This is a genomic window from Rhodococcus sp. BH4 (genome assembly GCF_002079265.1).
Classification (GTDB): domain Bacteria; phylum Actinomycetota; class Actinomycetes; order Mycobacteriales; family Mycobacteriaceae; genus Rhodococcus_F; species Rhodococcus_F qingshengii.
Map to the genome: position 1 here is coordinate 5,602,852 of NZ_CP014941.1, position 56,556 is coordinate 5,659,407.

Below are 56,556 nucleotides of genomic sequence, written 5' to 3' on the forward strand. Positions count from 1 at the left end.
CTGGCTGCTCGATCGATGTTGGGGACAGCCAGGGTGGTCGTCACCTTTTGGTGTGCTGTGTTCGTGGCACTCGCCGTACTGGCTCAATTCGTGAAGGGTGGCGCAACCGAGCTCCCTGAACGGCTCGCGGCGGGCGCAGCATGCATGATCGCGCTCTACTGCATGATTCGCTGGTCACTCGGTCGGTCTTGGCCGAGTCACCATCAATCCGTTCGTTTCGTTTCGCTCACCAATATCTGCTTGTCCTTGATACTTCTCGCCGGAATCCATTCGAGCTTCCTGGCATTGACCGGCACCGTTCTGTTCGTGGTCGTCGCGAACTATTCGTCGGTATTCCACAGCCCTCGAATAGTCACCGCACAGATCACCGGTGCGCTGTTCGTCGTTGCGCTACTGACAATTCGAGCTGTAACCGATGCGGATACCGACTCTTCGCTGTCGGTGTCCACTGGATTCGTCATCGGGTGTGTTATCGCTTCAGCTTCGATGACCGTGCATTTCCTCGTCCTGTATTTGACCGACGACGCACGACACTCTTGGCGCGATCCACTCACCGCTGCCCTGAATCGACGTGGGCTGCACAATGTCTGGCAACAGTTGTTCGGTGTCGGCGAACTCCAAGGACACGTAGTCCTTGCGGTGGTGATCGATGTCGATTCGTTCAAGAGCGTCAACGACAAACTGGGTCACGCGGAAGGCGATCGGATGCTGGTGACAGTCGGCCGGCGCCTGAACTCGGTGGTCGGAGAGGTCGGGCTGGTTGCGCGGACTGGCGGCGACGAGTTCGTGATTCTCATGCCCGTGGAGCCACGTCGCATCGAACAAACCGTGGTGGACATTCACAATTCGATATCTCGGCCCGCCGGCCGGCAGTCGATTTCCGTGAGCGTCGGAGCCAGCGTGTGGCTGTCCTCGACAATCCCGGACGCTTCGGGAACCATCGATCGGATTCTTGCCGACGCCGACAACGCGATGTATCGGGCGAAACGACGAGGTGGAGACCAGGTAGCTTGGGCAGTAACGCATCTGAGCTGAATCGACACGATTACCTGTCGATCGAATTCAGAGCGCCGCTTCGCTGTCGTTCGCCGGATCCAGCTGATCCTGTGTTGCCGCCCAACTCGCCAAGAGTTTGAGTGCGTCAGCCGTGGGCGTCCCCGGCGCCGCGGTGTAGACCAGCAGTGTCAGCCCGGGATTGGACGGCAGTTCCATCGCCTCGAAGTTCAGCTCCAGGTCGCCGACGACGGGGTGACGAACCTTCTTGAATCCCGTCCGATGAAAGCGCACATTGTGTTTCGCCCACCGGGTGCGGAATACCTCACTGCGAGTGGCAAGTTCACCGATGAGCTCGGTCAGCGCCCTGTCATGGGGATTGCGCCCCGCTTCCGAGCGGAGCATCGCGGCGATGTCGTCTGCCGCGCGCTCCCAATCCACGAAGAAGTCCTGCGATGCCGGGTCCAGGTACACGAACCGGGCGTTGTTCGCCGGCCTACGTGGATCGGCCAACACCGGCGAATACAACGCGCGCGCCATACGATTGGCCGCCAGCATGTCGTGCCTGGCATTACGTACCCACGCCGGCGCGTCGGTGATGGCGTCGAGTATCTGCTGAATCGCCGGGCTCACGCCCTTGGGGGCGGGCCGCTTTCTACTCGGTGCGCCTGCACTGGCGGCCTTCGCGAGGTCGTACAAATGGGCAGTTTCGGCTTCGTCGAGTTGCATTGCTCGGGAAAGGCTTTCGAGCACCGAGTCCGACGCTCCCGCCAGATTTCCGCGTTCCATGCGCACGTAGTAGTCGATGCTCACACCGGCGAGCAGAGCGACTTCCTCACGGCGCAACCCCTTGACGCGACGGTTCCCGCCGTAGGCCGGCAGCCCTGCCTGCTCGGGTGTGATGCGAGCACGACGGGAGCTGAGGAATTCGCGGATCTCGGCTCGGTTGTCCATGCAGTTCACGTTACTCGAGCGGAGAAGACCGAGGGAGGTACTGCCGTTACCTGGAACAACAGACACTCCCGCGCCCGCGAGGCGCGGCGTTGACTGATTGCAGTCGACCGGTCCACGCCGAAACGTCGACTTCGAAGCACGCGACACCAGAAGCAAGAGGGGACACCATGCGAGCAACCATCATGTACGGCGCCGGAGACGTTCGAGTCGAGACCGTGCCCGATCCGGCACTGCAGCAGCCGACGGACGCGATCGTGCGGGTCGTCAGGGCGTGCGTTTGCGGCTCTGACCTGCACCCTTACCACAACATGCCGGCCACGCCCGGTGGTTCCCCGATGGGCCACGAATTTGTCGGAGTGGTGGAAGAGACCGGTCGCGAGGTGTCCACGTTGAAGAAGGGCGACTTCGTCATCGCCCCCTTCGCCTGGTCCGACGGGACGTGCGACTTCTGCCGCGAAGGCTTGCAGACGTCTTGCCGACACGGTGGATTCTGGGCCGGAAACGGGATCGGAGGCGGTCAGGCAGAGGCCATCCGAGTGCCGTTGGCAGACGGCACCCTGGTCAAGGCGCCGGTCGGTGAGGATTCCGAACTCCTACCGTCACTGCTCACACTCTCCGACGTCTTCGGCACCGGCTATCACGCGGCGGTCAAGGGTGGCGTCAACCAACGCACGACGGTCACGGTCATCGGCGATGGAGCCGTGGGGCTGATGGCAGTGCTCTCCGCCAAACGCCTCGGCGCCGAGCGCATCATCCTCATGGGGCGCCACAAGACCCGCACGGATCTCGGTCTCGAGTTCGGAGCCACCGACGTGGTTGCCGAACGTGGAGATGAGGGCATCGAGAAAGTCCGCGAACTGACCGGAGGCGACGGCACTCATGTCGTCCTCGAAGCGGTAGGTCACATGCCTGCCTACGAGCAGTCGCTCGGAGTTGTCCGACCGGGCGGCGTCATCAGCCGAGTCGGGGTACCACAATACGAAGAAGCTCCAATCGGATTCGGGACACTCTTCGGACCCAACATCACACTCACCGGTGGACCGGCCCCGGTGCGCGCGTACATCGAAGAGCTGATGCCGGATGTGCTCGATGGAAAGATCGAGCCGGGCAAGGTCTTCGACCACACCGTCGGACTCGACGACGTAGCGGAAGGCTACCGAGCCATGGACTCCCGTGAATCGTTGAAGGTCCTCGTCCGCCCGTAGTCCACCACTTGCGAAAGTCCACCACTTGCGAAGAAGATGCGCGTGACCCACATTGCCACCCGTCCTGTTGCCGGTCGCATCAATCCCACCGCGATCCTGGCGATCATTCTGATCAGCTATTTCATGATCCTGCTCGACAATTCGATCATCTTCACCGGGCTACCCAGCATCCAAAGCAGCATGGGTTACTCGGCAACCGGGCTGTCCTGGGTCCAGGACGCCTACACCCTGGTGTTCGGCGGGCTTCTCCTGCTGGGTGCTCGTCTCGGGGACATCTTCGGCCGTCGTCGCGTATTCGTGGCCGGTCTCGCGATTTTCGCGATTGCGTCGTTTCTCGTCGGGGTCGCGCCGAACGGTTGGTGGCTCATCGCAGCGCGCGCTCTCCAAGGCGTCGGAGCAGCAGTGGTCGCCCCGGCGTCGCTGTCACTGCTGACCGCCAGTTTCCCGCCCGGCCCGGAGCGAACGCGCGCTGTTGCCTGGTACGGCGCTGCTGCGGGAATGGGCGCCAGCCTCGGACTCGTGATCGGCGGCGCCCTTGCCGACTGGGTGTCTTGGCGCGCAGGCTTTTTCATCAACGTTCCGATCGGTATCGCGATGATCGCTCTCGCTCCCCGGTTCATTCCGGAAACCGAGCCCAACTCCGGACGTTTCGATGTGGCCGGCGCTGTTCTCGCCACACTCGGGATGACCGCGCTCGTCTTCGGCACCGTCAACTCGGCCGAAGCGGGGTGGACCTCACCGATCACCGTTGCGACACTGGCGGCCGGGGCGATACAACTGACCTTGCTCTTCCTCAACGAAGCGAGAGCGGAGCAGCCGATCATGCCACTGAGGTTGTTCCGTAGCCGGGAGCGATCCGGGGCGTACGCCGCCCGAATGCTCTATCTGGGTGCCATGATCGGATTCTTCTACTTCACGACTCAGCTACTCCAAGGCGTCATGGGCTTCAGCGCGTTCCAAGCAGGCATCGCCTTCTTCCCGATGACGATCGTCAATTTTGCTGTGGCGATGCTTATTCCGCGACTGACACCGCGATTCGGAAATTCCGCAATTCTGTCGGTTGGCATTACCGTCACCCTAGCCGGGATGGCGTGGCTCAGTCTGGTCCATCCCGGCAGCACGTACCTCACTGCGATAGCACTTCCGATGATCTTGATCGGCGCCGGACAGGGGTTGGCTTTCGCCCCACTGACTTCTGCTGGCATCTCCGGGGTACAGGCCGAAGATGCCGGTGCCGCATCAGGATTGGTCAACACTGCACATCAACTGGGCAGTGCTCTCGGACTCGGCATCCTCGTCGCAGTCTCCGCGGGCGCCGGATCCTCTGCCGACGACGCTACAACGGCACTCACCGATCACGTATCAACGGCTCTCACCGCAGGCACCGCCCTGCTCGCCGCTTGTCTCGTCATCGTCCTCGCACTGATCGTCCCGGCTACGAGAACGCGAAGTACCGCAAAGCAATTCGACCAGGGGAAAGGAAGCCGAGATGTCGCACTCGTGGACCGAGGCTGAACTGACCAAGATCGGCGACGCCGAGGAGTTGCAGGTCTCCTCGTACCGCCGAGACGGAACCGCAAGGCCGTACGTCACGATTTGGGTTGTCCGTACCGACAACCAACTGTACGTTCGCTCGGCCTACGGAACCGACAACCCGTGGTTCGTCCGAGCAACGGCAAGTGGAACGGGCCGAATCCGAGCAGGAGGAATCGAGCGGGACGTGGCGTTCGAGTCCGCCGCACCGGATGCCCACTCGTCGATCGACTCCGCCTATCACACCAAGTACGACCGCTACGGCCCGCAGATCGTCGGCTCCGTCACCGGCCGCGCCGCCGCACCCAACACCATTCGACTTGTTCCGCTGACGCAGAACTGAACCGCCCCTTTCGATTCCGAGGAGACCTCATGGAAATCTTGAAGCCCCAGCCCACCAGCAAAGCACCCAACGACTGGTTCACCGGCGACGTCTGGTGGGACGTCATCTACGCCGGACAGGAGCCGTCGAGGATGCGCGCCAACATGGTTCGCTTTGCACCGTGCGCGCGAACCGACTGGCACTCCCATGCAGTCGGACAGACCCTCCACATCGTCTCCGGTACCGCGCTGGTTCAAGCTCGCGGCGGCGAGATCGTCGAAGTCCACCCGGGTGAGACCGTCTACACCCCAGCGGGAGAGGAACACTGGCACGGCGCGGCACCCGACCGTTTCATGAGCCACCTCGCACTGTGGGAAGGACCCGGCGACGGAGGCACCGAAACTACATGGGGCGACAAAGTCACCGATGAGGAATACGGCGGTCCCCGCGCCAAACGTCGTTGAGACCGGACACCTCTCAGATACGGCGCATCACGGAAACAACTTTGCCCAGGATGACCGCGCGATCGCCGTCGATGACGCTGTACGCGGGATTGCGAGGCTCGAGGTACACGTGACCGTCGCGACGCCGGAGCACCTTCACCGTGGCCTCGCCGTCGATCATCGCGGCGACGATCTCACCGGAATGAGCTTCGTCCTGGCGGCGCACCACGACGACGTCACCGTCACAGATCGCTGCGTCGACCATCGACTCACCACGCACCCGAAGTCCGAACACCGTGCCGGAGCCGACGAGCTCGCGAGGAAGCGCAAGCACCTCGTCGGCGTGCTCCTCCGCGAGGATCGGCGCGCCGGCCGCGATGTCACCGACGACCGGAACCGTCACCGTATTCGACGACGACTGTTCCTTCGCGCCTACGAGGAACGGCCGCACGTCCAACTGCCGAGCCATGGCCGCTCCCCTACGGAGGAAGCCCTTCTCTTCGAGACTCTTGAGGTGCTTGGACACCGTCGACGTCGAGCGCAGACCAACCGCGTCTCCGATCTGCCGTGTGCTCGGCGTGCACCCGTTGGCAGCCACGAGATCCCGGATGGTCATCAGAATCTGCTGCTGGCGGAGCGGCAGGGAGGAGGCGTCGAGGCCACCGAACATGTCGAGATCGTCGTAATCGGTCACGATGAGAATCGTAGTGAGGGGTCCCGACATCCAGGCCAGGCAGCCGGAGTCTGCCAGAAACGGCACAGGCAGTTTGTTTCCCGAGCGGCGCATGGCACGCTGAGCTGATGGAGCCTCTCGAACCGATGCGCCCGATCAGTGTTGCAGTCGACACGCGGACCAAGACTCCACTCTGGAAGATGGTGGTGCTCTATCCGGCAGTGACATCGGTGTTCATGTTTGCCGCGCTCACCACCCGAACGGGAATTGGTCTTGTCGTACTCGGACTGGCCATTTTCGTAGTCGGCGCGACCACTTACGCGATGTCGGAGCGACGGATGCTTCGGGAGAACTCAGGGGTTCGAGTTCCATACTTCGCCGGACCTCCCGTCGCCCCGCGGCACGTCGATCTACTCGCGGCAGCAGGGATGCCCCTGCTTACGAGTGGAGCTGTGTTGACCGTGCGAGCGTCCGAAGCAGCGCGCCCCTGGGTCTTCATATCGGTGTTCGTGATAGCGATGGTCCTGGCAATAACTGTCCCGATGGTTGTGCATAACGCGCGGGTCAAGCGGACAGAATCAGCCTGAGCAGTCACGCCATACCGACATCTTGCAGCGTCACGTTCACCCTTCCCAGACGTCGGACCGACGTCTGGGTGGTGCGACCGGTCCATCCCCCGGTGGAGCCGACTATGCGCTGGCGACCTTGCTATCAGGCACGACAGCAATATCGACCTTGCTGAACTGCAGCACACCGTCTTCGATCTCGGCGTCGTGCATCAGCTTGCGGTCGCGGTAGTAATTGTTGACCACTTTCCACGCACCGCGGGCACCCTGACGCGGCATCTCTCCGTCGCCGCGCTGGATGTAGCCCGAGGTCAGGGCTCCGCCCATGAGAGATTCTTCGGCGAAGTCCTCAGGTTCGGCGTGAACCTCGAAAGTCGTGTAGTCGCGCTTACGCATGATCTTGAGTACGCGACACAGATAGGACGCGGCCAGGTCGGCCTTGAGCGTCCAGGATGCGTTGGTGTAGCCGAGGATCATCAGGAAGTTCGGGATGTCGGAGTAGAGCACGCTCTTGTAGGCGACCGTCTCGTTGAGCTTGACGGGCTCGCCGTCGATGCTCATGGTCGCCCCGCCCAGGATCTGTACGTTCAAGCCGGTCGCCGTGACGATGACGTCGGCCTCGATTTCGCGGCCCGACTCGGTCACGATGCCCTTCTCGGTGAACGTGGCGATACGGTCGGTGACGATGTCGGCCTTGCCACTCTTGAGCACCTTGAACAGGTCCCCGTTGGGAACCACGCACAGGCGCTGATCCCACGGGTTGTAGTTGGGGGTGAAGTGACGCAGGTCCACGTTCTTGCCGAGTTGCAAGCGGATCTGGGTGAGGAACAGCTTCTTCGCCAGCTTCGGATTGGTGCGTGAGAGCTGAAAGCTGGCGCGTTGCAGTGCGATATTGCGGGCTCGACCGATCTTGTAAGCGATCTGGTCGGGAACGCGCGCAAGCTTGAGACCCTTGGCAACAGGGTCCTCGGACGGCAGCGCCTGGATCCACGTGGGCGAGCGCTGCAGCATGGTGACGTGACCGGCGGTGGGTGCCATCGACGGGATCAGGGTGATCGCGGTGGCACCGGAACCGATGACCACTACCTTCTTTCCGGTGTAATCGAGATCCTCCGGCCAGTGCTGCGGGTGCACGATCTGACCGCGGAAGTCGTCCTCACCGGGGAAGGCGGGGCGGTATCCCTTGTCGTAGTTGTAGTAACCACAGGCGCCGACGAGGACGTTCGCGGTCCACGTCTCGGTCTCCCCCGTCGCCTCGACCAGGACGGTCACGGACCACTGTGCAGTCGCGCGATCGAAGTCCATTGCCACGACCTTGCGGCCGAAGTTGATGTGGTCGGTGACGCCGTATTCCTTGGCGGTTTCCTCGACGTAGTCACGGATACTGGCGCCGTCTGCGAGCACTTTGGTTCCGATCCACGGACGGAAACCGAATCCGAAGGTGAGCATGTCGGAATCCGAACGGATGCCGGGATACTTGAACAGGTCCCAGGTGCCACCGATGTTCTCGCGGCGTTCGAGGATCGCGTAAGTGCTTCCGGTCTGCTCACGAATGAGGTGGCAAGCCGCGCCGATTCCGGACAAGCCAGCGCCGATGATCAGTACGTCGACATGCTGTGTCATGAGGAAACTCGTTTCGTCGGTCGTCGCGAAGCTACTTCTGGCGTCGGCAGTGACCGAGAACGATCGGCCGGTTCAGGCCGGGTTCCCTAAGGTCAGCGCCAATGAACAGGGTATGTGCAACTGACGGTAACAGTCAATATCTCGACCCGGCCGCGTACGGAACATTGAGGTGCGACGCACCGGCCTCGCGGAACTCGATCGAGACGCCTGAATGCCTCGAGACACCGGAGAGTTGTTCACGTCGTCGACGGAACGCCCAATGACTCGTCTACACGGGATACTCATCGCCCAAATATTCAGCGCCCCAGCATAATTCGAAGGTCCACGATCAGGTGTCGAACGCGCGAGTTTCCATGGGAAGACGGGCAACTGCGATATCGCCGTAACCTTCGTGCGCATCAGCGGAAAGGTCACTGCGATAGCTAACCTGCTGACGAAACCACGCTGAAAGCAACGGTTTTGGTTTCGCAGCGAAGAGAGCGGGCGGAGCGGACCTCCACCGGAGATGTAGTCGCTATGACACTCTCCAGCACAGTCACCGTGTACACCACTCATAGCAATCGAGGGTTCGCCAATGCAATCGCTGCCGGAATCAGCGCCAGGGCTTATTCCGAGCCACAAACCGCAGACATGAGCCTGTTAAGGCATCACACCAGCGATCACGGTAGAGCGCTCGTTCTCCTACCACTCGGGGGCGTCGATTGGCAGGTGAAGGAGCTCTCCGCGCTCGAGGGATCGGTCCTGGTCGGCGATCTCAGTAGCGGCAACTCCATGATTCGGGGGCTCGCAGCGGGCGCCCACGCCGTGCTCAACTCTCAACTGCCATTCACATCCCTGCTCGATGAGCTGCAGGCCGCGATCAACCCCAACTCCGCTCGGTCTGCACACGACAAGTCCTCGCTCGTACAACGCATCCGGTTGCGCACCGAAGAATTCGCACGAATCAGCAGTCTCACCGATCGCGAGTTCGAGATCGTGGGCCTTCTCTACGGAGGCTCGAATGTCGACTCGATTGCTCGAACCGCCCACATCGCACCGACCACGGTTCGCGCCCACATCCGAAGCATCCTGCAAAAACTGGGGGTGCATTCCCAGCTGGAGGCATGCGCAATGCTCCGCCGCTCTGGTCACGACGCACGCAGACACCCACTGGAACTTCGGATCGGACGCTTCTAGCAGGAAGTGCCCCAGACACACTCGCCGAGATGGGGTGCCGCCCCTGATCGAACTCGACCTTCGAAAAGATCGTCAATTTTGACGATTCGATGACGCGCCCGGACGTCGAATATTAGGTCCTACACGACACCGAAGACACGAGTGAACATCGAAAGGTGCATTCAATCAATGGAATACACACGCACAGTGCCGCGGCATCTTGTCCACAGACATGCTGTTGCCGAGGTTTTCTTGACGGACTACCGGATCGAATCGGACTCGGCGTACCAGGTTGCTGTGCAACTCCCGGTCTCGCACCGGATATTCGACGTATCGAGCGAGCAACACGATCCGCTCGGGGTGGCAGAAGCATTTCGACAGGCAGTGGTGCTTCTGTGCCACACCCGATACGAGATTCCACTGCACTACAAGTTCCTCATGGAAACGTTCAGCTTCGAGATGCTGGACGCGCTCGACGTGCAATCAGTCGCGGAGCCGTTGAGTTTCTCGATGACAGTGGACAACCTCACTCATCGCGACGGAGCGGTTTCGGGGGTCGAAGTGTCGGGGATCCTCAGCGAGGGCAACCGGCACGTCGCCAGATGCAACGCTGTTGCGCGAGGAGTCAGCCCCGAGGGATACCGTCGAATTCGGCAAGGACGAGAAGACCACCGCCCGAGCCGGCGCATCCTTCCTTCCGGAGCCGCGGTGGTCGGATCGGAGCGAGTCGGACGCCTAACCGATGGAGATGTGCTCATCAGCACGGATCCTGCTCGGCACGCGATGTTCTGCGCTCCCGATCCACGCAACCACTCCCTTTTCGACCACCCCGTCGACCACATCCCAGGAATGATACTTTTCGAGGCCGCCCGACAAGCGCTCCGATTTCACATCGGCAACCCAGCAACAAAGATCGCCTCACTCTCGGCGGTCTTTCCGAGGTTCACTGAATGGGAAACGCCGTGCGAGGTGTCAACGATCCCCCTTGACGCGTCGGGCCATGTGCACCGAGTTCGGTTCACTCAAGAACTGGAACCACCGCGGAACTCGAAATTACAGTTGCGGACCAATCATGAGAGGGAACGAACACGTTCTTCTCGTCGCGTCTACCACGTCAAGCGCTCGGTGCTTCCCACTCTCTCGGTGCAAGCGCCGCCAGTTGCATGACGTGCGCCAACTTGTCCTCGCGGACGATCGTTGGCAGCACCAGGTTCCACATCTGACTCAACCGCTCGTACAGATCGGTTCTGCCCGTCAGCATTTCCGAGAGAATCTGCACTCCGGTGAACGACCCCACCACAAATCGAGCCAACGCGTCTATATCGGTGCCCGGGACGATATCGCCGGCTTCGGCCGCTTGGGTTGCCACCTGCTTGATAGCCTCGATCCAATCGAGGTACGGCTGTTCGATGGGGCCTTGAATACTGCCGATCTCCATCGTCAACCGCATGCCACCTCGCGCGATGGGCTCGGTCACAAGCTGCCGAGCCATCTCCTGCGAAACGAGCACCAGGGTTTCGACCGCGATGTCGGAGTGCGCAGCAACCCGCCGGGTACCCTCCATCGCCATACCGTGCTGCGCTGCGATGACCGCGTGCGCAAGCTCCTCCTTGGACGCGAAATGAAAATACATCGCCCCCTTCGACACACCCCCGTGCTGCAAGATCGTGCCCAAACTGGCGGAGTACCCGAACTTCTCGAAGCTCTTCGCAGCACCCAAAATGACGGCCTGGCGCGTCAGGACAGCACGCTCCTGCATGATCTACCCAGCTCTCGTTGCCGACGGAATGAATCTCAACGATACGTCGAAAGAGCTCGCAGCAACGCTCTCGACACGGACACACCGTGACGACTCTGGTACTCGGGGCCACTGGTTTCATCGGCTCCGCAGTGATGAAACAGCTGGTTTCCCGCGACGGAAACGCTGCAATCGGTTTCGTTCGCACGGCCACCGCAGCCAAACAGTTCGGCCGTGAAGGAATCGCCACCGTGATCGGCGACATCAACGAAAGTGCTTCTCTACGACTTGCAATGAGTCAGGCGTCGACCGTCATCTGTTGCGTGTCGTACGTGGGCGACGACGAACAACAGTGCGTTCACGTCAACCAACACGGCGTACAGAACGTTGCGTCGATGGCCGCCGACGTCGGCGTCGAACGCTTGCTCTACGTCAGTACCGCGGCCGTGTACGGGCCGGGACCGTTTCGAGACTTGCCGGTCAACGGCGCACCTCTCAGCCCCTTCTCACCTGCCAGTCGCACGCGCGCTCTCGCCGAGAAGTTCGTGCGCGACGCCGGAGGCCTGGTCGTCCGGCCGCATCTCGTGTACGGACCCGGCGACAGATGGTTTCTTCCGACACTGACGCGAATTGTCTCTCGCCTCGACTCGATCATCGACGGCGGTAGCGCTGTCCTGTCGGTAGTCGACGTAGACCTACTCGCCCGATCCATCTACGAGTTGTCGATAGAACAGCAATTTCGCTACGGCTCAACACTTCACGTCAACGAGCCTGTCCCGCGGACAGTCATCGACCTTCTCGAGCAACATGCACGGGAGACCAACTGGACTCTGCCCCAGAACTCTATCCCCCGCGCCGACGCGGTGAAAGCTGCTGCCCAGCTGAGTCTCGACATGCACCAGATCGACATGATCAGCCTCGATCACTGGTTCCGGTCGAGACTGTACTGATGGCACACGGATCACTCTCGCCAAAATACCTGTCTCCCAACCTTTTCAGCCCTCCCTATTGTTCAGCCTCAGCAATCAATACGACCTATTTCGCAGTCACTACAGGCGAACAGAGAGCTCTGATCGACGAAAACCACGGCTGCACAAAGACGGCAGTGATCGCGCACACCAAAGAAGCGGCGTTCACGCGACTGGCAGCAGCCTGGGGCTCCCTTCCGTCCGCCTTCGCCGCCGAATGCAGTTTGTGACGATCTAAGTCGTGCGCGACTAAAGGGCCAGGAGCTCTGACATCACGGGAGAAGGCTCTCCATCTCGCTGACCTCGGCTACCGTCATCTGAACCAGAAAACGGGAGAACAGATGCTCACTGCGGATATTTTGCTGTCGGGCCCGCGCGGACGCCGGAAGCTGCTCGCGTATGCGATCGACGCCGAACGCGCCCTGCGTCCCGAGCCAGGCGACGACATGTTCCGCATCAACGCTCAAGGGGCGGCGTATCACCTCGACGTCGGACAAGGAACCTCCCGAGTGTTGTTCGGCCCGGGCGCCGAAGAGGCCCGGCAGACCATAGTCACCGCGGAGGGCGTGGCGCGCAGCCTCACGGAAATATCGCTCCCCGACGTCACCGCCGTCGATCTACGCTCCGCCCTCGCAGAAGCGGTCGATGCGGCGCGTTACTGGCAGGATCCCGACGGAGAAGACGTCCTCGTCGCCACCGAAGCTATGCGAGATGAGCTTCGACGCGTCGCCGAGCACATCGCCGGCTCCGAATGCGCGCGGTGGTGGTCAACCTCGCTCGCCTCATCCGACCAATGGTCGATTCTGAGCAGAGGTGAGGAATCTCCGGACACAGACGAAGTGCCTGCTGCGCAACAACTCCTCAGCGAGTGGCGCACGAGCACCCTGGAATCGGAAGCGAGAGCTGAACGTGACCGCCCGGTGGACCCCGCGGCGAACTGGTCAGGTTATTGGTGGTCGAATCCACCCACTCAGGGTTCGACGAGGGCGCTGTTCGACGGGACTCCGGCGGGCTTGTGGTTCGTCGAAGACAGCATGGGATGGGAACGGGTCGTCGTCCGAGCATTGCGGCCACCGACTGGCGCACGCATCTACGAGATCGACAGCGCGCAAGCCTGGTCGGAGCTGTGCAGACGGTTCCCGCTCGAGGTCACCGCAGAAACGCGGCAGGTTTGGTATCGGACTACCGGCCGATCAGGCAGGTGGGTCATCCCCGACTGGGTGCAGGTCGCGGAAAGATTTGAGGGAGTGCACCTTACCGTGACGGGATACCTCGCGGCAGCAGGAACCGCGATCGAGGTCGATACCGAGACGGCGAGCGTCATCGCGGGCTGGGCACCCGACGAAACATACTGGTTCACCGATGCTGCCACCTACATTTCCGAGCCGTGTGCTTGGGTGCTGCACGACGGCCCGGAAGTGACCGACCAGCCCGCATGGACGCTGGAATCGCAGCAATGACCCGCACGTGAGGGTCTGCTAGGCATGAGCTTCCGTGAGGAATCGATCGCAGTTACCCTCCGAGTCGAGTCAACTACCCCGTGCGCGGTCGGCAGGAGCACTCACGTGCACGCAGACATGCGGAAGGGCGGTACCCCGCCCAGGCCGATCCGAACCCGAGTGCCCTAGATCACAAAGGTAAACCTATCCACAAATCGCCAAATGTCCTACATTTGACTCATGCCGGATTCCCGTATCGCACCCACCGCACGCAACATCGCACTTTCAGTGCAGATCGCGGAACAACTGCGGTCCCAGATCACTTCTGGCAACTGGGAATTAGGGGAGAAGATCCCCGGCGAGCATCAACTTGTCGAAATGACCGGCGCGAGCCGCAATACAGTCCGGGAGGCCATTCGCGGCCTCGTCCATGCCGGCCTCCTCGAAGCACGCCCGGGAGACGGAACCTACGTCTGCGCGAGCTCAGAACTCGAAATTGCACTTCAAAGACGTGCAGCGGCGGAGAACGTGCTCGAAATCTTCGAAGCCCGTGAAGCTTTGGAGCTCTACGCCGCCCGACTCGCTGCCGAACGAGCCCTGCCCGAAGACATCGACCGCATGACTCGGGCTTTGGATCGCCGAGACGCTGAGCCCGACGTCGCCAAATCCGTCGAGTACGACCTCGACTTCCACCTGGAGATGTTCGCAGCGAGCGGGAACCAACTGATAGCGGACATCTACCGCAGTCTCGATCGCTCTGACACCATGAGCATCCCACAAGGTAAGTCCGACAAGGAGACTCGACAGCTATTCATCGGGCCTTGGACCGACGACGACCCACACCGGCAGCTGCTTGCGGCCATCCGTGACCGCGATCCGGACGGCGCAGCCGCCGCAGTGGTCCGACTGATGGACCACAGCCGATCCCTCTTTCTGCAAAACATGCCGAAGTAGCTGACACACAAGAGGTTCAGCGCACAGACAATCTCAGAAGGGCACACCTATGGCTAACGTCATCTCCGACACCGAAAACGTGGCGTCTGCCCCGAGCGCGATACCGATAATGCGCCGAGGACTCGTTATCGCTGGCATTCTTCTCATCGCAGCCAATCTTCGAGCCTCAATCACAGTCGTCGGCCCGCTACTCGGTGAAGTACGCACCGATCTCGATATCTCGTCGACAACAGCATCAGCGCTGATCAGCCTTCCACTGCTGTGCTTCGCAGTGTTCTCCCCCGTTGCCCCGGTCATCGCAGCTCGGTGGGGAATGGAACGGACACTCGCAGCAGCACTCGGCATGCTCGCCTTAGCGATCGTGATCCGCTCTGTTCCGTGGATGCCTGCGCTGTGGATCGGTACCGTATCGCTCGGCATGTCCATCGCAACAATGAACGTTCTACTGCCGGCGCTCCTCAAACGAGACTTCCCGACCGAAGCCGGCCGTTTGACCGGCATCTTCTCGGCGGTCTCTGCAGCCGTCGCCGCAACCGCATCCGGACTTGCCGTGCCGATCGCCGGTCTCACCGATCACGGTTGGCGGATCGCATTCGGAATCTGGGCCGCTATGGCTCTCATAGGATTTGGGGTGTTCCTTCCCCAACTTCGCCGACGCACGCTTCCGAAACACGATCACGCTGCGGCTTTGGATCCCCATCCAGGCGGCCATCGCTCCCCATGGCTCTCAGCACTCGGGTGGCAGATCACAATATTCATGGGCGTCCAATCTCTCTTCTTCTACACCGTTCTGACATGGTGGCCCACCATTGAAGAATCACACGGCACTACCGCGGCTACCGCCGGACTGCATCAAGGCATCATGCAAATATTCTCGATCATCGGCAGCCTCCTCACAGCAGTGCTCCTGCACAAACTGCCCAAGGATCAGAGAGGAGCCGTCCTCGGGCTGGTGTCGGTCGCCGCAGTGGCAGTTCTCGGCCAACTCCTCCTCCCCTCCTGGGCCCTGCTGTGGAATGCATTCCTCGGCATCGGCATCGGCGGATCGATTGTCATTGCCTTGTCCTTCTTCGCAATACGCACTGTCAATCACGGTCAAGCAGCGGCACTCTCGGGTATGGCACAGTCCGTCGGATACCTTCTGGCCGCCACCGGTCCCCTCGTTTTCGGTGCACTGCACGACGCCGTCGATTCCTGGACGACTCCTCTGATCGCGTTGCTGGTGCTGCTGGCCGTGCAACTCGTCTTCGGCTCCCGCGCCGGCCGCAACAAGACACTGGGATAAGCGAACCACGGTCGCCTCGAATCCACCCACCAACCTCGCCAGACCCGTGCCGCGACCCGAACTGTCGTCGACGTGCTGAGGTCCGAGGATGTCGACGAGACAGCGGGGCGCTCAACGGCCTACCGAATTGCACCCGGCCCATCCCCGACTGGTGGATCGGAGCCGAAAGTCGATAATGAGGGCATGAACGAGACACAACCCCACAACCTCGAACGAGAGCGCTGGCGCACGCTGCCAACTCCACCGTCGACCGAGTTGATCGAGATGGTCGGGGACGGACCTTCGAGCGCAGACTTCGACCCTGCTGCACCAGTGACACAGCAGGGGTGAGACAGTCACGACATTCCGGTATCCCGCAGGGTGATGTTCAGCCGCCCGGACGGCAGACCTATGTCGGGACTTGCACTTCCCGCAATAACTTTCGGCACTCCGTGATATGCGAACCGAGACTCTCCACCGAAGACGAAGAGATCACCCGAATGGAGTTCGACATCGGTGTACGGCTTGTTCCGGTTCTCGGAATTCCCGAATCGAAAGACACAACTCTGCCCGACACTCAGTGAGACGACGGGAGCGTCGCAGCGCTCGTCCTTGTCCTGGTGCATGCCCATCCGAGCGCCCTCGTCGTAGAAATTGATCAGCGCGGTGTCCGGCGTGTACCGCTCCCCCGCAGTCGGATCATCATAGGCAGCGGCAACTGCGGCCCGGCCGAGGTCGACGAGCCAGTCAGGCACCGCTGCGACAGGCGCACCGTTCACGTCGTCGGCGGTGCGCGTGTACTTGTACGGCTGCCAATGCCAACCGAGACAGACTGTTTGCACCGACATCTTGTGCCCACCAGGGACAACAGCGGAGCGCATCGGTACGGGTGCGGTCGCCCACCGTCGGCACTCGGCCACCAAGAAGCGTTGCTGTTCGACGCTGAGCCAATCCGGAACGAGGATCGCCCCCGGCGCCACTTCCAATCGTGGCCGAGGAATCAGAGCGTTCATGGTTTCCACGCTAATCGGTTTCGAAGCATTGACACCCTCGGCATGGGCTCGTATCGTAATCAACAGGTTGGTTGATAAAGGAGATGGTTGACAAGTGATCGTGGATCCAGGGGCGGACGAGCGTCTCGACAAAGCGTTCATGGCGCTTGCCGACCCGGTACGACGGCGGATCATCGCCCGCCTGAGCACCGGCCCCCAAACGGTCAACGAGTTGGCCGAGCCGTTCGAGATCACGAAACAGGCCATCTCCAAACATATTCAGGTACTCGAAGCCGCGGGTTTGGTCACTCGCAGCCGCGAAGCCCAGAGGCGGCCGGTACATCTCAACGCCGCAACTCTCGAGGCTTTGACCGCCTGGATCGACCGCTATCGACTGATCCACGAACAACAGTTCCGCAAGCTCGATCACCTACTCAGCACCACACAGAAGGAGACTTAGCCATGGCTACCACCAATCCCGTCACCATCACGGCTCCTGAGGGCGTGCCGTACATCGACATCACCCGCGAATTCGACGCACCCGTCAGTGCCGTCTTCGCAGCTCATTCGAATCCCGATCTGGTCAAGCAGTGGCTCGGCCCCAACGGATACGAGATGGAGATCGACGAATACGAGTTCGTGAGCGGCGGTCGATACAAGTACGTCCATCGCAACCCCGAGGGCGAAGAGTTCCGGTTCAACGGTGTATTTCACGTCGTTCGCGAGAACGACTTTGCCATCCAGACCTTCGAATACGAGGGATTTCCCGACGTCGTCAGCATCGAATCGATCACGTTCGAGGATCTGGGCAACGGACGCACCCGCCTCTCCGGCCATTCCGTATATCCGAGCCTCGAAGCGCGAGACGGAATGATCGAGAGCAATATGGAGCTCGGCGTCACCGAAGGTTACGAACGCCTGGACAAGATCGTCGCGCAACTCTGACCACCTGTTTGCCCGAACCTCCTCAGCGAAAGGCAGTTTCATGGACTGGACCCTCGAAGTAGTCATCGTTCCCGTCAGTGACCTCGACCGCTCCATCGAGTTCTACCGTGACAAGGTCGGTTTCGATCTCGACCACCACACCGTCAACGAACACATGACGGTCGCCCAGCTCACTCCGCGTGGTTCGGGCTGCTCGATCGTCATCGGGAACCTGCCGTCGCAGACCGAGATGACCCCTGGTTCGTTGAAGGGATTGCAGTTGGTCGTGGCCGACGCTGCAGCGGCTCGCCAAGAGCTCATCGGCCGCGGCGTCGATGCCAGTGAGGTCACCGTCTTCGACGAGCGTGACGGGGGCACCTTCTTCGGATTCGCCGACCCGGACGGCAATACCTGGGCTGTCCAGCAGCTGAAGGTCCGCGGCGACAAGCCGCTCATTCCGAAGGAGTACCGCGACCGCTTCGGCGCGTAGCAACTGCCTTCCAGGCTGCGTAACCTTCGGGCATGCAGACGGCACAGGGGCGATAGCCGGCCGCAATCGCGGTCGGCTCGTCCGCGAAGAACACCCGACTGGCGACATACCCGCCACGCGCGATTGCCTGCGCGGCCCCTCGACAGTCGAGTCGCCCGTAGATCTTCGTTTTCCGGTGCCCGCCAAGCACACCGGGCGTCGAACTCTCGTAGGGTTTGTTGCGAGCGTCGCGGAGAATGTACGTCTTACTCGGCATCGTGAAGCACCAATCCCAATGTTCGACGCGTACCCGAGTGCACCACGCTGACACCATGTCGCACAGGGGCTCTCGACCACCCACGAGAACTCTGCACCGGTCGATCCCGCGTGGTGAAGATCAAAGCGTGACCTTGCTCGAGAACTGTCACCGTCCCTTTCGACTGGGCGCGCGGCCGCTGTTCCACGAGCAAGAACTCGCCGCCGACGTGGTCGATGCGAGGTCTGTCGAGCCCCATCACGACTTGCAAGGGAAACACCAACTCTCCGTACAAGTCCCGATGCAATGCATTCCAGTCACCAGGTCCGTAGGACAGAAGGATCGGGGTAGGGCGATTCTGACCGGCGTCGTGACACTGATCGATCCATTCTTCGAAAGAATCCGGCCACGGTGCACCCTCGCCCAGCTTGAACGCCCACTCCCGCGCCACGGGCAGGAGGTGTCGGTAGAAGGCGGATCGCATAGCCGTGATCGGCTCCGGTACGGGATCACCGAAGTACCGGTACTCCCCTTGGCCGAAACGGTATCGAGCCATGTCGACGGTGCTCCGGAACCGGTCGACCTCCGAGTACCAGGAAGCAATTTCGCGACATTCCGACTCGTCGAGTATCGGCGTCGTCTGGGCACACCCACTGGAGTCGATTCCCTCGATCAGCGCAGGCCAATCGAGAGATTCAACTCGAGCAGACAGATCGGTGAAGAGGTCCATACGTCGTAGACGACGCGGCGGTCAGGAATGTGAGAATGCCAGCAGCTGGTCAGCCAGATCGTTGTACGTACGGGCGATCCCGGCATAACTGAGCACGGGTTCCGGATTCCAGGTGCCGATCTTCCCCGCCTTCACCGCGGACAAGTTGGACCACGCAGGATTGGCGCCGAGCGTATCCAGTTGCAAACTGGACGGGCGATCGTCGAGGAAGATCATGTCGGCCGGATAGTGGTCCGCCATCTCCCAAGCCAGTTTCTCGACGTAGACCGACGATCCCGCGGCCGGATCGACGACGGCAAGGCCCAATCCCGCCAGATCTGCAAGGATCGGGAAGCCCGAACGACTGACACGAATCGTGTCCGGATCTGCGGACGCGAACAAAACCTGTGAATTATTCAGCGAAGAAGCAACTTCGGAGATCCGTGCACGCGCAGCGTCGTAGTCTTTTCGCTGAGCCTCCATATCCTGGTCCGCCCCGAGTTCCACGGCCAGTTCCACGATCTCTTGCACGGCTCGGTCGATGGTTCCTGCTGCCGTTTCCACGAACAGTACTGTCGACAAGCCTTTCACCGCATCCAAGTTCGCCTCGTCGAGTAGTGCCGAACCACGCAGCTGAGGGACTATGACGACGTCCGGCTCCAGCGCAGCGATCTTCTCGAGTTCCACTTGTCCCCAGAGCTGCCCGACCATGTCGGTCTTCGAGAAATCCAAATTGCCGGAGATGCTGGTGTCCCTTGATCCCGGCGATCGTGTCAGTGCCCCGAAAACTCCGACAGGCACCAGTCCGTAATCCCACAGAGCACCCGCGATACCGGTGTAGGTGACAAATCTCCTTGGTGGTGAATCCAATTCGATCAGATTGCCGCGATCATCGGTGAAGGACCAGCCTGCATCGCCTTCGCCCCCGGCGTCTGCGTCCGAACGCGAGCAACCGGCCGCTGCCAGCGCAGCAGCCAATCCTGCTGCAGCGCCGAGGAACCTGCGGCGATTCCAGTCCATCTCGATACGCCGGTGCGGTCGTGGAGTGAACAGCGTGGTCATGTGTGTGCCCTTTCGGCGATTGGTTGAACTGTTGCAGGAGTTGACGAACGAGAAAAGAGAAGGATCGACACCAAACCCGTGAGCATTCCGACGCCGGCACAGAAGACCAACGGCCACAGCAAGGCGAACTCGTCCGGACCGACGAAGAGCGAGCCGCACAACGCAATTCCGACGGCAAGCCCGAGTTGACGAGACGAGTTGGCTGTTGCCGAAGCCGTCCCGGCGCGCTCTGCCGGGGCGTCCGACATCGCGGCACCCGGCAGCACCGGCGACACCATCGCCGAACCGACACCGGTCAGAATCAGCCCGGCGATCAGTGCGGGCCAGACCGGCTCGGCGAGAACGTACAGCATGGCCACGCAACCGATTCCGCAAAGGATCGTCCCGAATCCGAGCGACAGTCGAAGGTCGACGCGCTGAAGCCGTGATCCACACAAGGCCGATACGAAGACAAAAGCGAGCGGTTGAATCGAGAGCACGAGTGCGGCCGCCGATGCCGACAGTTCCAGCCCGTTCTGCAGCCACAGTGAAAGGACTACGAGCGGGCCGTAGGCCGCGAGGTAGTACCCGAAAGCAGCGACGAGGACGCCGTCGAATTTCAGGGATCGGAACAATGCCGGATCGAGCATCGGACTGCTGCCTCGACGCTGCCAGAACACAAACGCCGTCAGCGCACCGATTGCGATCAGGAAGGCAAGAGCTGTCGACGACGAAGCCCACCCGATGTCGCCGCCCCACGTCACGCCGAGAACCGCGGCAACGGCAGCGAGGGTGAACAAAACGATTCCGGCCCAGTCGATGTTGTCGTCGCCGCGCTCACTGTCGGCGAAACAGAACACAGCCATTGCGAGCGCCACTGCGGCCACGGGGATTCCGGAATAGAAGACCGCACGCCAGTCGAAGAACTGCGTCAGCAGCCCTCCTGCAACATTGCCGATTCCCGCCGCCAATCCAGCGACGGCACCCCACGCGGCAAATGCCACGTGCCGATCGCGGCCCGAATATGCGTCGCCGAGAAGAGGCAGGAGTGTCGCGAACATCGCCGCACCGGCAATTCCTTGCGCGCCGCGAGCAACGACCAGAACCGTGACGTCCGGAGCAATCGCGCACACGGCCGTTGCAACCAGGAACACGACCAGTCCGCAGATGTAGAGGCGTTTGCGTCCCCACGCATCGCCGAGTGCGCCCATGCCCACAAGAAGCGCGGCAAGAGCCAGCGTGTAGGCGTCGACGACCCATGACATCGCGCCCGTACTGCCGTCCAAACCGACTGCGATGGCCGGCACCGCGATCGTTGTGATCGTGGCGTACGTCAGTAACAGGAAAGTTCCGATGCATGCGGCGATGAGCGGCAGCCATCGTCGTGCCGACATGGTCAACCTCCGGGTAGGGCGGTAAGTGCGCCCTAACTATGAAGGTTCAAGTCAACTTGAAGTCAAGCGCCGCTTCGACACGAATGTCGAGCTGCTCGAGCAACCACGGGCACTGCATCGGACGCTCTTGCCGACACGTCAGGTGATGCTCGAGTATCAGTTTCGCTCGGTTGGCTGCGGAGATCTGTGCCTCGAGCGTCGACACTTGATCTGCGAGAACTGTGAAGAACTGCTCGGACGTGGTGTCGGTTTCGATGAAGGACCGCACCTGCTCCAAGGACATTCCCGTCTCGGCGTACATCCGGATCAATGCCAGCCGGCGCAGCTCACGCTGCCCGTACCAGCGTTTACCGCCAGTTCGCGACCGCGCGGACAGCAGTCCTTCGTCCTCGTAATAACGCAAGGTCGACGCCGCAATTCCGAACGATTTTGCAACCTCGCCGATCGGGATCAAGTGCTCACGCATTCACCGATCGTAGGCTGAACGCGTAGGCGGTTCCGGCAGTTATGTGTGACTTGGCATACTGACTAACGGAAGGGGTCGCGTAAGTGATCTCACGGCAAAATGCTGGATGCGCTCGTTGAACGAGGGAGAGCTGTGCTGGATCCAACGCGACCTGTCGGGCCGTACTCGTCAGGAGTGCCCGCCACTGCCCTCGAAGTCCACATGCCGGACCTCGAACGCTTCGGCCTCGCCCAGTTGTGGCGTTCCGCGATCATCGCCGTCGTGTTGTCGACGTCGATCATGCTGGCACTGATCGTGTGGCCTTTCCGCAAGCGTGGACGCACGTGGGCTGACGCCGCCTCCGACGGGATGGTCGACGGCTTCATCGCGCTGGGTCCCACCTTCGTCAAGCTCGGGCAACTGGTCGCGTCGTCGTCAGGCCTGTTCCCCGCCCCCGTCGCCAATGCATGCCTACGTTGCCTCGACGACGTTCCGTCATTTCCTGCCGAGCAGGCCAGAAGCGTCGTGCACGAAGACCTCGGATACTCCGTAGACGACCTGTTCGCGAAATTCGACGACGTACCTCTCGCGGCCGCGTCGGTAGCGCAGGTACACGCGTGCGTTCTGCACGATGGCCGCGAGGCCGTCATCAAGATCCAGCGTCCGGACATCTATGCGCGGATGCTGATCGACCTGCGGGCGGCGTACTGGGGCGCGAACATCCTCGAGAAATTTGTCGAGTTCCTTCGAATTGCCAATGCCACCGCCATCATTCGCGATCTGCACAACGCCACGATGACGGAATTGAACAGCGCGGTCGAGGCCGACCGGCAAACCACTTTCCGGAACAACATCAGTGCGTTCGGCGACAACAAAGGAGTCACGACACCAGAGGTGTACTGGGACTACTGCGGCCCCCGAGTCATCTGCATGGAACGCATGCGAGGCGTTCCGCTCGATCGGTTCGTCGCCGGTCCGGACGGTATCGACGAAGCCCGCATGCTGATCCGACGCGGAGTGAAGGTCTGGCTCGAATCAGTCATCGTTCACGGTCCGTTTCACGGAGACGTACATGCCGGGAATCTGTGGGTCCTCGACGACGGCCGGATAGCGATGCTCGACTTCGGCATCGTCGGCGTCCTTCCCGAGACCTGGAGATCCATCCTTTCCGACATGTTCCGAGCGACCCTCATCGACGGTGATTTCGCCCGTGTCGCCCGCGGAATTCGATCCTTGGGATATGCAACCGACTACGAGGTCGACGACGATCAGCTCGGTATGCAGGTCGCAACGGCCCTGGCCCCGATTCTCGGCCGTGACCTGGGTGAACTCAAGCTCAGTGAATTGATCATGGCACTGATTCAGTTGGGCAAGCAGTGGGGCGTTGCGAGTCCCGAGGAATTGGTTCTTTTCGGTAAACAGCTCGGATACTTCGAACGATATGCGACGGCTTTGGCACCTGGTTGGGTGATCGGACAAGACCTTTATCTGTTCAAGAACGTTTTTCCAGAGGCAGTCGCCGAAAAGGTGCAGGAACTCGGCATCACCATGCCTGACGAATAAATTTGTCCCCTATTTCCTTATTCTGCATTTCGTCTGTCGGGGTTAGCCTGTAATGACCCACTGGCCGAGGAGCAAATGTGCAGCCACTTTCTGTAGCCCTCCCGCAAGCGTCGACAGGTCCGAGGAATAACGGGCCGAGTGTCGGCACCACCCTCGGCGCCCTCATGCATTCCACGGACAAGTCCGTGATCGAGCTTCTGGAAAGCCCGGACGGACTCGATGTCGAAATCCGTTCGATCGCCCTCGTCGAGTCCTCCGATATCGACGGCACCGACAGCCGTGGTGCGATCTCCGACATTTACCTCCCCGTGGGGGTTCCCGAATCGACGTTGACGCAGTGGTTGCGAAAGTTCGAAGGCAGGCCGGCGAGGCGTCGTCCGAAGCTCTTGCTCGTCAAGAATGCGCGCGAGGCGACGACGCTTCTCACCGCCGCACGCAACATCGGAATCGCAGTGGCCGCGGTACATCCGCAGGCTAGTTCCGGACACGTCTATTCACTCGTACAACGACTTCTGACACAGAGCATGTACCGTTCGCGGGCCGTCTCAGGAGCTGTGGCCGGTGGCGATTCGGATCTGTTCGCGCTCTCGGAGACGATCGCCGAATTGACCGGCGGACTCGTGACGATCGACGACACGGCACTCCATGTCATCGCATATTCAGCTGCTCACGAAGGTGAAGACGAACTCCGTCAGCTCTCCATACTGGGCCGGGAGTGGCCGATCGAATACACCGAATGGATAGAGCGCAGAGGCGTGTTCGAGCATCTCAGGCGATCGGACGAGGTCATCAGTCTGCCCTCCGAGCCGAGCATCGGAGCCGCGCACAGGTTGGCTGTGAGCATCACCCGCCCGGACCTGTCAGCGCCGACGGGTTCTGTTGCACACCAACACAATCTCGGCAGCATCTGGGTGCAGCGCGCCTCTGAACCTCTTTCCGACGACGCCCAAGCGGTATTGCGGGGTGCAGCGGCAGTCGCCGCACGCATTCTCATGCGAACCTTGGACGCCTCCAGCCGCGAGAATGCCCAATTGCAAAGGCTGTTCGGCGTTCGCTCCGGCGGAGTCGACATGCACTCGCTGGCCGGCTCCTTCGGCATCAACACCGACGGACCGTCTGCGGTCATCGGATTTGCGACATCACTCGCGCCCGGATCGAATCTCGATCGAATCACCAACGCCTTGCGCCTGCGCGCCAGCGCATTCCGCAGCGACGCGGTCACAACGATCATCGACAACCGGATCTACGTGCTGTTTCCTCAGGCCGAACACGAGGTCGCGATCAGCGACTGGGCTTACGACACCGTGGGAGTAGTCGAGGCCCGTGCGGGCATCAGCGTGCGCGCCGCCGTCGCGGTCCCGATCGCGCGATTGCACGGCGTACCCGAGGCGCGTCGAGAAGTGGACCGCGTGCTCGATACCACCGATGATCACGAAACCTCGAAGGTCACCACACTCGCGGCGTCACGCACCGCGGTGTTGCTGGGCGAGATACTCGACCTCGTTGCTGATCACGAGCGATTGCGGGACCCTCGTATCGACAGACTCGTCTCCTACGACGACAAGAACACCTCTGACATGCAGTTCACGCTCACGGCCTACCTGACAGCTTTCGGGGATGTGAAGAAGGCCGCCTCGTCTCTGAAAGTACATCCGAACACGCTGCGCTACCGCATTCGGCGCGCTGAACAGATCATGGGCATTTCGTTGGACGAGCCGGATACGCGACTGCTCACCGAACTGCAACTCGCCATCTTGGGACGCACCCCGGACGAGTCTGAAAGATACGAAACGTCCGATCAGTGAGATAGGCCTCGAGCCCGTCCTGAACTCTCGAGTAGACAACTGAGGAAGCCGAAGAACAACTCTTACCTCAGGAGATACCTTGCGCACTCGTGGAGCCGTCATTCGCCAAGCACCAGGCACATACGAGGTGGTCGATCTCGAACTCGATTCACCCCGCAGCGGCGAACTCACTGTCAAAATGGTCGCCTCAGGCCTGTGCCACTCGGACGATCACATCGCCAGCGGCGACCACGGAGTCGGCCGCTACCCCATCTGCGGCGGACACGAAGGCGCCGGAATCGTCGTCGAGGTCGGGCCGAACACGGAAGGATGGTCCGAGGGCGATCATGTCGTGTTCTCGTTCCTCGCCGCCTGCGGCCGTTGCCGTTGGTGTGCAAGCGGAATCCAGAACCTCTGCGACAACGGCGCCGCCATCATGACTGGCAGCAGACCCGGCGAAACCTCGAGTTACAGAATGTCTCTCGACGGTCAGCCCGTCGCACAAACCTGCGGCCTGTCCACCTTCAGTGAATACACCACGGTCAGCACTCTCTCGGCTGTGAAAGTCGACAAGCACCTGCCACTCGACGCTTTGTGTCTGCTCGGCTGCGGCGTCGGAACCGGTTGGGGCGCCGCGGTCAACTCCGCTCAGGTGTATCCCGGGCAGACTGTCATCGTCATGGGCGTCGGCGGAATCGGAATCAACGCGGTGCAGGGCGCCTCGCATGCCGGCGCCGCCCACGTGATCGCGGTGGATCCGGTTGCGTTCAAGCGCGACAGTGCATTGAAGTTGGGCGCCACCCACGCCGTGGCCACCATGGAGGAAGCCACCGACATAGCGCGCTCGTTCACCAACGGCCAGGGCGCGGATTCGGCCATCGTCACCGTCGGCGTGACCACCGGAGAACATGTCGCGCAGGCATTCTCGTCGATCCGCAAGGCAGGAACCTGCGTGGTCACCGGCCTCGGGAAGATGACGGACGTCGGAATTCCCGTGAGCCTGATGGAACTCACGCTGTACCAGAAGAGAATTCAGGGATCCCTGTTCGGTGCATCCAATCCCACCGCCGACATTCCCTGGATGATCGATCTCTACACCAGCGGCAAGCTCGAACTCGAAGGACTGATCACCAACCGGTACACCCTCGACCAGATCAACGACGGTTTCGCCGACATGCATGCCGGTCGCAACCTCCGTGGAATCATCGCCTTCTGAGCGAGTTCTCTCCGGACTTTCGATCGAGAGCAAGTCCGGAGAGATCCTCACTACAGCTTCACCAGGCGTTCATGGTGTCGAGGATTTGTCCTCTGGCCATCCACAATTCAGCAGACCAATACGGCCACGAGTGAATTCCGGCGGGCGGAAAGCTGTACGTCGCTGGGATTCCCAAGGATTTCAGGCGAATTTCGAATGCACGCGCGTGCACCCACGAGAGCGCCTCGAGCCCCATACCCGTCGCCGTGTGGAAGTAATCGATCGGCGCAGAGGGATGATCGTACGGTCCCGGGATGCCGTTGGACGACGAAATGTACATCGACAGTCCGCGAAGCGATTCCGCGTTGACGAACGGGTCGTTGCGAAGCCATCCGGATGACCACGGCGGGCCCCACATCGAATCGACGTTGTACCGGCCGGCGTCGAACATGGCTACGCGGATCGCTTCACGCATACCCGGACCCGAGATATTGATGTAGCCGGACAGCGAGCCGGCGAACTTGAACTGATCCCGATGATGCCCCGCCAGGTTCAACGCGGCACTGCCGCCCATCGACAACCCGATGATCGCATTGTTGGTTGGTGAAACGCCATACCCTGCAAGGAAGTCCGGAAGCTCGCGGGTGAGGAACGTTTCCCACCTGTACGTTATCGGCTGAGCGTTGAAATTGGACGGCGCGTACCAATCCGTGTAGAAACTCGACTCACCGCCGACCGGCATCACCAACGTGATGTTGTCATTGCGGTACTGATCGAGTGCGTTCGTTTCGAAACTCCAAGCATTTCTGTCGTTTTGCGCGCGAAGACCGTCGAGCAGGTACAACGCGGCGTTGCCACCGCGCGCGGCCCACTGCACCTGAACCTTGATGTTTCCCATCGAAGACGGGACCCACAACTCGTCGTACCCACCCCATGGCGCCGAGCGCGCCGGAGTAGCACTCGCGGCGGTCGGACCGAACATACCGCCGAGCAGGAATATCGACAACAACGCCGCTACGAGCACCCGCACCCGCCGTGTATTGCGTTCGGGCAACGTGAATCTGATTCTCTGCAAGGTTGTGTCTTTCCCCGAAACTGCGCATCAAGAAACTCGCTTCGGTAAGTGCATCGTCGGTTCCACTGTCGACGTGTTTGTCCCTTTCCGGGGGCTCCGGTGTTACAAAGTCGAGGTCATCGCAACAATCGGACAACTGTCGTGCCGAGCGAATCCAGGTGGCGAAAAGCACAATTCACGAAGCACGCTGAATGCGCTCACTCAGCCGAGTGACGAAGCGATCGCATCACGACCTGCGGCAGCACACGCTTGGTCCTGCATTCCGTCTGGAGCGCCACCGACACCGATACCGGCGATCGACCCGGCTCCAGCCTTCAATGTGACTCCACCTGCAAGGAAGAGAGTGCCGGGAAGGTCGGCGATGGTTGATCCTTCGCCTTTGGTACGCTGCGAGAGGTCACTGGTGTCGGCTCCGAAAGCTGCAGAGGTGTATGCCTTCTCGCGTGAGGCTTCCACCGTGTGCTGGGCTGCGTTGTCGCCGCGCACCATGGCGATGACATTTCCCGCGCGGTCTACGACGGAGACGGTGACGAAGCCGAGACCGTCGGCGCGGCATTTCGCCAGGGCCGCACCAGCAGCCTTCACTGCTGCGTCGGCACTGAGTCGATTCTGAGTGACAATCGCCGAATCACCGGTCGCGGCAGGCTGCTGCGTGGCAGTAATCGACGTCGTGCTCGATGCATTCGCCACCGGTGTGTCGGTGGTCGAGCATGCGGCGCTGGCAAGGATTGCGACAACCGGAACGGCGACAGCGAGCGTACGGGGAAGTCGTGTGTAAATGCGGTGGTTCATGTCGGGCACACTTTCAATCGAATGGTTCGAAACCGTCCACTACAGCGTCGCGTCCGGGGGCGGGTGCGCACATCGGGCGCTCGGGTGACGAACCGTGCCCCCTACGGCTACCCGGATATCATCCGAATGGTTGATACGACGGCCTGGTGCCCTCCGTAACATTCGAGGGATGAGTAACGGAGCCATGAACGCCGACGCCGAACGCGGCCTACGCGGCCCGTTGGCGTATGCGATCCACGCGTCGTTCTTCGTACTGCTGTCTACATCGGGAGTTCGGTACGTCACAGTCCACGGGACCAGCGGTCGGTTCGGGGTTGTACTCGTCCTGGCCGTGGTCCTCGCCCTGCTCTACGCCGTCATGGCCACGGTGTCCTCGCGAGATGTGGTTCGCCAACGGCTGTGGATGTGGCCGGTACTGAGCGCATGGGCAGCGCTGGTCTGGCTTGCCCCGAGTTTCGCGTGGTGTGCGTTTCCCGTTCTCTTCCTCTGCATTCGTCTGTATCCGAGCAAGATCGCCTACTCCCTCGTCGGGATCCTGGGCGTCCTCGCCGGTATCGCGTTCTACCGGGTCACCGGTCGTGCCGAATTGGTGACACTTCTCGGGCCGCTGTGCACCGCGGCACTGGTCGCGGCCGCGTACGGGCAGATGGAACGAGATGCCCGAGAACGCCTTCGGCTTCTGCGTCAGGTAGCAGAAGCGCAATCTGCATTGGCAGATACCGAACGCGCTGCCGGCGTTGCCGCTGAGCGAGAGCGCCTCGCGCGCGAAATCCACGACACCGTTACCCAGGGACTGGCGAGCGCCCTTCTACGGCTCGAGGCAGCCGAACAAACGTGGAATACAACGGGTTCGCCGTCTCGAGCCGATGTCGATGCCGCAGCAGAGAACATCCGAACGAGCTTGATGCAGAGTCGCGACCTCGTCCACGATCTGGCGCCGACCAAGGGCGGTACGGGCGACTTCGACGCCTTGGTCGTGGCCGCCGCCCGCCAGTTCGTCGCGGCCGTTCGGATCCGCACCGTCGGTGAAGCCGTCATCTTGCCCTCGGACGTAGCTCATGCCGTCGTGCGAGTGGTCTCGAGCGCGTCCTCCAACATCGCCCGCCACGCTCGCGCCGAAACGGCGGGCGTGACGATCACGTATCTCGACCACTCCGTCTCCGTAGACATCTTCGACGACGGCGTCGGCTTCGATCCGGGAAAGCTCGCCGACCATTCTCGGTACGGTGGATACGGCCTGCGTGCGATGCGAAGCCGCGTCGCACAGCTCGGCGGATCGTTCACCGTGGAAAGTGCACCGGGAGACGGCACCGTCGTCGCGGCCCAGTTCCCTCTCGAACGGAGGATCCGGTGACCACCACCATTCGCGTGTTCCTCGTCGACGATCATCTGGTCGTGCGAGCCGGGCTGAGAGCGCTGCTGAACACTCAGCCGGACGTCGAAGTAGTAGGCGAAGCATCGTCCGGCGAGGAGGCGGCCACGGCGATACCGTCGGCCTCACCGGATCTGGTGATGATGGATCTGGACATGGGCACCGGCATGCACGGTGCAGAAGCGATCAAACGCCTGCGAAGCGACGGTGTCGATGTTCCCGTACTGGTTTTCACGACGTATGACACCGACGCCGACGTCGTGCGGGCCGTGGACGCCGGTGCCATCGGTTACCTACTCAAGGACTCGACTCCTGACGAGATCTTCGGCGCGGTGCGCGGCGCGGTCGCCGGGCGCAGCGTCCTCTCCCCCGCCGTGGCCTCTCGACTCGTCCAGCAGATGCAGCGCCCGCAGGAAGCGCTCACCGCCCGTGAGTCCGAACTGCTCAGCCTGCTCGCCGAGGGGATGACCAACCGCGAGCTGGGTAAAGCACTCTTCATCAGCGAAGCGACGGTGAAAACACACCTCGGGCACATCTACGCCAAACTCGGTGTCGATACCCGCTCTGCCGCAGTGTCCGTCGCACTCCGTCGCGACGGAATACGCTGACCTCGGTGGCGGCCGAACAGCTCAGCCGCCCATCGCCTTACGCACTCCGTCGATCAGTTCGAGGAATTCGGCCTTGGGAGCAAAGTCGACATACTCCGAGTCGTCGATCGCTCCGGGAACGTGACCGGGTGCCCAGTAGAACACGTCGCCGGCATCGTAGGTTTGCCGACCTGCTTCGGAATCTGTGTAGATCCTTCCTTTCAAGACGTATCCGTAGTGCGGACATTGACAGCGCCCGCCTTCCAATTGTGCGAACGGTTCGGCGAAGTCTGCACCAGCAGGAATTTTAACGAAGTTGACGATCATGTCGCCTTCTTCTCGCATCCGCAATTCGAATTCGCCGTCCTGCAACACGATGGGAAGATCGTGAGCCGAGATGGTGTGCATAGGAGTACCTTTCGACTTCAGAAGGGGAAGGTCTGCGCCGCTGGCCGGCTGGTTCGCCACTGCCAGGTGGTGAATTCGTCCCAACTGCTTTGAGTTCCGAATCTCGCGCCGTTTCCGGAGGCACCCGTGCCACCGAATGGTGCATAGGCATCGTTGTTCAAAGTCTGATCGTTGATGTGCACGATGCCGGTACGCAGTCGGTCCGCGATCCGCTCGCCGCGTTCGACCGATCCTGTTTGAATGGCAGCAACCAGACCGTATTCGCTGTCATTGGCCGACCTGACTGCCTCGTCTTCGTCCTTGACGATCACGACGGGCGCCACGGGCCCGAAGATTTCTTCACGGAACGCGGGCATGTCCGAGGTGACTCCGGCCAGGACGGTCGGCTGATAGAAGAGCCCTTCGTATGTTCCACCGGCGCGGATTTCGGCGCCGGCCGCCTTGGTGCCCTGGACGATTCGATCGACGTTCGCAATCTGCCGCGCGTTGATGAGCGGTCCGAGAGCGACGTCGCCTGTATTGGGATCCCCGACCGGCAGGACCGCTGCGCGCTTGGCCAGCAGGTCCAGGTACTGATCGGCGACCGATTCCAACACGATGTGGCGGCCTGCGGTCATGCAGACCTGCCCCTGATGCAGGAACGAACCCCACGCGCCCGCCGAGCTCGCGGCATCCAGGTCTGCGTCGTCGAGGACGATCAGCGCATTGTTCCCACCCAGTTCGAGCGAGACACGCTTGAGCGTGCGACCGGCAGTTGCCCCGACCTGACGGCCGACGGCGGTCGAACCCGTGAAGGACACCATCGCGATGCTCGGGCTCTCGCACAATGCCTGACCAGGTTCCGCGTCACCGGCGAGCACATGCAGGAGGCCTTCGGGAAGACCTGCGGACGTGAACAATTCCGCGATGACCGCACCCCCGCTGATCGCGGTTTGAACATCCGGCTTGAGAACGACGCCATTTCCGAGCGCCAAGGCGGGGGCGACAGCGCGCATGGCGAGGAGAAGCGGGAAATTCCACGGGCTGATCACGCCGACCACACCCAGGGGCACCCGGCGACCGATGCTCGTGCGCCCCTCTTGGCTGGCGGGCAGAAGGTGCCCGAACGGCTGTGTCGGCAGTGCCGAGGCTTCCCACAGTTCGGAGATGACAAGATCAACTTCGAATGCGGCTTTCCCTGGTACGGAACCACCTTCACGGATCAACCAGCGCTCCACCTCGGCTCGCTCGGCTTCCAAAATCTGCGCTGCCTTACGGATCACCGAAGCGCGAGCCTGCCCGATCGTCGCCGCCCACGCCGGCTGCGCGGCCGACGCGATGTGTGCCGCTCGATCGATATCCGCAGCAGTCGCCGTGCCGATCACACCGAGCACCTCGCCGGTAGCCGGTTCGAGCGACTCGACGGTGTCACCGCCTCCGTCGATCCATTGGCCGTCGAAAATCTTTCCGTGCCATTGCTGATGAGCGAGCAGATTCGTCATGCGTTCCTCGATTCGTAGCTTTCGCTGCGGTCCTCGCTGTTCGTGGACCTGAGCTCTTCGCGAGCCTGAAAAAGCGATCTGAAACACACTCTGCCCCGGTATTCGGGCTCCCAGTTGTCGTGATCGGACACGTTTGTTGTTCGGATGCGACAGATCAGTGACGTTCGCGGGCGTTCGGATCAGGCGAGTTACGTACTTCCGACGGCGCCGCACCGAATTCCGCTTTGAACGCACGCGAAAACGCTGGTGCGTCATGGAAACACCATCGTGCGGCCAGGATGGAGATCGAATGACCCCGCAGTGAGACGTCGGTGAGATCGCGGCGTACGCGGATCAACCGTTCGCGGCGAATCAGCGCACTGAGGGTCAGATCCCCGTCACCGAAGTGACGCTGAACGGTTCGCGGCGACAGGTGCAACGCACCGGCGATCGACGCGACCGAGAGGTCTGGTGAGTCGAGATTCCGAAGCGCATATCGCAAGATCTCCTCTCGCGTCGAACGTCCGGGTGTCGCGGGCGCAGATCCTTGCATCAGAACTGCCGAAGCGAGATTGACTCCAGCATCTCCGAGAAGCCCGGCTGCGCTGCCGTCGACCTGGGATGCAACAGCGCCCGAGATGAAATTTTCCAGCAATGCACCGGACCCACGCCGACCGTCGTGGGTGCGCTCGAGCGCGCAATTCAGTTCTCGCTCGGTCAGACTCACCGCACTGCGCGGTAGGGTCATGACGGTGCACGACCAGTGACCGTCGAAACGCAGCGCGTACGAATGCTCGACGTCGTAGAGAATCATCGCGCCGGGCGGGGCCGTCAACTCGCGGTCCGATTGGCGCAGTATCGCGCTCCCGGTTCGGACCGTGCAGATCTTGAGCAGATCACTACCGTGTCGCTTTGCTGCGCGTGCGCTCCGCCGCAGTATCTGCGGTGAACCGGAGATGTCGAAAGCGCCTACGTCCCCGAGACTTACACCGCTGACCGTACCGACAGGCGCGGCATCGACGGAACTCTCGGGGCACAGGCCACCGAAGGTCTCCGACATCTCGCAGTGCCACTGCTGCACAGATTCCGGCAGGCTCGGAGGCGTGGCAGACACGGCAGACACGGCGGGCTACTTGATCGAAGATCCGTGCTGCGTCAACGGCATGACCTCGATGGTCATGTACGGGAACAGGGGCAGGTTCCAGAGAATCTCATGGAGTTCGTCAGCCGACTCGACATCGAAGATGCTGATGTTGCTGAACTGTCCCACAATTCGCCACAGATGCACCCACTTTCCCTGTCGCTGAAGGTCTTGCGAGTACGCCTTCTCCGTTGCGACGGTATCGGCGCGTACCTCCGGATCCAGGTCGCGCGGAATATCGACGTCCATCCGAACGTGAAAGAGTGCCATGTTCTTCTATCCTCTAGTTCCTGGTCCAGGTCTTGACGGCGTCCATGTTCAGTTCGACTCCCAGGCCAGGTCCGGCGGGGAGGTGCAACTGACCCTCGGAATACTTCAGGGGTTCCTGAAGCAACTCTTCACTGAAGAGCAGTGGGCCGAAAAGCTCTGTTCCGAAGTTGATTCCGGGCTCGGCGCACGCGAAGTGCAACGAAGCGGCCGTGCCGATCGGGCCTTCGATGGACGTCGCACCGTGGCACGCGATACCGGCGGCCTTGGCAATCGCGACGATGTCGCGGCTGTGCTGGAGGCCACCACATTTGGTGGTCTTGAGGGCGATGACATCGGCGGCGCTCCGGCGGGCGATTTCCAGAGCGTCGTGTGGGGTCTGCACACTCTCGTCGGCCATGATCGGAATCGGTAGAAGCCTACTGAGTTCGGCGAGGACCTCGATTTGGTCTGCCGGAGTGGGTTGTTCGATCAGTTCGACTCCACCCTCGGCGAGTTGCGGCAAGTACCGCAGGGCAGTGAAGCGATCCCACCGTGCGTTGACGTCGACACGGACTCCGGCGTGGCCTTCCAGCGCCTGCGCGATGCTGACGATGCGCGCGACGTCGACCGCCGGATCGAGTGCTCCCATTTTCAGTTTGAAGCTGAAATTGAGCCGGGATTCGAGCTTTTCGTGAGCTTCTTCGATGATCTCGTCCGCCGGCGCAGCACCCAGTGCCCACGTGACGTCGACACTCTCGCGGAAAGCCCCGCCGAGGAGCGTGTGCACGGGGACTCCCAGGCTACGCGCCCAGGCGTCGTGCAACGCCACGTCGACGGCGGCCTTCGCGAATCGTGCATTGGCAACAACTTTTTCGATGTCGGCCATGATCGCGGTGATGTGATCCACGCGCCTGCCGACCACCACGGGAGCGATGTACTTCTCGATGATGACCTGCATCGTCTCCACCGATTCGCCACCCCACCACGGCCCGCCCGGAACGACTCCTTCGCCGTATCCGATCACCCCGTCGGAGGTGCGAATCGCGACCAGCAACAACGGCTGCGCCGTCATCGACGTGGTGGCGAACTTGTGGGGGCGAACCAGCGGAACGTCGAGGATGGTCGTCTCGATGGAGACGATCGACAGGTCTGTCATCAAATCACTTTCTTCAGAGCAGTTGTGGATCAGGCCGGATCGAGCACGAAGTCGTATGTGACCCGGTTGGTTCCGTCGGCACCTGGCTTCGGATCGAGAATCAGTTCGGGCTTCGTCGCCGTTGCCACGTCGTTCTCGATCCACTCTCCATCCTTGAAATAGAGCTGGGTGGTGATGGTGCGCTTACCGGGAGCCTTCACCATGAGGTGCAGGTGAGCCGGACGCCACGGGTGCCAGCCGGCCTTCTCGATGAACCAGCCGGTGGGGCCGTCGGTCGGGATCTGGTACGGCGCAGGCTGAATCGTGGTGATCTCGAAGCGTCCCTCGTCGTCGGCGACGATCGTTCCGCGGAGATTGCCGTCGGGGATGTGCGGCGCGAAATGGGAGTAGTAGCCTTCGTCGTCCGCGTGCCAGAGTTCGACGGTTGCACCGCCCAACCCCTTGCCGTCGAGATCGCGAACCTGGCCCTCGAAGACCAGCTTCGATCCAACCTCGTTGTCACGCATCGGAAGTTCACACTTGGCAGGCAACGTCTTGGCATCGGCAACGTAGTACGGGCCCTCGATGCTTCCCTTGGTGCCGTGCTGGCCGCGGTACGCAACCTCCTCGACGTTGTGCTCGAGGAAGACGTCCAGCCACAGGGGCCACTCGCCGAACTGGCCGATGTCGATGAGCCACTGCTTGAGGACGCGGTACTCGGGGTAGGTGATGCCGTGCTTGTCGATGACGCCTGCGAGTGCCTCGAGCACGTCCTTGGCGATGGCCGAGACGCGTTCGGGCGGGGTGTCCGCGCTGACTCGTTCCTGGAGGAACTTGTCGGTGGCGGCAGTACCCGAACCTACTGCGGTGGGGCTCTCGGAAGTGGTCATGTGGTCCTCCTCGGGGCCGTATGTGGCTGTTACCGGGTGGGTGCCGTACTGCTGGGCTGCGTCGGCTCCCCAAGTTTGGGTTGTACGCTGTGCGTACATCTGTTACGCTGTGCGTACGCTTGTACTGTGCGCCCAGTCACAAGGTTTGTCAACCTTCGAAGGCGCCGATCGGGCATACCCGCAGATGAAAGGCCATTCCGTGAGCGAGAACGATCGCGATTACATCCAGAGCATCGAGCGTGGATTTGCTGTGCTGACGGCCTTCGACGAGAAGAACCCCAACCCGTCGCTCGCCGATCTTGCCGCCGAAACGGGTCTCTCCCGCCCAGCGGTCCGGCGCATCCTCCTCACGCTGCAGAAGCTCGGATACGTCACCGGCAACAACAGTCGGTGGTCGCTCACCCCACGCGTTCTGAGCATCGGGCAGCACTTCTCGGCATCACATGCCTTGACGGAGGCGGCGCTCCCTCGTCTGTTGGAGATCGCAGAACACACCCACGAGTCGGCGTCGCTCGGGGTGCTCGACGGTGTCGACGTGGTCTACGCCGCGCGTGTACCCGTCCGGCGGATCATGAGCATCAACGTCAGCGTCGGCACCAGAGTGCCTGCATATGCGACCTCCATGGGTCGAGCCCTGCTAGCTTGGGCGCCAACCGAAATCGTCGACAACGTCATCGCGAACTCCACGTTCGACGCCCTCACGCCCACCACGATCACCGACGAAGGCGCATTCCATACCGCCCTCCGGGTGGTGCGCGAGCAGGGATACGCGCTCACATCGGAGGAACTGGAAGACGGCCTGATTTCCCTCGCTGCTCCCGTCCGCGACGCCGGTGGAAGCGTCGTCGGAGTGACAGCGTGTTCGACCTCGGCCGGACGAACATCCCCGGAAGCTTTCCGCGCCGACGTCGCGCCTTTCCTCGTCGAGAAGGCGAACCAACTCAGCGCGGACATGGGGTACCGAAGCTAGCGCCTCAACACCTCGGAAGGCAGCAATCCGTACTTACGCCGAAAGGACGACGCGAACCGTCCGGTGTGCGTGAAACCCCATCTCACAGCGACATCGGTGACCGTCGTCGAGTCGTCGGCATCCACCAGATCTGCATGGACCCGCGCGAGACGGATGTCGAGCAGGCATTCCGACGGACTCCGGCCCACGTACTGCCGAAATCCCTCCTGCAATCTCCGTACGCTGACGCCCGCCACCTCCGCCATCTCGGCTGCGGTCCACACGCGGGCCGGGTCGTCGTGCATCTCGTCGAGCACCCGCTTGACGATGCGCGGCCTGGCGTGTCGCACCGCGTCCTCGCTTTCGGGCATTGCGGCAAGGACGAATGCCGTGACCACGGCGCCGGAGAGCTGACCTGCCACCAGTTCGTTGTGCAGCACGCCGACCGGGCCGAGTATCTGATCCGACAGTGAGCGAACAAATTTCAGCCATCTGGCTCCGTCGTCGCCCCGAAGATCCACCTGATCAGGCAAGTGCATTCCGGGTCGACCGAGAACCTTTTCCATCTCACGGTCGAGGTACTGACGGTCCATCCGGACTCCGACGATCTCGCAGTCCGCACTCCACCGCGTAATTCTCGTCGTGATGTCGGGTGGACATACCGTCGCAACACCCTGCGTCGAGAGCACGTGCGAGCCCGCGAACACCGACTCGAGCTCGCCCGAGAGCGGGATGTTCACCCCATAGGCACCGGGATGATCGGATTCGACGGCGACGTCAGCTCCCCACCGAATATGAGCGATCCTCAGCGGTCCCAACTCGGTGGTGCACACCCCGACTCCACTGGCCGCATGCCGAGACAACGGCGTCAGCGTGTGCGGAAAATAGGCGTCCGAAACCGCATGACACGCCTCGTCCCAGTCGCGGGGAGCAGTACCGATCATGGAGTCGACCATCGTCCTTCTTCACCTTCCAAACCCGTGACCAGCCACATTGCCGAGCAAGGGCGCTGAACATCATTGAACACTGTGTCCCCGGTCACTTCCAAGAGAAAACGGGTACGGGCCGCGATCGGGTGCGCAATCCGGATAGCCACCGCGCTGTACGGATCGACCGAAGCCTGCGCCCGCCGTACGTTCGTCTTCACTCCCGGCGCGAGTCGCCCACTACTTCCCTCCCGCACTTCGCGGCACTCTCACTCAACCGCCATCCGACAAGGAGGTCCGGTCATGGAACAAAATCAGCTTCGAGGAATCTTCGGTCAATTCGCGAGCGGCGTCACCGTCATCACCTGTACCAATGCCGACGGTCAACCACACGGAGCCACGGTCACCGCATTCACGGCCATTTCCCTGGAACCACGGCTGTGCCAGATCACGATGACTCGCAAGTCCAAGGCGTGCGGCTACCTCGGCAACGCGCCGTTTGCGGTCAACATCCTTGCCTCCGACCAAGTGGACACGGCCATGCATTTTGCCGGCCGACCGCAGCGCACCGAACCGAGGTGGATCGACGGACCGACCGCTCCCCTGCTCGACGGCGCCGCAGCAACCATCTCGTGCGTCCCGTGGAGGGAGTACGACGGCGGTGACCACATCATCTTCATCGGCGAGATCGTCGACGCTCAGTCGAGTGGCAAGGATCCGCTTCTGTTCTACCGAAGCACTTTTCACGATCTAGGCGCTACCTCGTCGACCACAGTCTGGAACGGAAGTCAGGACGACCCCCACAGCGGCTGGTTCGACGCCACCACTTCGTTCACCCCGATTCATCTTCAGCCCGCACCCCAAACGATCTGAAAGGCTTTGCCATGACGACCACCGAAATTCCTCCCACCGGCGTCGATCCCGCAGATTCCGGAGCGCCACAGGTCAATCCGGCCGCCGACTGCGAAGCCAACCGTACGAAGAACTTCGCCACCCGACCGATGACCGGTGACGAGTACATCTCGAGCCTGCAGGACGGCCGCGAGATCTGGCTTCACGGTGATCGCGTCAAGGACGTCACGACGCACCCCGCGTTCCGGAATCCGATCCGCATGACCGCGAGGCTGTACGACGCTCTGCATACGGGCGAGCACGTGGACGCCTTGACCGTTCCGACGGACACGGGCAACGGCGGTGTCACCATGCCGTTCTTCCGCACTCCGACGTCGTCGGCCGATCTGCTCAAGGAACGCGATGCCATAGCGACGTGGGCTCGTATGACCTACGGCTGGATGGGCCGTTCCCCCGACTACAAGGCGAGTTTCCTGGGCACCCTCCACGCCAACAAGGAGTTGTACGCACCGTTCCAGGACAACGCCGAACGCTGGTACCGCGAATCGCAGGAGAAAGTTCTGTACTGGAACCACGCGATCATCAATCCCCCGGTGGATCGCCAACTTCCACCGGACGAGGTCGGTGACGTCTTCATGAAGGTGGAGAAGGAAACCGACGCAGGTTTGATCGTCAGCGGCGCCAAAGTGGTCGCCACCGGATCGGCGATCACGAACTACAACTTCATCGCTCACTACGGTCTGCCGATCAAGAAGAAGCAGTTCGCCCTGATCTGCACGGTACCGATGGACGCGCCGGGTGTGAAGCTGATCTGCCGCACCTCGTACACCGAACATGCTGCGGTGATGGGCAGTCCGTTCGATTATCCGCTGTCGAGTCGCATGGACGAGAACGACACCATCTTCGTCTTCGACAAGGTGTTGGTTCCGTGGGAAAACGTCTTCATGTACGGCGACGTCGACCGGATCAACGCATTCTTCCCTCAATCAGGCTTCCTGCCGCGCTTCACCTTTCAGGGCTGCACTCGCCTGGCCGTCAAGCTCGACTTCATCGCCGGACTGTTGATGAAGGCACTCGAAGCCACCGGCGCCGGCGGCTTCCGCGGAGTCCAGACCCGTGTCGGTGAGGTGATCGGGTGGCGAAACCTCTTCTGGTCGTTGACCGAATCGATGGCACGCGATCCCGAACAGTGGGTCGGCGATTCGGTGATCCCGAAGCTCGAGTACGGCCTCACCTATCGAATGTTCATGATCCAGGGGTACCCGCGGATCAAGGAGATCATCGAACAGGACGTCGCGTCGGGCTTGATCTACCTGCCTTCGAGTTCACTCGACTTCAAGAGCCCGGACGTGCGTCCGTACCTCGACAAGTACGTTCGCGGTTCCGACGGCATCACCGCCGTCGACCGCGTGAAAGTCATGAAGGCGCTGTGGGATTCGATCGGGACCGAGTTCGGCGGCCGACACGAACTCTACGAGCGCAACTACTCCGGCAATCACGAGAACGTCAAAGCCGAACTGCTGTTCGCAGCCCAGAATCGTGGACACGCAAGTTCCATGAAGGGACTGGCCGAGCAGTGCTTGAGTGAATACGACCTCGACGGCTGGACGGTCCCTGACCTCATCGGCAACGACGACGTCTCGTTCTTCAAGAACCGGTAATCCCCTCGGCAGGTAGGGCGGACTCGCGATGTCGAGTCCGCCCTGCTCGTCGTCTTCAGCAGGCATGGCCCATCAGCAGAATTCGACGAACACTGCACCCTTGGTCAGGACTAGGCAATTGCCTAGTGTGACCCGAGACACACGATGTCAAGGTGAATTCAGTACCGGACGCAGCCCCGTCCGGAAAGCGGGTCCCACCGATTTGGTCCGACAGCCCTCGGCTTTCTCGGTAGGCGCCCACTCTTATCTGGAGGACACCCATGACGGATATGTTGGATGCTGCCCGCGGCACCGACCAGTTCGCGAACATCCGCGCCGCCCTCGACGACGCGCTCGTCGAGGACCCGGAGACCGGCCGCTACCAGGTGCGGCGCAGCGTCTTCACGGACGAGCAACTGTTCGAACTCGAGATGACGCACATCTTCGAAGGCAATTGGATCTACCTCGCGCACGAGAGCCAGATCCCGAACGTCGGCGACTACTTCACCACCTACATGGGCCGTCAGCCCATCGTGATCACCCGCAACAAGGACGGCGAATTGGGTGCGCTGATCAACGCATGCAGCCACCGCGGTGCGATGCTCTGTCGCCGTAAGACCGACAACCGAACCACCTTCACCTGCCCGTTCCACGGCTGGACCTTCAACAACAGCGGAAAACTCCTCAAGGCCAAGGACGCTCGCACCGGTGGCTATCCGGAGCAGTTCAACAAAGACGGCTCACACGACCTGACCCGGGTGGCGCGGTTCGAGAACTATCGCGGCTTCCTCTTCGGCAGCCTCAACCCCGACGTGCTGCCACTCGAAGAGCACCTCGGTGACACCACGAAGGTCATCGACATGATCGTCGATCAGTCACCTGACGGACTCGAAGTTCTGCGCGGTGCATCCACCTACACCTACGACGGCAACTGGAAGTTGCAGACCGAGAACGGTGCCGACGGCTACCACGTGTCTTCGACGCACTGGAACTACGCCGCTACCACCGCTCGCCGCACCGCCGGTGAATCGTCCAACGAGACCAAAGCCATGGACGCCGGCACCTGGGGGAAGCAGGGCGGTGGATACTTCTCCTACGACTACGGCCACCTCCTGCTCTGGATGTGGTGGGGCAATCCCGAGGACCGACCCCTGTTCGAACGCAAAGCAGAACTGGAGGCTCAGTTCGGTTCCAAGAAGGCCGAATTCATGGTCGGTGCGTCGAGAAACCTCTGCCTGTATCCGAACGTCTACCTCATGGATCAATTCAGCAGCCAGATCCGGCACTTCCGTCCGATCTCCGTGGACCAGACCGAAGTCACCATCTACTGCATCGCGCCCAAGGGAGAGAGCGCCGAAGCGCGCAGCAACCGCATCCGTCAGTACGAGGACTTCTTCAATGCCAGCGGTATGGCCACCCCGGACGATCTCGAAGAGTTCCGTTCCTGCCAGAAGACCTACCAGGCAGCCGGCGCCCCGTGGAACGACCTCAGCCGTGGCGTCACACACCAGATTCCCGGTCCGAACGACGTCGCGAAGGATCTCGGCATGAATCGCGTGCTCTCGAGCGGAGCCAAGACCGAGGACGAAGGCTTGTATCCCATTCAGCACGGGTACTGGCGCGACGCCATGCTTGCGGCCGTAGATGCCGAGCAAGCCGCTTCCAACCGGACCATCTGAGGACGATCACCATGACTGTCACCACCACCAATGCCGTCGCCCTCGAAACAGTGCAGCAGTTTCTCTACCGTGAGGCTCGCTATCTGGACGATCGCGAGTTCGAGAAGTGGATCGAGTGCTACCACCCCGATTCCGAGTACTGGATGCCCGCATGGGCGGACGACGGCGAGCTGACCACGGACCCGGCCGCAGAGATCTCCCTGATCTACTACCCGAATCGCGGCGGTATCGAGGACCGCGTGTTCCGAATCAGGACTGACCGTTCCAGCGCGACAAGCCTTCCCGAGCCCCGCACCGGTCACAACATCACCAACGTGGAAGTGATCGAAGAACGCGGCTTCGTCGTCGACGTCCGCTTCAATTGGTTCACGCTGTACTTCCGCTACAACACAGTCGACACCTACTTCGGCACCTCGCACTACACGATCGACTTCTCGGGCGAGCAGCCGTTGATCATGAAGAAGAAGGTAGTCCTCAAGAACGACTACATCCATCACGTGGTCGACATCTACCACTTCTGACACGACTTCCCTTCGAATCGAGCTGTTTCCCATGAGCATTCAAGCTGCGCCGACCTTTCAAGTAGCCCTGAGTTTCGAAGACGGCATCACCCGCTTCGTCGAATGCAACACCGACGAGACCGTCGCGGACGCATCGTACCGCGCACGAATCAACATTCCGCTCGACTGCCGCGACGGAGCATGTGGCACCTGCAAATCACTCTGTGAGTCAGGTACTTTCGACGCCGGCGACTACATCGAGGAGGCCCTGACGGACGACGAGGCCGAGCAGGGATACTGCCTTCCGTGCCAGATGGTGCCGGAATCTGATCTCGTGCTGCAGATTCCCACCACGTCGGCGGTCGCCAAGACCACTGCCGGTTCGTACACGTCCACCATCACCGAGATCATTCGCCATTCGGATTCCACGGTGGGTTTCACCGTCGCAGTCGACAACCGCGCAGATCTGGTCTTCCTCCCCGGTCAGTACGTGAACATCCTCGTTCCCGGAACCGAAGCGACGCGGTCGTACTCGTTCAGCTCCGGCCCTGAGGTCGCGTCGGCGTCGTTCCTGGTCAAGATCACCCCGGGTGGTCTGATGTCCGAGTATCTCAGTCAGCGTGCGCAGGTAGGCGACACTCTCGAATTGACCGGACCGATGGGTAGCTTCTTCCTCCGGTCAGGTCAACGGAGAGCCCTACTGCTTGCCGGTGGAACCGGCTTGGCCCCGCTGCTCTCCATACTGGAGAAGATGCGTACCGAAAGCTCCACTCGGCCCGTCCATCTGGTCTACGGCGTCAGCTCCAACACCGATCTCGTCGAACTCGACAAACTGCACGACTACGCGAAGTCTCTACCCCAGTTCACCTTCGACTACTGCGTATCCGATCCCGACAGCACAGCACCGAACAAGGGCTATGTCACGGGCTTGATCGAGCCCGATCACCTCGACGACGGCAACGTAGACGTCTACCTGTGCGGCCCGCCGCCGATGGTCGAAGCCGTACGTCTGCACTTCAAGGACGTATCGATCACACCCACGAACTTCTACTTCGAAAAGTTCAACAATGCGGCAGCACCGGCTGATTCACCGGCAGCCTCGGCCGAAGAATCAGCTGCCGGCACGTACGAGATCGGTGAAGAACATCTGCCGGTCACGGAGTCGGACGCACAGTTCGACGCTCGGATGGCCCTCGAACTCGGAGCAATGGAACTCACGATCGGCCGCCTCACTCCGGCACAGTTGACGGAGTACCGCATTCTGGCGGAGAACTCGGCTGCTTCCATCGACCGCGATCACTTCACGGACGCAGCGGCATTCACCGAAACCAATGCCCTGTTCCACGACTTCCTCTTCCGCTGCACCGGAAACGAAGTGCTGCTGCAGGCATACCACCGTCTCGAGGTCACACAACTGATGAACCGAGTGCTCCGCACCGCCGATTGGGTGGACGAACATGTCGCGGAGGATCACTCACGTATCGTGAGTGCATTCGAGCAGAATGATCGCGCCGCGGCCCGTGATCTGATCGTCCAGCACAGCGAACACGCCAAGTCGACGATGCACCGCGCAATCACCGACGCTCGGGAAAGTGTGGCGTCGTGAGCACGAGATTCTTCGCCGGCCGGTTCGACGACCGGGTCGTGGTCGTCACCGGAGCGGCTCAGGGGATCGGGCGCAGCGTTGCCGAAAGAGTCTCCGCAGAAGGTGGTTCCGTCGCGCTTGTGGATCGAGCTGAACTGGTTCACGACATCGCGACACCGCTGGAGCGTTCCCATTCGGTGACCGCGGACCTCGAGACGTTCGAAGGTGCCCAGAATGCAATAGATTCCGCATTGGAGCGCTTCGGACGCATCGACGTCCTGATCAACAACGTCGGTGGGACCATCTGGGCCAAACCCTACGAGCACTACACGCCGCAGCAGATACAAGCCGAGGTCACACGATCACTGTTCCCCACGCTCTGGACGTGTCGCGCCGTACTGCCCCATCTGATCGAGCAGGCGAGCGGCACCATCGTCAACGTCTCCTCGGTCGCCACCCGCGGTGTCAACCGTGTTCCTTACGCGGCGGCCAAGGGCGGGGTCAGCGCGATCACCGCTGCACTGGCGATGGAAGTCGCACAGTACGGAATACGCGTCGTGGCAACCGCTCCCGGCGGAACCGAGGCGCCACCACGCGTCGTGGCACGCGGGCCGGGTGCCGAGACCGACGAGGAGAAGGCCTGGTACCAGCAGATCGTCGACCAGACCGTCGACTCGTCGCTACTCAAGCGTTACGGCACCCTGGACGAACAGGCTGCTGCTATCACTTTCCTTGCCTCCGAAGAGGCTTCGTATGTCACCGGAACGGTTCTGCCCGTCGCCGGTGGCGACCTCGGCTGAATCCAGCCTCCCCCGATTCCTGATCTCTCGAACGGAGATTCGCCATGTCCTCGATCGAACGTGGTTCCTGGGCCAGTGCCCGCCATCGCTCGTCAGTGTTGTGGGTGGTCACCATCGCCGCCATTGCCATTCTGTTCGACGGATACGACCTGGTCGTGTACGGCACGATCCTGCCCGTACTCATGGACGACCCCAGCCATATCGGCACCTTGACCGCATCTCAGGCCGGCGCGTTGGGTTCGTATGCACTCGTCGGAGTGATGGTCGGCGCACTGACGTGTGGAGCTATCGGCGATCACTTCGGTCGCCGAAAGATGATGCTGGTCAACATCATCTGGTTCTCGGTCGGAATGGCACTGGCAGCGTTCGCCACCAGCATCACCACCTTCGGTCTGCTGCGGTTCTTCACCGGCATCGGAGTCGGTGGGCTTGTCGCCACCGCCGGAGCCATGATTGCCGAGTTCGCGCCGCCGGGACGCCGCAATCTGTTCAACGCCATCGTCTACAGCGGTGTCCCGGCCGGTGGCGTCATGGCTTCCGTCCTGGCGATCGTTCTCCGTGATTCCATCGGATGGCGCGGACTGTTCCTCGTCGGCGCCCTGCCATTGGTGTTCCTGTTCCCACTCGCCTGGTTCAAACTGCCCGAGTCTCCCGCGTGGCTGATTGCTCGCGGACGTGTCGACGAAGCTCGCGCCATTTCCTCGAAAACCGGAATTCCATTGCCTGCCGGTACAGATCGACCCAACGACGCCGTAGCTGAGAAGGTCGGCTTCCGAGCGTTGGCGAGCAGACAATATGTCTGGGGCACCGCGCTTCTCGGCCTCATGAGCTTCGCCGGCCTCCTCCTGACCTACGGACTGAACACCTGGCTGCCCAAGATCATGGAAAACGCGGGATACAACGCGAAGGGTTCGCTCTCGTTCCTGTTGGTACTCAACGGCGGTGCCATCATCGGTGGACTTCTCGCCTCCAAGATCGCGGACGTCACCGGTCCACAGCGGGTTGTCGCAACCACCTTCGGCCTGGCCGCACTCGCCCTGCTCCTGTTCACATTCGGGTTCCCGCTTCCCGTACTCCTCGCCTCCGTTGCCATCGCGGGTGTCGGAACCATAGGTACTCAGGTTCTGATCTACGGATTCGTGTCCAACTACTATTCGACGGCCGCTCGGGCCGCAGGTGTCGCGTGGTGCGCCGGATTCGGACGTCTGGGCGGGATATTCGGGCCACTGATCGGCGGAAGTTTGATCAGCGCCGGAATCAGTTCCGAATCGGCGTTCTACGTCTTCGCCGGCATCGCGGTGATTGGCGCCATCGTCACCTTCTTCGTGCCGAAGCAAGCACCCGACCTGGGTGCCACTGCACTTCGATCCGATGGAGACCGTGCCGAAAAGGAAACCCGTGGTGAGCCCGGCGTTACGGTAGTCGGGTGACACTTCGTGACCTGTTGCTCGGCCGAGAACGCGAGCTCGCCGTTCTCGGCCGAGCCTTGGCCGCGGCAGAGACAGGAGTGCCGACTCTCGTGCTGGTCGAGGGCGATGCCGGTAGCGGTAAGTCCACTCTCGTCGACCGGTTCGCCGAAATCTCTTCCGCTCATACGCTCCGCCGCGCTCGTGGGCTGGAGTGGGAATCGAACACTGCCTTCGGAGTGATCGATCAACTACTCGAACGTCCGGTTTCCAACTCGGACCCGGTCGCCGTTGCACACGAGATCGTCGACGCAGCGGAGCAACTGACCCTGATCGTCGTCGACGATGCCCATCACAGCGATGTCAGCTCGCTTCAGGCAATCACCTCCGCCCTCCATCGAGGCCGAACGGCACCACTGCTGTTCGTCCTCGTCGCCGAGGAAACGCCGTTCCTGCGCGAGGATGTCAGGCAGATTCTCGACCTGCACTGGTCGACGCGATTGCACATCAGCCCGATCGACGCACCCGTCATCATCGACATCGCGCGCATGCGAAGCGGAATCGACCTCAGCTCCGGCGTCGCGCTTGCCCTTCAGGACTTCACCGCGGGCAACACACTCGACATCGTCTCGCTTCTCGACGAGCTGCCACCTACCTATTGGACCCAGTGGCACCGAACTTTGCCCGTCCCTCGCCATCGTGCAGTATCGATCGCCGCCGCCCTCGCTACGTGTTCGGCGGGAGCACTAACGTTGATCGAAGCCGCAGCAGTTGTCGGGCGCAGCACGACGTTGTCGCATCTTGCTCAGCTGGCCGAAATCGACGACGTGGTCGGCGCCTTGGACAGCGCCTTCGCCAGCGGCCTCCTTTCTGTCCACGAGCAGCACGGCAGCACCGAGGTGTCACTGAGCAGCACGATGGTCACGGCCGCAGTGCGCGGGGCGTTGGGACCCGCGCACTTGCATCTGCTGCACACACGCGCAGCCGAGATCGCTTGGGGAGAAGGTGAACGGCTTTTCCACCTTGCCGCTGCCAGCACCACCCATGACGAGGACCTCGCCGCCGAACTCGTTGCGTACGCATCACTACGAGCATCCGACGGCGCGTGGTCGGAAGTCGCCGACGCCATGGTCACGGCAAGCCGTCTCACCACGGCCCGAACCGAACACGAGGACCGACTGCTCCGCGGAGTCGACGCGCTGACCGGATCGGGTGACATCCCCCGCGCCATGGTCTTCGTGCCGGAGATCGAGAGTATTTCGCGCGGGCCTCTCCGCGACGCCGTCCTCGGCTACCTCGCCATCCATAGAGGGCGACCGACCGAGGCCGCCGATCTTCTGACCAGAGCGTGGGACAGCTGCAGCGTGGATCGTGAGCCAGGCATCGCTGCGATGATCGCCCAACGAATGGTCCTGCATTCTCTGGCTCGGCTCGATGGCACGGCGCTCGTCGAGTGGGTTGACCGCGCAGTCGAATTGGTGGGCCCTTCTGATCCCGCAGCAGTGGAGTCCGAAGCGATCAAGGGTCTCGGGCTCGGTGCTACCGGAAGAACCGAGAATGCGCTCGCGGCATACGCCGAACTCTCCGATCGTGTCCGCCCCGGAGCCCAAGCACAGCGCTTCCAGATGGGACGCGGATGGCTCGAGCTTGCGTTGGACCACCCGGAGTCCGCCAGACGCGACCTCGAAAGCGCGGTGTCCACAGAGTTTTCCAGTGGTTCGGCAAGAATCTCACTGTGGGCACAGGCCTGGCTCGCCCGCACTCAATTCGCTCTCGGCGCCTGGGACGAAGCGCTCTCGACCGTCGAGGGCGCCGGTGCCGAGGTGGATCGGTTCGAGATCGAGATCATCCGGCCGTTGGTCCACTGGTCGGGAGCACAGATTCACGCTCTGCGCGGCAACTGGGAACTGGCCCGTGACCATGTGCGACGTGCGTACGCCGGCATTCACGCCTACGAAATCATGTATGTTCCTGCACTTCTCGCCAGGGCCCAGGTTGCCGAGGCCGCCGCCGACTACGCCGAAGTTCTGGTGGCGCTGGCTCCGCTCACCTCGAGCAAGGCGCAACAATGGCTCGACGAGCCGGGCTTCTGGCCGTGGGTCGATCTCTACGCCAATGCATTGGTCATGGTCGGGCGAGCTGATGATGCCGACGCCTTTCTGCAACCACACGAGCAGACCGCACGACGTCGGGAGCACCGCTCAGCTGCGGCACGTCTCGGCTACGTTCGCGGCCGGATCCACGGCGCACGGGGCGAACTCGACTCGGCAAGAGAAAGTTTCGATGCTGCACTACTCGGCATCGAGACGCTGCCGCTCCCCTACGACCGAGCCCGAATCAATTTTGCCTACGGCCAAACTCTCCGCCGGGCCGGGAAACGCGCGGAGGCCGACGTCGTCCTCCGCGCCGCCCGCGAGCTGTATCACTCGTTGGGCGCCGCTACTTACGTCGAGCGCTGCGAGCGCGAACTCCGCGCGGGCGGGTTGAACCTCTCGCGGACGGAGAAGGGAATCACCGACCTGACCCCGCAAGAACGAGCCGTCGCCGACCTTGTCGCAGCGGGCAAGTCCAACAAGGAAGCTGCCGGCGAATTGTTCCTCTCCGTCAAGACCATTCAATATCACCTCACGCGCGCGTACGCGAAACTCGGACTGCGATCACGGAGCGAACTCGCGGCTTTGTTCCGCGACCGAGGGCTTTCGGATCCGCATCAGGAGAACTGAGAACATGCCGGACACTACGACGACCGCGCCCGTTCGCGTCGTCACCGAGCCACTCCCCCAACCGCTCTACGGCCCGAAGCGGGTCTTGCGCGACTTCGGCGGAACGTCCATTGCCAACGGAATCATCGGCATCGTCTTCTCGGCCACCGGGCCGGTGGCGGTCATTCTCGCTGCGGGGTTGGCGGGTGGACTGAGTCAAGCTCAATTGGCCTCTTGGCTTTTCGGTGCCTTCTTCGTCAACGGAATTCTCACCATCACGGCTTCCTGGCTGTACCGGCAGCCGCTGGCCTTCTTCTGGACGATTCCCGGAACCGTTGTCGTCGGAGCGTCGTTGGAGCATCTGCCGTGGGAGCAAGTGCTCGGAGCGTTCTTCGCGACCGGCGCCCTGATCTTGCTGTTGGGATTGACAGGGTGGGTCACACCGATCATGGCCGCATTACCCTTGCCCATCGTAATGGCAATGGTGGCAGGCGTTTTCCTTCATTTCGGAACGGATTTGGTCGAAGCGCCCGCCCACGACGCGGTGATCGCCCTGCCGATGATCGCCACCTTTGTCGCTCTGAGCGTGTTCGCCAAGCTGGGAAGATTCGTTCCGCCCGTTCTCGGCGCGTTGATCGTCGGCGTGGTCGTGATACTCGCGGCCGGAAGATTCAACTCCGCCGGCGACGCGCACGAGTGGCTGGCGCATCCGATGCTGACCCCGCCAACCTGGTCTTGGCAGGCGATGATCGAACTGGTTGTACCGCTGGCGATCACAGTCGTCGTCGTGCAGAACGGCCAAGGAATCGCAGTCCTCCGCGCAGCGGGTCATCAACCGCCGATCGGGGCAGCAACGGTTGCCTGCGGTGTGTTCTCTCTCGTGAACGCGGCGGTGGGTTGTGTCTCGACGTGCCTTACCGGGCCGACGAACGCATTGCTCACGGCGTCGGGAGAGCGGACACGCCAATACACCGCCGGAATCTTCTGCGGCTTACTCGCCGTCGTCTTCGGACTGTTCGCCCAGACTTTCGTCGCGATGATGTTGGGAACTCCGACGGCATTCATCGTCACTCTGGGTGGTCTGGCCATGCTCAAGGCCTTACAGGGAGCCTTCGTGACCGCATTCGGCGGGAAATTCACCTTCGGCGCTTTGATCGCGTTCCTCGTGACGATCTCCGACATCGAACTACTCAATATCGGAGCCGCTTTCTGGGGACTCGTCTTCGGGGTCATCGCCTCGCGCATGCTCGAACGAGCCGACTACACCTGACATGCGAATATTCGCATACTCGACTTTGACAATCATTTACATTAAGCAGTAGATCTATACCCATGCACCTCAACACCCGCATGTCGCGGCGCCTCACCCTTGCCACATCAGTAGGCCTCTCACTCGCCCTCGTTACGGGTTGCTCGTCCGACAACAAGGACTCCGCCCAGTCCGAAACCACGACCACGACGTCGGCCGCACCAACCGAACAGGCCTCGGCAACACCACGTCTCGCCGTGTCGTACGACGGCGGCGTCCTGGTGCTGGATGCAACTTCCCTCGACGTGGTCGGCGAGACCGAGATCGACGGCTTCACCCGACTCAACCCGGCCGGCGACGGTCGCCACGTCATGATCTCTGCCGGCGAAGCATTCAAGGTGCTCGACACCGGCACGTGGTCTTCGGCTCACGGTGATCATTCTCATTACTACACAGCCGATCCCGCGATGTCCGAGGTCGAGTTCGCAGCCAACGAGCCCGGACACGTCGTACGCCATGCCGGAAAAACCGTTCTCTTCAACGACGGCTCGGGACTCGTCGAGATCTTCGATCCGGCGCAGTTGGCAAAACGCCAACCCCGCGTCGAGACGTACACCACGCCAGAACCCCATCACGGCGTTGCGGTCGCACTTGCCGACGGCAGCCTGTTGACGACCATCGGAAATTCGGAGTCCCGCAACGGCATTGCCATCCTCGATGCCGACCGCAAGGAAATCCTGCGCAACGAACAGTGCCCCGGTGTCCACGGCGAAGCAGTCGCTGCCGGCGAAGCCATCGTGCTGGGCTGCCAGGACGGGTTGCTCGTGTACAAGAACGGAGCGATCACCAAGGTCCAGAGTCCGGATGCATACGGCCGCATCGGAAATCAGGCAGGCTCAGAGGAGTCGGACATCGTCCTGGGTGACTACAAGACTGACAAGGACGCCGAACTCGAACGTCCGCAACGGGTCTCGCTGACCAACACGACCACGTCCGAACTCAAGCTCGTCGACCTCGGCACCAGCTACACCTTCCGCTCACTCGGCCGCGGACCACACGGAGAGGCACTGGTGCTCGGCACCGACGGCGCCATCCACGTCATCGACCCGAACACCGGCGTCGTCACCAAGAAGATCGCCGTCATAGACGCATGGACCGAGCCCACCAAATGGCAAGAGCCCAGGCCCGCGCTCTTCGTAGAAGATCACACCGCTTACGTCACCGACCCAGCGTCGAAGAAGCTGATCGCAGTCGACCTCGAGGACGGCAGCATCCTGACCGAGACCACTCTCGATCACGCCCCCAACGAATTGACCGGTGTCACCGGCTGATTCCCACCCTCGCTTCGGCCCCCATCTCACACCGAGATGGGGGCCGAAGCCGTTCTCGTCCTTCGCCTACTGACCAGGGAATCTCGATACCCAGGCAATCCTCGAGGTGCTACGAGGCGCACCTCAGAGAATCGAAGCCGTTGTCGCCAGCTCTGCTGGAGCTGAGCGATGAGCAGGACCACGATTGACCGCGGCACAAGTCAGCATGGAATAACTCCGTGTGGAGGTTCGTTGGAGATGGTGTCGGTGTTCGGTTCTTTGCCCCGGGTACCACCCCAGAATTGCCACTTCGAGTGGCCACTTGCCGAGAGGCGCAAGACGGGCACCGACGCGCTGGAGCCGCTGGACACCTGCAGGTGTCCGGCGGCTTCGTCGTGTCCGGGGTCGGACCTCGGTCCGTGACGGTCGAGGTCCACGATGTCGACCGCCGAATCTGCAATAACCGAAAACGCGTGGTTTTCCTACCGGAGGGTGGACACTCGATCATGCGCCAAAGCAGCTATGACCGTCCCTCTGCCGACAGGGCACTCCGATGGCTACTGCTGACATGGGGCCTCGGCAACTCTGTGGTGTGGTGGATCCACCTTTCACGGCGAGGCAGTCGCGCAGTCGAGACGTCACCGATACAGCCGGGCCCGTTCGGGGAGGCCAACTGGCTCGATATGGGAGGTTTCCTCGCATACTCCTCGGCCGCAACCTTGTTGATCATCGCGATTTGGTACGTCGCGGCCCGCAGGTGATCCGCACCGATAGTGTCCATGACATGGACGCCCTTTCACAGTCCGAACGGGAGAATTCGCTAGAGACCGACCGACTGCTTCTGCGACCGTTCCGTGTGCCCGATGCCGTTGTCTTGCGGGAGCTCTGGGGTGAGCGCGATCCTCGTGTCCCACCGCATCGTCGGATCGATTCCGATGGTCGACCCTCCATCGGAGACATCGAGGACCAGATTCGCAGTCGCTCACACCAACCCGGTCTACTGGCGGTGGAGCGTAAAGGATCCCATGACGTCATCGGCTACTGCGGCCTGATCGAGACTGAGCACGGACCTGACGGAGAGCCTGAACTGGCATTCGAATTTCTCCGTAGGGCATGGTGTCAGGGATATGCGACTGAGGCCTCATGGGCGGTAATCCAATGGGCGCAGGCATCAGGCTATCGACGTCTGTGGGCCACGGTCCGTGACTGGAACGGCGCTTCTCGCCGTGTGCTGGAAAAACTCGTATTCGTGGCGACCGACCATGCGGAGCCTCACGAAATCCACGGGGACCTGCTGTTCACGACAAAGGCACTGTGACTGCCTCGGCGACACAGGACTCGATGCCGCAATGACGAAGGTGCTGCGACGCGGTGACTCGGAACGCGCGCCGCAGCACGGGGAGTAGCTAGGCCGGGTTTTCGCCGGCAGCGACGTCGAGGATCCACGTCACCCCGAACGCATCGGTGAGCATGCCGAAACCGGGGCTCCACGCCGCGGCGGCAAGACCCTCGATGATCGATGCACCAGCAGAGAGTTTGGCCCAGTAGTTCTGCACCTCTTCGAGGGTTTCACCGCGAACCGAGACGAAGAACGGTTGGTCAGTGATCGTGGTGCCGTTCTCGCGGTGTGTCGAGCCTGCGTTGCCGGCCGAGCCGCCCGACTGTCCAGGGATGTCGTATGCCATCACACAGAAGCCGTCCTCTGTCTCCACCTGGCCGAACACGACGTTCTCAGCGCCGGGCACCTCCTTGGGCATCCCGAAGTCGCCGTAGGTTGCGATCGTGACCTGGCCACCGAAGACGGACTGGTAGAACTCCAGAGCCTCGCGGGCGTCTCCGCGGAAGTTGAGGTGGGTCGTTGTCTTGATGCTCATGTCTGCTCCTGGTACGAACGTCGCTCGGGTTTTCCCTGACAACGTCGACTCTCACAGCCGTATAGGACTGTTTTCGTCCTAGACTCGTCGTAGTCTCACCGCATGGCGACCACCACTCGACTCTTGAATCTGCTGTCCCTTCTGCAGACGAGACGCGACTGGCCGGGCGCTCTACTCGCCGAGCGGCTCGACATCAGCCATCGCACTGTCCGCCGCGATATCGACCGGCTCAGGGAGATGGGTTACCGCATTGCGGCGACCATGGGCCCGGACGGCGGATACCGACTCGACGCCGGCAGCGAGCTGCCACCCCTGCTGTTCGACGACGATCAGGTCATCGCACTGGCAGTTGCGCTGCAGGCGGCGACGCTGACCGGCGTCGGTATCGAAGAGGATGCGGTTCGAGCGTTGACCACTGTGCGGCAAGTGATGCCGTCGCGTCTGCGCCATCGCCTCGACGCGCTCACGTTCACCACGATTTCGGCCGGTTCCGGCGACGCAGACTCCGTGTCCCCAGAGGTGCTCGTAGCGATTTCCGCTGCAGTCCGCGCTCGCGAGGTGTTCCGCTTCGATTACTCGAACGACCACTCAACCGACAACAGCGAAATAACACCCCCGCGCCGAGTGGAGCCGCATCATCTGGTGACCTCCAAGCGTCGCTGGTACCTCGTCGCGTGGGATCTCGCGCGAGACGACTGGCGAATCTTCCGCGCCGATCGCATCACCCCACGCACCCCGAACGGTCCCCGGTTCACGCCGAAGGAAATCCCCGGCGGCGACGTCAGCGAATACGTGTCCGCGCGCTTCAAAGGATCGGAACATATCAACAATTGGCCGTGCCACGGCAAGGTCGTTCTCCATCGACCAGCCAGTTATGTTCTTCCCTTTGTCGGGGACGGCATCGTCGAAGACCTTGGCCCCGAGCAGTGCAGTCTCGAAGCCGGATCATGGTCTTGGACGGCGCTGGCAGCCTCCTTCAACCGATTCGACACCGACATCGATGTCGTCGGCCCGCCAGAACTTACCCACGCTTTCGCGCAACTCGCCGCCCGCAACGCCGCGACTGCTGAGAGTTAGTCAGTCGTCTCGAATGAGATCCAGGTCTCCAACGCAACCGTGCGCCCGCGGGTTCGTGATAGCTTTCAATTCCTCAGAGGACCTGAGGACTTGAAGACCTGAACGAAGGGATGCCCAAGGAGATGAAGAAGGGGCAAGTTGCATTTCTCACCGGCACACACGTCGTGAACGATCTGTACCAGGGGGCTGTGCCTGCGCTGTTGCCGTTCATGATGCTCGAACGCGGATATTCCTATTCCGCGGTCGCCGGAATCACGCTCGCCGCGACCGGACTATCCAGTGTCGTGCAACCTGCATTCGGCATGCTGGTCGATCGAAAGAGCCGAAACTGGCTGGTACCCACAGGTTTTGTGACGGCCGCAGCAGGCATTGTCGTGGCAGCGATGAGCACCACCTACATCGTCACTTGGCTGGCAATTGCCGTGGCCGGCATCGGCATCGCCGCATACCATCCTCCCGCCACAAATTTGGCACGCGCGGCTGGAGGTCATTCACAGAAAGCCATGAGCGTGTTCTCCGTGGGCGGTACGTTGGGCGCCTCGCTGGCGCCACCGTTTGTCACGCTCGTGGTTGGCTCACTCGGTTTGTCCGGCGGCTATCTACTCGCGGTTCCTGCAGCAGTGGCGGCTATTTGGTGGATGGTCGCCCAGTCGCGATCGGTCAACACGGGTGCGGCCGAGTCAGCCCAGTCGTTGAGTGCGCAACTGGCCGCGAACGGTCCCGTGTCAGACGATTGGCGCTCGTTCACACGACTCGTGCTGGTAACGGTCTGTTGGTCAATTCCGTATGTGACCACACTGTCGTTGGTCTCACCGTTCGTGCTCAACGCACTGAACGGATCGTCCTCGAGCGCTGCAATCGTGTTGTCCTCCTTCACATTGGCGGGAGCGGCCGGAACGCTACTGGGAGGAGTCCTCGCGGACCGTCGTGGTCGACGCGCATCCATCCGACTCGGCTACCTGCTTGCGGTACCTTCACTGGCACTGCTCGCTGCCGCCCCGCACGTAGCAGTTGCCGAATTGGGAATCGTCTGTCTCGGATTTGCTATGTTCCTGCCCTTCGCGCCACAGGTGACATTGGCGCAGGACTACCTACCGAATCGCCCCGGCACAGCAAGTGGGGTGACGCTCGGACTCGCGATGTCCGTGGGGGGCATCGCATCTCCGCTGTTCGGCTACCTGGCAGATCACTTCGGACCGCGCATGGCGATCGGGGCGACAACTGCAGCGCTGTTCGTCGGCGCCGTCATCGCATTCACCTTGCGCGATCGACGCCTCGACCCGGAAGACGAGACGGAGCGCGAACTGGACGTCATCGCCCTTCGATAAACCATAAGACGGCCCCGTAGTCTGAAGATTCATCGGAGGACATGAAGTATTACTCGGTGAGCCGCTCCATTGCGGTTCACCGAGTCAGTCAGGAGCAGTCACATGGCAGTGCGCCAGATCAAGCAGCAGTCGCTGGTACAGAAAGCCGCGGACGAACTTGCGCGCCTCATCGGCGACGGCGAGTGGCCGGTCGGGACCAAAATCCCGAACGAACAGGATCTGAGCACACTCCTCGGAGTCGGGCGTTCGACCGGCAGAGAGGCCGTTCGCGCACTGATTGCGTCGGGCCAGCTCTACTCGCATCAAGGGTCCGGCACCTACGTCATGTCCTCGACACCGGTCACAGAACTCGAGCGAGAACTCAAACGCTCGGACCGCCGCGAAGTCTACGAAGTACGCAGACTCCTGGAAGTGGAAGCGGGCCGCCTGGCTGCCATGCGCCGAACTTCGGCCGACGTCGATCTGTTACAGGCAGCACTCGAAGCCCGTGAAAATGCCTCGACACCAACAGAATTTGTCGACGCTGACATGGAACTACATCGCGCCGTGGTGAATGCTGCGCACAACAGCGTGTTGTCGATGGTGTTCGATTCATTCATCGAAACGCTCCGCAACTCGGCCCTGGACGTGATCACCGACGTCGCGGCGCGAGACCCCGAATCGATCGACGACGAAGCCGCTGCCCACCGAGATCTAGTAGAAGCCATCGTCGCGGGTGATGCCGACGCTGCCAGCGCGGCAACGCGCAGGAACATGGACGGGCTCGACTGACCCTCTCTATCGTTGTCAGGCATGACGTCCACATCGCTCCCTCCACGGGGTCTCCGGATCGGTCTGTCCGCCATCGCGTGGCTAAACCTGCTCTCAGCGCTCGTAGGAATGGCGGGCCTGACGATCGGCGGCGGGATGGGCCTGCCTCCTGAGTGGATCGAGGGAACCGTCTTCCCTTCATATTTCTGGCCCGGAAT

General features: G+C 61.7%; 57 protein-coding genes (2 of these 57 cut by a window edge). 37 read left to right on the plus strand and 20 right to left on the minus strand.

Going from position 1 to position 56,556, the window contains the following annotated elements; genetic code table 11:
• Positions 1 to 1,035, plus strand: partial view of a GGDEF domain-containing protein gene (locus tag A0W34_RS25970; RefSeq protein ID WP_081558509.1) — the 3' portion only. It extends 108 nt beyond the left edge of the window; the window shows 1,035 of its 1,143 coding nt (coding positions 109-1,143); the start codon falls outside the window, past its left edge; it ends in the stop codon at positions 1,033 to 1,035.
• A 27-nt stretch (positions 1,036 to 1,062) separates the two neighbouring features.
• Here A0W34_RS25970 and A0W34_RS25975 read toward each other — a convergent pair whose 3' ends face one another.
• Complete coding sequence (locus A0W34_RS25975; RefSeq protein WP_081558510.1) at positions 1,063 to 1,947, minus strand: helix-turn-helix transcriptional regulator; 885 nt, start codon at positions 1,945 to 1,947, stop codon at positions 1,063 to 1,065.
• A 167-nt stretch (positions 1,948 to 2,114) separates the two neighbouring features.
• Here A0W34_RS25975 and A0W34_RS25980 point away from each other — a divergent pair, with 167 nt between their 5' ends.
• From A0W34_RS25980 to A0W34_RS25995, 4 genes are read left to right on the plus strand one after another with little or no spacing between them, the layout of a single operon-like run.
• A complete protein-coding gene (locus A0W34_RS25980; protein ID WP_030536486.1) occupies positions 2,115 to 3,152 on the plus strand; it encodes a zinc-dependent alcohol dehydrogenase family protein in 1,038 nt (345 codons plus the stop codon).
• Positions 3,153 to 3,188: 36 nt separating this feature from the next.
• Complete coding sequence (locus tag A0W34_RS25985; protein ID WP_232329931.1) at positions 3,189 to 4,667, plus strand: MFS transporter; 1,479 nt, start codon at positions 3,189 to 3,191, stop codon at positions 4,665 to 4,667.
• Positions 4,642 to 5,028 carry a DUF2255 family protein gene (locus A0W34_RS25990; RefSeq protein ID WP_007729735.1) on the plus strand — a complete coding sequence of 129 codons (387 nt, stop codon included), beginning with the start codon at positions 4,642 to 4,644 and terminating at the stop codon, positions 5,026 to 5,028. Before A0W34_RS25985 ends, A0W34_RS25990 begins: the two co-directional genes overlap by 26 nt.
• A 29-nt stretch (positions 5,029 to 5,057) precedes the next feature.
• Positions 5,058 to 5,471: a (R)-mandelonitrile lyase gene (locus A0W34_RS25995; protein WP_081558511.1), complete on the plus strand. Its 414-nt coding sequence runs from the start codon at positions 5,058 to 5,060 to the stop codon at positions 5,469 to 5,471.
• 13 nt (positions 5,472 to 5,484) lie between these two features.
• Here A0W34_RS25995 and lexA read toward each other — a convergent pair whose 3' ends face one another.
• Positions 5,485 to 6,174, minus strand: a complete 690-nt coding sequence (gene lexA, locus A0W34_RS26000; RefSeq protein ID WP_174519486.1) for a transcriptional repressor LexA — start codon at positions 6,172 to 6,174, stop codon at positions 5,485 to 5,487.
• 77 nt (positions 6,175 to 6,251) lie between these two features.
• Between lexA and A0W34_RS26005 the strand changes: the two genes are divergently transcribed.
• Complete coding sequence (locus A0W34_RS26005) at positions 6,252 to 6,710, plus strand: hypothetical protein (protein ID WP_081558512.1); 459 nt, start codon at positions 6,252 to 6,254, stop codon at positions 6,708 to 6,710.
• 102 nt (positions 6,711 to 6,812) lie between these two features.
• Here the strand turns inward: A0W34_RS26005 and A0W34_RS26010 are convergent, their stop codons facing one another.
• Positions 6,813 to 8,312, minus strand: coding sequence for a flavin-containing monooxygenase (locus tag A0W34_RS26010; RefSeq protein ID WP_003940522.1), 1,500 nt, complete (start codon positions 8,310 to 8,312; stop codon positions 6,813 to 6,815).
• Between the two features lie 516 nt (positions 8,313 to 8,828).
• On the opposite strand from A0W34_RS26010, the gene A0W34_RS26015 reads away from it, so the two are divergent.
• Complete coding sequence (locus A0W34_RS26015) at positions 8,829 to 9,488, plus strand: helix-turn-helix transcriptional regulator (RefSeq protein WP_047271918.1); 660 nt, start codon at positions 8,829 to 8,831, stop codon at positions 9,486 to 9,488.
• Positions 9,489 to 9,656: 168 nt separating this feature from the next.
• A complete protein-coding gene (locus A0W34_RS26020; protein WP_232329932.1) occupies positions 9,657 to 10,634 on the plus strand; it encodes a ScbA/BarX family gamma-butyrolactone biosynthesis protein in 978 nt (325 codons plus the stop codon).
• On the opposite strand, the gene A0W34_RS26025 is transcribed toward A0W34_RS26020, so the two are convergent.
• Positions 10,582 to 11,226: a ScbR family autoregulator-binding transcription factor gene (locus tag A0W34_RS26025; protein WP_003940238.1), complete on the minus strand. Its 645-nt coding sequence runs from the start codon at positions 11,224 to 11,226 to the stop codon at positions 10,582 to 10,584. The two genes, A0W34_RS26020 and A0W34_RS26025, sit on opposite strands and share 53 nt — an antisense overlap.
• An 86-nt stretch (positions 11,227 to 11,312) precedes the next feature.
• On the opposite strand from A0W34_RS26025, the gene A0W34_RS26030 reads away from it, so the two are divergent.
• From A0W34_RS26030 to A0W34_RS33245, 5 genes are all read left to right on the plus strand, one after another.
• Positions 11,313 to 12,155, plus strand: coding sequence for an NAD-dependent epimerase/dehydratase family protein (locus A0W34_RS26030; protein ID WP_030536480.1), 843 nt, complete (start codon positions 11,313 to 11,315; stop codon positions 12,153 to 12,155).
• A 359-nt stretch (positions 12,156 to 12,514) separates the two neighbouring features.
• Positions 12,515 to 13,633 (plus strand): hypothetical protein, encoded by a 1,119-nt coding sequence (locus A0W34_RS26040; protein ID WP_081558514.1) that lies wholly within the window; start codon positions 12,515 to 12,517, stop codon positions 13,631 to 13,633.
• A 219-nt stretch (positions 13,634 to 13,852) separates the two neighbouring features.
• Positions 13,853 to 14,566, plus strand: coding sequence for a FadR/GntR family transcriptional regulator (locus tag A0W34_RS26045; RefSeq protein ID WP_081558515.1), 714 nt, complete (start codon positions 13,853 to 13,855; stop codon positions 14,564 to 14,566).
• A 49-nt stretch (positions 14,567 to 14,615) separates the two neighbouring features.
• Entirely contained in the window at positions 14,616 to 15,851 is a 1,236-nt protein-coding gene (locus A0W34_RS26050) for a CynX/NimT family MFS transporter (protein WP_081558516.1), read from the plus strand.
• 183 nt (positions 15,852 to 16,034) lie between these two features.
• The gene (locus A0W34_RS33245; protein ID WP_165639009.1) at positions 16,035 to 16,181 is read left to right on the plus strand and encodes a hypothetical protein; all 147 of its coding nucleotides are present in this window, start codon (positions 16,035 to 16,037) and stop codon (positions 16,179 to 16,181) included.
• A 5-nt stretch (positions 16,182 to 16,186) separates the two neighbouring features.
• Here the strand turns inward: A0W34_RS33245 and A0W34_RS26055 are convergent, their stop codons facing one another.
• Positions 16,187 to 16,843, minus strand: coding sequence for an alpha-ketoglutarate-dependent dioxygenase AlkB family protein (locus A0W34_RS26055; RefSeq protein WP_037128920.1), 657 nt, complete (start codon positions 16,841 to 16,843; stop codon positions 16,187 to 16,189).
• Between the two features lie 94 nt (positions 16,844 to 16,937).
• Between A0W34_RS26055 and A0W34_RS26060 the strand changes: the two genes are divergently transcribed.
• Genes A0W34_RS26060 through A0W34_RS26070 form a run of 3 tightly spaced genes read left to right on the plus strand, consistent with a single transcriptional unit; the run spans position 16,938 to position 18,236 of the window.
• Positions 16,938 to 17,282 carry an ArsR/SmtB family transcription factor gene (locus A0W34_RS26060; RefSeq protein ID WP_003939956.1) on the plus strand — a complete coding sequence of 115 codons (345 nt, stop codon included), beginning with the start codon at positions 16,938 to 16,940 and terminating at the stop codon, positions 17,280 to 17,282.
• Between the two features lie 2 nt (positions 17,283 to 17,284).
• Entirely contained in the window at positions 17,285 to 17,767 is a 483-nt protein-coding gene (locus A0W34_RS26065) for an SRPBCC family protein (RefSeq protein WP_003940319.1), read from the plus strand.
• Positions 17,768 to 17,807: 40 nt separating this feature from the next.
• Positions 17,808 to 18,236 (plus strand): VOC family protein, encoded by a 429-nt coding sequence (locus tag A0W34_RS26070; protein ID WP_007729747.1) that lies wholly within the window; start codon positions 17,808 to 17,810, stop codon positions 18,234 to 18,236.
• On the opposite strand, the gene A0W34_RS26075 is transcribed toward A0W34_RS26070, so the two are convergent.
• The 5 genes from A0W34_RS26075 to A0W34_RS26095 are packed head-to-tail and all read right to left on the minus strand — an operon-like array spanning position 18,199 to position 22,081.
• Positions 18,199 to 18,492 carry an Ada metal-binding domain-containing protein gene (locus tag A0W34_RS26075; RefSeq protein WP_007729748.1) on the minus strand — a complete coding sequence of 98 codons (294 nt, stop codon included), beginning with the start codon at positions 18,490 to 18,492 and terminating at the stop codon, positions 18,199 to 18,201. The two genes, A0W34_RS26070 and A0W34_RS26075, sit on opposite strands and share 38 nt — an antisense overlap.
• Positions 18,482 to 19,201, minus strand: coding sequence for a 2OG-Fe(II) oxygenase (locus A0W34_RS26080; protein WP_081558517.1), 720 nt, complete (start codon positions 19,199 to 19,201; stop codon positions 18,482 to 18,484). The genes A0W34_RS26075 and A0W34_RS26080 overlap by 11 nt, the downstream gene beginning before the upstream one ends.
• A 21-nt stretch (positions 19,202 to 19,222) precedes the next feature.
• The gene (locus tag A0W34_RS26085) at positions 19,223 to 20,242 is read right to left on the minus strand and encodes an ABC transporter substrate-binding protein (RefSeq protein WP_081558518.1); all 1,020 of its coding nucleotides are present in this window, start codon (positions 20,240 to 20,242) and stop codon (positions 19,223 to 19,225) included.
• The gene (locus A0W34_RS26090) at positions 20,239 to 21,615 is read right to left on the minus strand and encodes an MFS transporter (RefSeq protein ID WP_081558519.1); all 1,377 of its coding nucleotides are present in this window, start codon (positions 21,613 to 21,615) and stop codon (positions 20,239 to 20,241) included. Before A0W34_RS26090 ends, A0W34_RS26085 begins: the two co-directional genes overlap by 4 nt.
• Before the next feature lie 46 nt (positions 21,616 to 21,661).
• The gene (locus A0W34_RS26095; protein WP_081558520.1) at positions 21,662 to 22,081 is read right to left on the minus strand and encodes a MerR family transcriptional regulator; all 420 of its coding nucleotides are present in this window, start codon (positions 22,079 to 22,081) and stop codon (positions 21,662 to 21,664) included.
• A gap of 132 nt (positions 22,082 to 22,213) precedes the next feature.
• On the opposite strand from A0W34_RS26095, the gene A0W34_RS26100 reads away from it, so the two are divergent.
• The 3 genes from A0W34_RS26100 to A0W34_RS26110 all read left to right on the plus strand — a co-directional run bounded on the left by A0W34_RS26100 (position 22,214) and on the right by A0W34_RS26110 (position 26,623).
• Entirely contained in the window at positions 22,214 to 23,623 is a 1,410-nt protein-coding gene (locus tag A0W34_RS26100) for an ABC1 kinase family protein (protein WP_019745620.1), read from the plus strand.
• A 77-nt stretch (positions 23,624 to 23,700) separates the two neighbouring features.
• On the plus strand, positions 23,701 to 25,428 hold the full coding sequence (locus A0W34_RS26105) for a PucR family transcriptional regulator (protein ID WP_228232274.1): 1,728 nt from the start codon (positions 23,701 to 23,703) through the stop codon (positions 25,426 to 25,428).
• 79 nt (positions 25,429 to 25,507) lie between these two features.
• Complete coding sequence (locus A0W34_RS26110; RefSeq protein ID WP_054188464.1) at positions 25,508 to 26,623, plus strand: NDMA-dependent alcohol dehydrogenase; 1,116 nt, start codon at positions 25,508 to 25,510, stop codon at positions 26,621 to 26,623.
• 58 nt (positions 26,624 to 26,681) lie between these two features.
• Here the strand turns inward: A0W34_RS26110 and A0W34_RS26115 are convergent, their stop codons facing one another.
• Positions 26,682 to 27,632: an alpha/beta hydrolase gene (locus A0W34_RS26115; RefSeq protein ID WP_003940156.1), complete on the minus strand. Its 951-nt coding sequence runs from the start codon at positions 27,630 to 27,632 to the stop codon at positions 26,682 to 26,684.
• Positions 27,633 to 27,878: 246 nt separating this feature from the next.
• A complete protein-coding gene (locus A0W34_RS26120; protein ID WP_003940245.1) occupies positions 27,879 to 28,469 on the minus strand; it encodes a GlcG/HbpS family heme-binding protein in 591 nt (196 codons plus the stop codon).
• A gap of 184 nt (positions 28,470 to 28,653) precedes the next feature.
• Here A0W34_RS26120 and A0W34_RS26125 point away from each other — a divergent pair, with 184 nt between their 5' ends.
• Together A0W34_RS26125 and A0W34_RS26130 are read left to right on the plus strand one after the other, a co-directional pair.
• A complete protein-coding gene (locus tag A0W34_RS26125; protein ID WP_081558521.1) occupies positions 28,654 to 29,823 on the plus strand; it encodes a sensor histidine kinase in 1,170 nt (389 codons plus the stop codon).
• The gene (locus tag A0W34_RS26130) at positions 29,820 to 30,449 is read left to right on the plus strand and encodes a response regulator (protein ID WP_058038293.1); all 630 of its coding nucleotides are present in this window, start codon (positions 29,820 to 29,822) and stop codon (positions 30,447 to 30,449) included. The genes A0W34_RS26125 and A0W34_RS26130 overlap by 4 nt, the downstream gene beginning before the upstream one ends.
• Before the next feature lie 21 nt (positions 30,450 to 30,470).
• On the opposite strand, the gene A0W34_RS26135 is transcribed toward A0W34_RS26130, so the two are convergent.
• The 6 genes from A0W34_RS26135 to catA form a co-directional block, all read right to left on the minus strand.
• A complete protein-coding gene (locus A0W34_RS26135) occupies positions 30,471 to 30,836 on the minus strand; it encodes a hypothetical protein (RefSeq protein WP_003939951.1) in 366 nt (121 codons plus the stop codon).
• A 17-nt stretch (positions 30,837 to 30,853) separates the two neighbouring features.
• A complete protein-coding gene (locus A0W34_RS26140) occupies positions 30,854 to 32,317 on the minus strand; it encodes a benzaldehyde dehydrogenase (protein WP_065351504.1) in 1,464 nt (487 codons plus the stop codon).
• A 154-nt stretch (positions 32,318 to 32,471) separates the two neighbouring features.
• Positions 32,472 to 33,419: a helix-turn-helix domain-containing protein gene (locus A0W34_RS26145; protein ID WP_003940292.1), complete on the minus strand. Its 948-nt coding sequence runs from the start codon at positions 33,417 to 33,419 to the stop codon at positions 32,472 to 32,474.
• Between the two features lie 6 nt (positions 33,420 to 33,425).
• Positions 33,426 to 33,707: a muconolactone Delta-isomerase gene (catC, locus tag A0W34_RS26150; RefSeq protein WP_003940264.1), complete on the minus strand. Its 282-nt coding sequence runs from the start codon at positions 33,705 to 33,707 to the stop codon at positions 33,426 to 33,428.
• A 13-nt stretch (positions 33,708 to 33,720) separates the two neighbouring features.
• Positions 33,721 to 34,842, minus strand: a complete 1,122-nt coding sequence (locus A0W34_RS26155) for a muconate/chloromuconate family cycloisomerase (RefSeq protein WP_081558522.1) — start codon at positions 34,840 to 34,842, stop codon at positions 33,721 to 33,723.
• Positions 34,843 to 34,871: 29 nt separating this feature from the next.
• Positions 34,872 to 35,711 carry a catechol 1,2-dioxygenase gene (gene catA, locus A0W34_RS26160; protein WP_003940427.1) on the minus strand — a complete coding sequence of 280 codons (840 nt, stop codon included), beginning with the start codon at positions 35,709 to 35,711 and terminating at the stop codon, positions 34,872 to 34,874.
• A gap of 199 nt (positions 35,712 to 35,910) precedes the next feature.
• On the opposite strand from catA, the gene A0W34_RS26165 reads away from it, so the two are divergent.
• A complete protein-coding gene (locus A0W34_RS26165; protein ID WP_003939932.1) occupies positions 35,911 to 36,681 on the plus strand; it encodes an IclR family transcriptional regulator in 771 nt (256 codons plus the stop codon).
• Here the strand turns inward: A0W34_RS26165 and A0W34_RS26170 are convergent.
• Positions 36,678 to 37,616: an AraC family transcriptional regulator gene (locus tag A0W34_RS26170; protein WP_042447172.1), complete on the minus strand. Its 939-nt coding sequence runs from the start codon at positions 37,614 to 37,616 to the stop codon at positions 36,678 to 36,680. The two genes, A0W34_RS26165 and A0W34_RS26170, sit on opposite strands and share 4 nt — an antisense overlap.
• A 273-nt stretch (positions 37,617 to 37,889) precedes the next feature.
• Between A0W34_RS26170 and A0W34_RS26175 the strand changes: the two genes are divergently transcribed.
• The 11 genes from A0W34_RS26175 to A0W34_RS26230 all read left to right on the plus strand — a co-directional run bounded on the left by A0W34_RS26175 (position 37,890) and on the right by A0W34_RS26230 (position 52,627).
• Positions 37,890 to 38,459 (plus strand): flavin reductase family protein, encoded by a 570-nt coding sequence (locus A0W34_RS26175; RefSeq protein WP_007729773.1) that lies wholly within the window; start codon positions 37,890 to 37,892, stop codon positions 38,457 to 38,459.
• Between the two features lie 11 nt (positions 38,460 to 38,470).
• Positions 38,471 to 40,099: a 4-hydroxyphenylacetate 3-hydroxylase family protein gene (locus A0W34_RS26180; protein WP_003939685.1), complete on the plus strand. Its 1,629-nt coding sequence runs from the start codon at positions 38,471 to 38,473 to the stop codon at positions 40,097 to 40,099.
• A 260-nt stretch (positions 40,100 to 40,359) separates the two neighbouring features.
• On the plus strand, positions 40,360 to 41,757 hold the full coding sequence (benA, locus tag A0W34_RS26185; protein WP_042447174.1) for a benzoate 1,2-dioxygenase large subunit: 1,398 nt from the start codon (positions 40,360 to 40,362) through the stop codon (positions 41,755 to 41,757).
• An 11-nt stretch (positions 41,758 to 41,768) separates the two neighbouring features.
• Positions 41,769 to 42,278 carry a benzoate 1,2-dioxygenase small subunit gene (gene benB, locus A0W34_RS26190; protein ID WP_003939939.1) on the plus strand — a complete coding sequence of 170 codons (510 nt, stop codon included), beginning with the start codon at positions 41,769 to 41,771 and terminating at the stop codon, positions 42,276 to 42,278.
• Between the two features lie 31 nt (positions 42,279 to 42,309).
• Positions 42,310 to 43,863, plus strand: coding sequence for a benzoate 1,2-dioxygenase electron transfer component BenC (benC, locus tag A0W34_RS26195; RefSeq protein WP_063315590.1), 1,554 nt, complete (start codon positions 42,310 to 42,312; stop codon positions 43,861 to 43,863).
• Positions 43,860 to 44,642 carry a 1,6-dihydroxycyclohexa-2,4-diene-1-carboxylate dehydrogenase gene (locus A0W34_RS26200; protein WP_007729779.1) on the plus strand — a complete coding sequence of 261 codons (783 nt, stop codon included), beginning with the start codon at positions 43,860 to 43,862 and terminating at the stop codon, positions 44,640 to 44,642. Before benC ends, A0W34_RS26200 begins: the two co-directional genes overlap by 4 nt.
• A 44-nt stretch (positions 44,643 to 44,686) precedes the next feature.
• Entirely contained in the window at positions 44,687 to 46,072 is a 1,386-nt protein-coding gene (locus A0W34_RS26205) for an MFS transporter (RefSeq protein ID WP_047271892.1), read from the plus strand.
• The gene (locus tag A0W34_RS26210; RefSeq protein ID WP_063315589.1) at positions 46,069 to 48,771 is read left to right on the plus strand and encodes a helix-turn-helix transcriptional regulator; all 2,703 of its coding nucleotides are present in this window, start codon (positions 46,069 to 46,071) and stop codon (positions 48,769 to 48,771) included. Before A0W34_RS26205 ends, A0W34_RS26210 begins: the two co-directional genes overlap by 4 nt.
• A gap of 4 nt (positions 48,772 to 48,775) precedes the next feature.
• Entirely contained in the window at positions 48,776 to 50,020 is a 1,245-nt protein-coding gene (locus A0W34_RS26215; RefSeq protein WP_063315588.1) for a benzoate/H(+) symporter BenE family transporter, read from the plus strand.
• A gap of 62 nt (positions 50,021 to 50,082) precedes the next feature.
• Complete coding sequence (gene aztD, locus A0W34_RS26220; RefSeq protein WP_007729787.1) at positions 50,083 to 51,330, plus strand: zinc metallochaperone AztD; 1,248 nt, start codon at positions 50,083 to 50,085, stop codon at positions 51,328 to 51,330.
• 763 nt (positions 51,331 to 52,093) lie between these two features.
• Positions 52,094 to 52,627: a GNAT family N-acetyltransferase gene (locus A0W34_RS26230; RefSeq protein WP_007729791.1), complete on the plus strand. Its 534-nt coding sequence runs from the start codon at positions 52,094 to 52,096 to the stop codon at positions 52,625 to 52,627.
• A gap of 88 nt (positions 52,628 to 52,715) precedes the next feature.
• On the opposite strand, the gene A0W34_RS26235 is transcribed toward A0W34_RS26230, so the two are convergent.
• Positions 52,716 to 53,183, minus strand: a complete 468-nt coding sequence (locus tag A0W34_RS26235; protein WP_063315587.1) for a VOC family protein — start codon at positions 53,181 to 53,183, stop codon at positions 52,716 to 52,718.
• Positions 53,184 to 53,285: 102 nt separating this feature from the next.
• On the opposite strand from A0W34_RS26235, the gene A0W34_RS26240 reads away from it, so the two are divergent.
• The 4 genes from A0W34_RS26240 to A0W34_RS26255 all read left to right on the plus strand — a co-directional run.
• A complete protein-coding gene (locus tag A0W34_RS26240) occupies positions 53,286 to 54,260 on the plus strand; it encodes a helix-turn-helix transcriptional regulator (protein WP_063315586.1) in 975 nt (324 codons plus the stop codon).
• 122 nt (positions 54,261 to 54,382) lie between these two features.
• Positions 54,383 to 55,588: an MFS transporter gene (locus tag A0W34_RS26245; protein ID WP_063316023.1), complete on the plus strand. Its 1,206-nt coding sequence runs from the start codon at positions 54,383 to 54,385 to the stop codon at positions 55,586 to 55,588.
• A 102-nt stretch (positions 55,589 to 55,690) separates the two neighbouring features.
• A complete protein-coding gene (locus A0W34_RS26250; RefSeq protein WP_003939850.1) occupies positions 55,691 to 56,359 on the plus strand; it encodes a FadR/GntR family transcriptional regulator in 669 nt (222 codons plus the stop codon).
• A gap of 21 nt (positions 56,360 to 56,380) precedes the next feature.
• Positions 56,381 to 56,556 carry the beginning of a hypothetical protein gene (locus A0W34_RS26255; RefSeq protein WP_232329933.1) on the plus strand. 268 nt of this gene lie beyond the right edge of the window, so 176 of the gene's 444 nt are visible here — the first part of the coding sequence; its start codon is at positions 56,381 to 56,383; its stop codon lies off the right edge, out of view.

Excerpts from the sequence above, each read along its gene's own strand:
- A0W34_RS26010 (WP_003940522.1), bottom strand. The coding sequence starts at position 8,312 with ATGACACAGCATGTCGACGTACTGATCATCGGCGCTGGCTTGTCCGGA.
- A0W34_RS25990 (WP_007729735.1), top strand. The coding sequence starts at position 4,642 with ATGTCGCACTCGTGGACCGAGGCTGAACTGACCAAGATCGGCGACGCC.
- A0W34_RS26180 (WP_003939685.1), top strand. The coding sequence starts at position 38,471 with ATGACGACCACCGAAATTCCTCCCACCGGCGTCGATCCCGCAGATTCC.
- A0W34_RS26095 (WP_081558520.1), bottom strand. The coding sequence starts at position 22,081 with ATGCGTGAGCACTTGATCCCGATCGGCGAGGTTGCAAAATCGTTCGGA.
- catA (WP_003940427.1), bottom strand. The coding sequence starts at position 35,711 with ATGACCACTTCCGAGAGCCCCACCGCAGTAGGTTCGGGTACTGCCGCC.
- A0W34_RS25975 (WP_081558510.1), bottom strand. The coding sequence starts at position 1,947 with ATGGACAACCGAGCCGAGATCCGCGAATTCCTCAGCTCCCGTCGTGCT.
- A0W34_RS26170 (WP_042447172.1), bottom strand. The coding sequence starts at position 37,616 with ATGGTCGACTCCATGATCGGTACTGCTCCCCGCGACTGGGACGAGGCG.
- A0W34_RS26055 (WP_037128920.1), bottom strand. The coding sequence starts at position 16,843 with ATGAACGCTCTGATTCCTCGGCCACGATTGGAAGTGGCGCCGGGGGCG.
- A0W34_RS26045 (WP_081558515.1), top strand. The coding sequence starts at position 13,853 with ATGCCGGATTCCCGTATCGCACCCACCGCACGCAACATCGCACTTTCA.
- A0W34_RS26065 (WP_003940319.1), top strand. The coding sequence starts at position 17,285 with ATGGCTACCACCAATCCCGTCACCATCACGGCTCCTGAGGGCGTGCCG.
- aztD (WP_007729787.1), top strand. The coding sequence starts at position 50,083 with ATGCACCTCAACACCCGCATGTCGCGGCGCCTCACCCTTGCCACATCA.
- A0W34_RS26235 (WP_063315587.1), bottom strand. The coding sequence starts at position 53,183 with ATGAGCATCAAGACAACGACCCACCTCAACTTCCGCGGAGACGCCCGC.
- A0W34_RS26040 (WP_081558514.1), top strand. The coding sequence starts at position 12,515 with ATGCTCACTGCGGATATTTTGCTGTCGGGCCCGCGCGGACGCCGGAAG.
- A0W34_RS26015 (WP_047271918.1), top strand. The coding sequence starts at position 8,829 with ATGACACTCTCCAGCACAGTCACCGTGTACACCACTCATAGCAATCGA.
- A0W34_RS26005 (WP_081558512.1), top strand. The coding sequence starts at position 6,252 with ATGGAGCCTCTCGAACCGATGCGCCCGATCAGTGTTGCAGTCGACACG.
- A0W34_RS26025 (WP_003940238.1), bottom strand. The coding sequence starts at position 11,226 with ATGCAGGAGCGTGCTGTCCTGACGCGCCAGGCCGTCATTTTGGGTGCT.
- A0W34_RS26240 (WP_063315586.1), top strand. The coding sequence starts at position 53,286 with ATGGCGACCACCACTCGACTCTTGAATCTGCTGTCCCTTCTGCAGACG.
- catC (WP_003940264.1), bottom strand. The coding sequence starts at position 33,707 with ATGGCACTCTTTCACGTTCGGATGGACGTCGATATTCCGCGCGACCTG.
- A0W34_RS26230 (WP_007729791.1), top strand. The coding sequence starts at position 52,094 with ATGGACGCCCTTTCACAGTCCGAACGGGAGAATTCGCTAGAGACCGAC.
- A0W34_RS26245 (WP_063316023.1), top strand. The coding sequence starts at position 54,383 with ATGAAGAAGGGGCAAGTTGCATTTCTCACCGGCACACACGTCGTGAAC.
- A0W34_RS26215 (WP_063315588.1), top strand. The coding sequence starts at position 48,776 with ATGCCGGACACTACGACGACCGCGCCCGTTCGCGTCGTCACCGAGCCA.
- A0W34_RS26135 (WP_003939951.1), bottom strand. The coding sequence starts at position 30,836 with ATGCACACCATCTCGGCTCACGATCTTCCCATCGTGTTGCAGGACGGC.
- A0W34_RS26250 (WP_003939850.1), top strand. The coding sequence starts at position 55,691 with ATGGCAGTGCGCCAGATCAAGCAGCAGTCGCTGGTACAGAAAGCCGCG.
- A0W34_RS26175 (WP_007729773.1), top strand. The coding sequence starts at position 37,890 with ATGGAACAAAATCAGCTTCGAGGAATCTTCGGTCAATTCGCGAGCGGC.
- A0W34_RS26125 (WP_081558521.1), top strand. The coding sequence starts at position 28,654 with ATGAACGCCGACGCCGAACGCGGCCTACGCGGCCCGTTGGCGTATGCG.
- A0W34_RS33245 (WP_165639009.1), top strand. The coding sequence starts at position 16,035 with ATGAACGAGACACAACCCCACAACCTCGAACGAGAGCGCTGGCGCACG.
- A0W34_RS26155 (WP_081558522.1), bottom strand. The coding sequence starts at position 34,842 with ATGACAGACCTGTCGATCGTCTCCATCGAGACGACCATCCTCGACGTT.
- A0W34_RS25995 (WP_081558511.1), top strand. The coding sequence starts at position 5,058 with ATGGAAATCTTGAAGCCCCAGCCCACCAGCAAAGCACCCAACGACTGG.
- A0W34_RS25980 (WP_030536486.1), top strand. The coding sequence starts at position 2,115 with ATGCGAGCAACCATCATGTACGGCGCCGGAGACGTTCGAGTCGAGACC.
- benA (WP_042447174.1), top strand. The coding sequence starts at position 40,360 with ATGACGGATATGTTGGATGCTGCCCGCGGCACCGACCAGTTCGCGAAC.
- A0W34_RS26070 (WP_007729747.1), top strand. The coding sequence starts at position 17,808 with ATGGACTGGACCCTCGAAGTAGTCATCGTTCCCGTCAGTGACCTCGAC.
- A0W34_RS26090 (WP_081558519.1), bottom strand. The coding sequence starts at position 21,615 with ATGTCGGCACGACGATGGCTGCCGCTCATCGCCGCATGCATCGGAACT.
- benB (WP_003939939.1), top strand. The coding sequence starts at position 41,769 with ATGACTGTCACCACCACCAATGCCGTCGCCCTCGAAACAGTGCAGCAG.
- lexA (WP_174519486.1), bottom strand. The coding sequence starts at position 6,174 with ATGTCGGGACCCCTCACTACGATTCTCATCGTGACCGATTACGACGAT.
- A0W34_RS26075 (WP_007729748.1), bottom strand. The coding sequence starts at position 18,492 with ATGCCGAGTAAGACGTACATTCTCCGCGACGCTCGCAACAAACCCTAC.
- A0W34_RS25985 (WP_232329931.1), top strand. The coding sequence starts at position 3,189 with ATGCGCGTGACCCACATTGCCACCCGTCCTGTTGCCGGTCGCATCAAT.
- A0W34_RS26205 (WP_047271892.1), top strand. The coding sequence starts at position 44,687 with ATGTCCTCGATCGAACGTGGTTCCTGGGCCAGTGCCCGCCATCGCTCG.
- A0W34_RS26120 (WP_003940245.1), bottom strand. The coding sequence starts at position 28,469 with ATGAACCACCGCATTTACACACGACTTCCCCGTACGCTCGCTGTCGCC.
- A0W34_RS26085 (WP_081558518.1), bottom strand. The coding sequence starts at position 20,242 with ATGACCACGCTGTTCACTCCACGACCGCACCGGCGTATCGAGATGGAC.
- A0W34_RS26050 (WP_081558516.1), top strand. The coding sequence starts at position 14,616 with ATGGCTAACGTCATCTCCGACACCGAAAACGTGGCGTCTGCCCCGAGC.
- A0W34_RS26080 (WP_081558517.1), bottom strand. The coding sequence starts at position 19,201 with ATGGACCTCTTCACCGATCTGTCTGCTCGAGTTGAATCTCTCGATTGG.
- A0W34_RS26140 (WP_065351504.1), bottom strand. The coding sequence starts at position 32,317 with ATGACGAATCTGCTCGCTCATCAGCAATGGCACGGAAAGATTTTCGAC.
- benC (WP_063315590.1), top strand. The coding sequence starts at position 42,310 with ATGAGCATTCAAGCTGCGCCGACCTTTCAAGTAGCCCTGAGTTTCGAA.
- A0W34_RS26020 (WP_232329932.1), top strand. The coding sequence starts at position 9,657 with ATGGAATACACACGCACAGTGCCGCGGCATCTTGTCCACAGACATGCT.